Here is a 57,671-nt window from a genome sequence, read left to right as displayed (position 1 = left end):
GTCAAGATCCACATACATTAAAGCAAGTTTTTCTTTATTCTTTTTAGCTTGTTCTACCGAATCTTCTAATTCTTTTTTTAAAGAACTTCGATTAGCTAATCCTGTTAACTGGTCATGGTAAGCCATATAGGTAATCATTTCTTCATAATTGGTTTGCTCAGTAATATCTTTGATTATGACGTAAGCGCCAGAGGAACGGTCACGGTTAATTAAAATTGGGATAGTTTTCACATGGACCTTAAGTATCTTCCCACTTTTATGTCTTATGTGGCATCCAATAAACTCCATTGGCTTTCCACTAAGTGTTTCATTATAGATTTGTTGAAAAGTTTCTTTGTCTTCCTCTATAACAAAAGTAAAGATTGTTTTACCTTGCATTTCAGATTCAGTATAGCCAGTAACTAAAAGGGTAGAGTTATTTGCCCCTAATATATTCCCATTAGAGTCTACAGATATAACTCCATCCATATTATGGTCAATAAGGGATTTATACCGTTGTCTGCTCTCGTATAATAAATTTTTCTCTGCTACACTTTCTGAAATATCTCTAGTGACACTAACAATAAATCTGACTTCCCCATGATCATCAAATATAGGTGTTAAAATTGATTCACCATATACGATTCTATTATCAGCCAAGGTAACAACATCTTGGAAAGAGATTGCTTCCTTTTTCTCTAGAACAGATGCGTATTGCTTGTCCAAGTGATTTGCAGTGTCAATTGGTAGTACTTCATGAAGAGTTTTTCCAATACAATCACTTTGCAACTTGGCATGCCCTTTTGCTTCTTCATTAATAAACACATATGAAAAAGAGCAATTTTCTTCCACCTTCATCACATAAATTAAATCCTTTATATGTTTAAGGATTATCTCAAAGATAATTGCTTCTATTTGTTCATCATTATGACTATATTGTTTATCCTTCAATATTATGTTGTTAAATCTTTTCATGAGATCAATCCCTATTTAAGCTTTATACTATTCTTCTACATATATCGACAAAAACCTTCATTTTTTTAATAAAATTATTTACTACTTATAAGTGTCTGTAAGATGAATTAATAGAATTCACTGTAAATCAATTTGCAAAACATCTTATCAACAGTATAATAAAGTAGAGAAAGGAGAGAAAGTATGAATAAACAGGTAAATCATGTCCAACTTGAGCCAAATGTGGACAACCTTGCACGTGCCATCTACGTCGTAAATAGACATGCCAAGACCGCAACTAACCCTAAGTTTTTATACTTACTTAAGCGTAAAGCTTTAGAAAAACTTCTCGCTGAAGGAAAAGCAAAAAAAGAAGGCCTTCATTTTTCAAGAAACCCTAAGAATAGTCAACAACAATCAGATGTACTAATTTCAGCAGGAGAATATTATTTTCACATGCCACCTTCGAAAGAAGACTTCTCTCGCCTACCACATCTTGGGACGTTGAATCAATCATACCGAAATCCAAAAACCCATCTTTCACTAACAATAGCAAAGAACCTTTTACAAAATTATGTTGGTCTAAAAGAACAAACAACTCAAGATCAAAATCCTAAAAAGAGAACTTATCAAAAACCAGTGTTTAAAAAACTAGGTGAAAGCTACCGCTAATAAGAGGCATTCAAGGGTCGAAATTAACAACAACTAAAAACCATATCTCATCGGCACTAACACGGCCTGTGTGTCAGACCCTGTTCATATTGAGCCTTATAGAAACAATCTCCTATTATTTAGGCATATAAGATAAATAAGAAAAGCGCAAGCGCCTTGGAAAGAGAAACATCGACTAGAAGCCGCCACGCCTTTGGTGAACGCCGATGTCAGCACAAGAAACAGGTAACGCGATTGGTTACCTGTTCTTTGTTTAGTATAAATAATTTAAAGTGCGATGATCTGCAAGATTTGTTGCTATCGGCCATTCCTCAGAATCTCTACCATACTGCCATACCCATGCATTTGCTTTACAATTTGGTGTTACAGGTTTAAAGGTTGGCGCATTTCGCTCTTTTGCAACTCCTAGATTTGGTTCTGCACTCCATAAAATAGTTTGCACAGCAATTTGATTATTTTTACGTACTGCTTCACAATAGGCTGGTGCAAACCCACCCTCTACTGGAATATGGTAAATTCCAGGACGGTAACCAGATTGAATAATTGACTCTACCCAACCGCGTATCCAAGCCTCATCAACCGAGCGTTTCACATTAGCAAATAGTCCTACATTGTTTGGGATTCCAAGTCTTCTAGCATTAAAAACAGCATTTCTAGCTGCGATTTGTCCTCTATCATATCCTGTGGCTTCAATAATAACGTTAAAGATTGGTAATATCTTTATTCCTTTATTCCGTATAAGAGCGATTTCTCCTCTTGATAACCCTGTAGAGACATTTGGAACTTCACTAAGGTATCTTCCCCAAAACTTTGGTTTTCCGAATTTATTTTTTACACTTGAATATAATTCATCATCAACAGCCGATATCGAATCTACCCCCCAGACGTGCCTTGGCATATTTTCAACTCCTCTCTTATATGTACCCTGTTTATATTTATATGCAATGAATGTACGTCTAAGTTTGCACTAATTCATATTAAGTTTCTCTAAAAGAAATAAAGAAGGGACATTTCTGCCCCTAATCAACCTTTCCATATATGAATTAACTGATTTTTTTCTCCTCTTGCAAAGACATCAATCCTATTCTTCCCCCATGACGTTGAGGCTGGTTCGGATGTTAAAGTTCCGCCCAGTTCAAGCCAATCTCCCCATTTTCTGCCACTCCAATTTTTATAATAGAGGTGTTCATTTTGCCCCTTTACAAAAACATCGATTGTATTAGGTTCACGTGAAGAAGCTCCTGGACTAGATGTTAACTGTCCGCCAAGATCTTCCCAGTCACTCCATTCAGTCCCATTCCAGTATTTATGGAAAAGTGAACGGTTTTCACCTCTTCCAAATACATCAATTCTATTTGGCCCCCAGGAAACTGCTGCTGGAGCAGAGGTTAGCTTACCACCCAGATCCTCCCAGTCACTCCACTCAGAACCATTCCAGTATTTGTGATAAAGATGTTTATCATTTCCTCTTCCAAATACGTCTAAACGATTCTCAGACCAAGACGAAACTGCTGGAGATGATGTTAAAACTCCACCCAAATCCTCCCAGTCACTCCAAGTAGAATTTTCAAAGTATTTATGAATTAATTGTTGATTCTCTCCCCTGGCAAAGATATCTACTCTTTCTCCTCCCCATGAAATGGCTGCTGGTGAGGATGTCAATATCCCTCCAAGATTTTCCCACTCAGACCAACTTGAGCCGTCCCATTGTCGTTGGAATAAGTTTCTATTTCTACCTCTCACATAGACATCAAGTCGGTTTCTTCCCATTGCTACGGGTGCAGGTCCTGATGTTAAAACTCCTCCAAGGTCTTCCCAGTCACTCCAGTTCTTTTCAGGCACATAATTAATGTTCTCATAGGTTAGACGTATTACTGTTTTAAAAACTCTCTCAATCTCTGAAGTAGGAATTCGATATGGTGCTAGAATAGTAAATAACCAATTTGCTTGGTTTCGGAATGCATAATATGTTTGATTGACCTTTTGATCAAGTGAACCTGAAAACTGTTTGTTTGTTGTTAAAGTAAACATTACTACTTGCGAGAACACATATTGACTCGTTCTGCGGTCTACATTATACTCTGATAATTTTTCATATTGCGGTTTTATTTTATCGCGGATAGCTTGCCAGACAGTTCGAAACTCATTATTTTGTCTTACTTGCTGGGCTTGTATCTGTTGTTGACCGGTAATATATGCGTTTTGATAATGATTTACAGGATAAGCTTGATAAAAACGAGATGGCTGAAAATAAGGATGGACTTGATACCCTCCATATGGATAACTCATGATCATTACCTCCCTCGAAAAAAGTTCTTCATTTCATACTATGAATCAATTTAGGAAAGTAACCCATTTTATTTCCTTTACACGCTTCATAGACTAGTAAAATTTACCATATTCAGATATATCTAAATTTTCTAAATAATACTTTACAACTAAACAATTACACTTCATAATTAAGGTAACTAACATATTAAATCTATCACACCCGTTGGGTGCAAAATGAAAAAGGAGTGATCGTAAGTGGACCATTTTAACAAAGAACAAAAGAATGAAGTAATCGTTATTACTACAACACTTGAGGAAGAAATGTATGAAAAGGCAGCCGAAATGGTTCTAACGCAATCACAGGCATCCTTTCAAAAAGTAAAGCTTATGCAACAAATTGACGAATCACTGTTAAATAAAGATAAAGAGCGATTTATGGAATTATCAAAACAATATATAACCTTGCTTTCCCAACACAGCTTTCTTCAATGAAGGAATTTGGCTAGTGCGTAAATGCACTAGCCTTTAATTTTGTTTTTGTGTACATTACAAGGAAAATTAATGATATTATATGAGAAAAGCTTATTGAATGCTCGAGAAGTCAACGAAATTTTACACAATTAACATATATCCTTAGACTAGCATTTACTGGGCTGTCAAAGTGAATCTGAACTTCTTGAGTAAATTCTAAAGAGAGGAAGTAGTCAGTGGAACACCTATTAAATACCCATGTAAAGAATATTGAATTATCAGGAATCCGTAAATTTTTCAACATGGTTTCCGATTATAAAGATGTTATTTCATTAACAATTGGGCAACCTGATTTCTATACACCTGAACATGTTAAAGAAGCTGGAAAAAGCGCAATCGACCAAAACTATACTACATATACACATAATGCTGGCTATCCAGAGTTACGAAAAGCTGCCACACAATTTTTGCATACAAAATATGGCCTCTCCTATAACTATGAAAATGAAGTAATTACAACAGTAGGTGCTAGCCAAGCAATTGATATTGCATTTCGGACTATTCTTTCAGAGGGTAGTGAGGTTATCCTGCCTGGTCCAGTCTACCCTGGATATGAACCGTTAATTAGACTTAGTGGTGGAAAAGCAAATATTGTGGATACTACAACAAACGGTTTTCGGTTAACAGCAGCATTATTAAAAGAACATCTTACTGCGAATACCCGTTGCATTGTATTACCATATCCCTCCAATCCAACTGGAGTTACGCTTTCCGAAGAGGAATTAAAGGAAATTGCTTCTTTAGTCGAAGGAAAAGACATTTTTATACTTTCTGATGAGATTTATAGTGAACTTGTTTATGAAGGACAGCACCATTCAATAGCAAAGTTCCTACCAGAACAAACTCTTGTTATCAATGGATTATCAAAGTCTCATTCAATGACAGGTTGGAGAGTTGGGTTTATTTTTGCTCCAGAGTATATCACTAAGCATATGCTGAAAGTACACCAATATAACGTTTCCTGTGTATCCTCGATCTCACAAAGAGCCGCTCTTGAGGCACTGACAAATGGAATAGATGATGCGGATATTATGAAAAAAGAATACTTACAAAGAAGAGATTATGTTTACAACCGATTACAATTGATGAATATAGACGTGGTAAAACCGAATGGTGCTTTCTATTTATTTCCGTCTATTACTAGATTTGGCGAATCGTCATTTGACTTTGCAATGACCCTTGTAAAGGAAGCTGGAGTAGCGGTTGTACCTGGAAGTGCATTTTCAAGCTACGGTGAAGGCTTTGTCAGATTATCGTATGCCTATTCGCAAAACACATTAAAAGAAGCCCTAGACCGATTGGAAAACTATTTAGGTACGTTAGACTAAATCAGCGTTTGGTATTTAGAATACTTGCCTTATTTTAAACACATAAGAAATGCGCAAGCGCCTTGACCAGCCCCGACAAGCGCTGGCCGGCTAAAGTCGCCACGTCCTGTGGCAACGCCGGCACTAGCACGTCCTGTGCGTCGGAACCCTGACGAGGAGGCTCGAAAAAAAGCATAGCTTTTTTCCTGCGAGGATAAACCTCACGAAGCGTTCCTTAGTGTTGCCGCCGCAGGAGGGGTGAAGCGACCTCGAGGGCTAGGCGGTGTAGCTAGACACAGAAAACTAGGTAGAAACATTTATACTTTCTTATCTTATATGAAAAAACGGTGTAGTCTCGCAGACTACACCGTTTTAGTAATTACAGGCAAGATAATATTAAAGGTTGTCCCCTCATTTTCCTTGCTATGTACTGTTATTTTACCATCATGGTTATCGATAATATTGTAGCTAACCATCAAACCTAAGCCAGTACCCTTTTCTTTTGTAGTATAAAAAGGTTCGCCTATTCGATTTAAGATTGAAGCTGGGATTCCACATCCTTCATCAGCAAATGAAACATGTATTAAATCATCAATAACTTTTGTTTGAATATAGATATTTCCGCCATCAGCCATGGCATCTATAGAATTTTTTATTAAATTTATAAAGACCTGTTTTATTTGATTTTCATCACAACGAATCGTACATGGCACATTCGCAAGTTCTAGATTAATTTGGATGTTTTGCAAAATTGCTTGTGTATCTAATAATGTAACAACATCTCGAAGGATCGTCCGTACATCCATTTCTTTGTACTTGACTTCAGATGGCTTGGCTAGTAATAGTAACTCGCTTAGTATTAATTCAATTCGGTTTAATTCTGAAAAAATAATATCGAAGTAGTTTTGCTTTCCTTCAAAATCATTATGAAAAAGCTGTAAAAAGCCTTTAATGGCTGTTAATGGGTTTCTAATTTCATGTGCAATTCCAGCTGCTAATTGTCCAGCAATTGACAGCTTTTCCGACTTAATCATGAGCCTTTCTGCTTTAATACGGTCAGAAATATCTCGGATAATTACTTGCACAGCATCCTCACCAAAGTAGGTTGTTGGTATTCCAATTAACTCTGTATAAATCTGGCTGCCGTTTAAGGTATACCATGATTGTTTGCTAAAATTCACTTCTCTTTTTTCTGAATTAACAATATCTATAAACTCTCTTACCTGATCATGGTTTTCAGGGTGAAGAAATGAATAAATATTTTTCCCGAGCATTTCAGTATAGCTACTCGCTCCAAACATTTGAACACCGGAGTCATTAATAAACACCCAATTGTGGTTATATATAACTGCTATTGTATCAATTGAGTTTTGAACGATACGTTGATATCTTTCACGACTTCGATGAATGATATCGTGAAATGCCTTCCTAGAAGAAATATCATGTAACACAATATATTCATATGTATCATTATTTAAGTAAAGGGGTACCTCTTTCACCTCTACAAAGATTTCCTCATTATTACGTTTCTTCCACTTTTGTTCTATATTTCCAACACTATATCCATTTTGTAATTGTTGAATCCTTTTCGAAACAACATCGTGATATTCTTCATCTATAAATTGATAAACAGAATACCCAATTCCTTCACCTATACTAGGAATTTCTAATAGAGATGCTGCTGCATTGTTTAAATATACAATTCTGCCAAGCTTGGCAATGATAATTGGAAGTGGAGCGTCATCTATTAAAGCACCATTCTCACGAACCCCATTAAGGTTCAATTTTGATATTGTAGAATCAACATTTATAGTAGTATCTGCAACCACTGGTATTAGTTGAGTAGAAGGTTCAATTAAAACTTTCATCTTTAATAGAACCTCATCATAATCACTTGAAGTGGAGTTATATATCGGTTCTATGTGTGTCTCAAACCAAATAAAGTCATTATCAGTTTTTAATAACCTGACTGTACATGGCAAATTATTATGTATATTAAAGAAATAACTTTCAATCATAAAACGATCATCAGTATGGATAATATTTTTAATTGATGTACCAAGCAATGAATCAACGTTATAGCCTAGTAACTCCTCACAGTTTTTCGATACATATAGTATTTTCCCGTTAACTGTAACTGACATAACCAGATTGATAGGCAATGTATGTTGCTGCTTAGTCAATTCCTTTGAGACCTTATATTGGTTTTGCATACTATTATTGAACCTCCCATCATCAGTGGGTGAATGTCATAAATTAATTTTATGTAATCTTACAAGAAGATTCATCAACATTTTTTGACATAAAACAGCCAAATTTTTACCATATCTCTACCTTAATTTAGGCGTTCCTCCTTATCCATAGGCAGAAAGACCTGTTTTGAAAATATTATCTAGGTAATTTTTGTTATTTTTTAACTTTTTCGTATTATTCATTTCAAATTAGCATTTCACTAAAAAAACGACCAGAAGATACCCCCTGGTCTTACCTTTTTAGATAATTATTACGGAACAAGGATTAGTTTACCTACCGTTTTTCTTCCTTGAAGAAGTGTGTGAACCAGTGCGGCTTGATCGAGACGATATTCTCCACCAATTGTTAGTGTTAATTTACCACTTCCTACATATTGAAGTAATTCTACTAGACTAGTTTGAAGAAGATCCGGTTTCCTCATAATTTGTGGTAAAAAGAAGCCGATGACAGATTGATTTTTTGCCATTAAACTTGAAGGGTACATTATACTTTGTTCTCCACTTGCCACACCATAAATGACAAGACGACCAAAAGTGGCTAGACACCCTAACGTTTTCTTAAATACTTCTCCCCCAACCATTTCAAGGGCAACATCAACACCCTTACCATTTGTAAGCTCAAGTACCTGTTTCTCCCAATCTGGTAAAGTATAGTTTATTACCTCGTCAGCACCCATTTCTTTAGCAAGTGTTAGTTTTTCATCTGTACTAGCTGTTGCGATTACCTTACCTGCACCGAATAATTTTGCTAATTGAACTGCAATTGTACCTACTCCTCCAGCCGCAGCATGAACCAGGATGGTCTCTCCTCGTTCCATGCGACCCATTGTTTTAATAATGTGATACGCACTTAGGCCTTGTAGGGGTAATGCTACTGCTGTATTAAAATCGACCTCGTCTGGAATCGGTATTAAAGATTGTTCATAAGCGACAGCATACTCTGCATAGCCTTTTGATTCGATTAATGTTACAACCCTCATACCCACCGATACGGAACGTACATCTTCTCCCACTTCAACGACAATACCCGCTATCTCTGCCCCCGGAATAAAGGGAAGCCCCGTTTTTACAACATATTGCCCTTCCCGACGTGCTGTATCAGCATAGTTTACGCCTATTGCTTTTATTTCAATTAATACTTGATTTGGTTTTGGCTTTGGTTTTTCGATCTCAACTAATTTTAATACTTCTGGTCCGCCAAATTCAGTGAATTGTATTGCTTTCATAGTAATACCTCCTATTTTTATAGTTCTCTATTTAACTGTATAGCTTTTTGATCGATTTAAGGTGTTTGAGATTTCACGCTTTCGCTTAGTCGAACCCGGCTTTGTTAATGCAACTAAATTTCTTGAAATCAACTTTGTATACTGGAGAAGTTTTTCCCCATCAATTGCTCCAGTAAGTAATTTTTTCGATGTAGCTTCAAAATCGACTAATACATCGTCAACAAATGCTTCTGCTAATGTAATCTTTAATTGTTCCTTCTCTTGCCCATTTCGATTAACCGCTTTGGACGCACGCAGTACAACGGATTCTACTGCATATAGTTGAATCGCTAAGTCTGAAAGCTTCATTAACGCTTCTTGTTCATCCTGCAAGCTTGGACCGTATGTTTCAAATAAAACACCAATTGAAAAAAGAACGATATTTCGAAACATAGCAACAGCTTGGTTTTCTCTAGCAAGTATTCCATCAATTTCAATATTAGGCGATTGAAGTTCAAGAATTGCCTGTTGAATCATCTCTTCTATTTGTAATTCACCTTTTAGCGCTTTTCTAAATAACTGGGTCGGGATTAATAGCCTGTTAATTTCATTTGTTCCTTCAAATATGCGATTAATTCGTGAATCTCTATACATTTGTTCAATTTTATATTCTTTTATATACCCTGCTCCGCCATGAAGTTGCAGCGCCTCATCTGCAATTTGGTCAAGTGTTTCTGAACCATACACTTTACAAATTGCACATTCAGTTGCGTACTCCATCATTCTTTTTCTAACCAGTTCCAGGTCACTATTACTATATAAATCTCCAAGAGCATCCTCTAGTAGTTGTGCCGTGCGATACTGCACAGATTCTGCCGCATATATCCTCGTAGCCATCTTCGCTACTTTCTCTTGTGTAGCACCAAAGCTTGCAAGTGTCTTTCCAAATTGCTGCCGTTCATTGGTATATTCTAAAGCAAGCTCTAAGCCGCGCTTTGCACCGCCCATACATGCTGAACCCAGGTTAAAACGACCTAAATTCAACACGTTTAGAGCAATTACATGTCCCTTACCAATTTCCCCTAACACATTTTCAATAGGCACCTTACAATCTTCAAAGAATACTGCTCTAGTTGAAGATCCTTTTATACCCATCTTGTTTTCTTCAGGTCCTAGTGAAAGCCCCGGGAAATCTTTTTCTACGATAAACGCAGTAAATTTCTCTCCATCAATTTTTGCGTAGACAATAAATGTATCTGAGAACTGCGCATTGGTGATGAATATTTTTGTACCATTTAGTAAGTAGTGGCTGCCCGTCTCATTCAGAACCGCTGTTGTTTTGGAAGCTAACGCATCAGACCCAGCACCAGGTTCTGTTAAACAATAAGCTCCAATATATTCTCCTGTAGCTAATTTCGGTAAGTATTTTTCCTTTTGAGCTTTGGTACCAAAATAAGTGATTGGTAATGTAGCAATACAAGTATGGTTGGAGTGTGCAACTCCATATGCACCTGTTCGACCAACCATCTCACCCACAATTCCCTTACTAACTTTATCTAATCCAAGACCACCATACGTTTCAGGGATACTATGAGCTAATAATCCTAGTTGGCCAGCATGTTCCATAAGTGATACAACAACATCAAAATTTTGCTTATCAATTTCTTCTTGAAGCGGTTCAACTTCGTTCTCAACAAACTGTTTTGCCATTTTACTAATCATTTTATGTTCATCTGTAAAATCCTCTGGGGTAAACATATCTTCTGCTTCAATCTGTGAATATAAAAAACTAGCTCCTTTATATTTAATGCGAACTGAATCCATAATCGTCCCCCTTAACAATTGATTTCCTATTCTTTAGAACTGGTACAATGGGCAAACTATCTTTATCTGCAACGAATTGTAATTCTTTTTGGAACCCAAGTTCCGATATCAATCTGCCAACTCTCGAAGCCCCTAAAAGCTCAACTTCTTTGCCTCTAAAGCTTCTGTAAAAAGTTAGGGCTGCAAGTGCAGAATCAGTTAGATCATAGCTGACATTTTCTTTAGCTAGCAAACAATCTAGAAAATAGCCGGCTCCTAAAAAATCCTCGAGACAAAATTTGTCCGATGAACCAGAACAAACCACAACTACAGTTTTATTAGAGTGCAGCTTGTTAATATGTTCAGCAACTGCATTCGCATTTAACAGTGAACAAATATATACTGCTTCAGCATTTGCTGAATTTTTTATAGCTACAGTACCGTTTGTAGTAGAGAGTATCACTGTTTTGCCTTGCACCTTCTCTTTCAACTGTATGGGATTTGGATCAAGAAAGCCTTCGATTGTCTTCCCTTCATATTCACCAACAAGTAGAATATTAGAAGAATCTCTACCAAACGATTCCTTCCTTGCTTCTTCCCCATTTAGAACTGGTATGACTTCTTTCGCACCATAATAAAGACCAGCTGTAATTGTCGAAGTCGCCAGGAGTACGTCAAATACAACTGCTATTTTATTGCCGCTCATTTTATCTTGATTTATCTCTTCTTTTTTTAGTAGGAGATGAAGCTTTGCCATAGATGCACCCTTTCTATAAAGGAATTATGTTTTAGAGGTTTCTACTGCATATTGAACTAAACTTTTCACAAAATAGTTAAAATGAGCAAAGCGTGGATCATTCGTTTGCCCTTTTTTATAACGATAGTAGATTTGCTGACATATAACTGCCAGTTTGAAATAAGCAAAAGTCAAATAAAAATGGATAGAAGAAAGATCTCTGCCACTTTTCATTGCATATCGTTCAATAAATTCTTCACGAGTGTAAAAACCATCCATTACTGTAACTGGTGGTTTTCCTAGACCTTGTTTTAACAAATCTGGATCATCAGCCTGAATCCAGTAGCTCATGGCAGCTCCAACATCTGCTAGAGGATCTCCTACAGTTGTCATTTCCCAATCAAATAATCCAACCATCTCAGTAAGATCGTTTGAAAACATTGCATTGTTTAGCTTGTAATCATAATGAATGATTGTTGGTGTTGAGGAATTTGGAATGGTTTTCACTAACCAATTTTTCAACTCCTCGACACCTTTTATTTCATCTGTTTTAGCTCGCTCGTAACGTGTAATCCATCCATTCACTTGGCGTTCCATAAACCCCTGCGGTAGAGTCATATTTGTAAAAGTTGTTTGTGTGTAATCTATATCGTGGAGCCTGACTAGATTATCAACCATTTCCTCTGAGATTTTTCTGCCTAATTCTGGTGTTGGCTTAAATTCCTTCGGGAAAGACGTATCAAGGACTATGCCATGCTTTCTCTCCATAACAAAAAATGAACTACCTACTATCGAAACATCATCAGAATATAAGAATGGCCTCGGAGCCAACGGAAATACTTGATTCAATTCATTTAAGATGATAAATTCTCTGTTCATATCATGGGCTTTTGGTGCAACTGGACCATGTGGCGGCCTTCTCAAAACAGCTTGCCATTCATTAATTGTTAGTTGATAGGTTAAATTAGAATGTCCCGCTCCAAATTGCTTTATTTCCAATTGTCCTGCTGGGATATCCTCAATATTTGCCCGTAAGTAATTCTCCAGAGTTGGTATATCGAGTTCCTCCCCTTTTCGAACAGGAACTGTATCTGAATAACTCATATAATTATTACCTCCCATCCTAAACTACATATATCGTTCTAGTTCTACTCGTAAGAGTTCTGGAATTGGTTCACTTTTTTGTTTTTCAAAATCAAAGTAAACGATGACTGCGGTTCCCCTAGCTATTAAATGATTATTCTTTGAATCTATTATTTCATGTTCAAGCTGGAAGCTTTTATTTCCAATGTTACTAACTTTTGTAGTTACTCTTAATAGTTGATTAAAATACCCTTGGTCAATGAAATCACATTTAGTTGACGCTAATATGTAACGCCATTCTTTTGCATCCATCTCAAAACCAATTGTCTCAAAAAACTTTATACGTGCGTCCTCGAGATAAATGAAGTAGCTGGTATTGTTGATATGTCCTAGGGCATCAGTTTCACTAAACCTGACATTAACAAGTAATTCATGTGCCATTTCACGCATCCCTCCTAAGCAATCATTGTACTGACCGGTTGGTATGTAAAGGCGAAAAAAATTTGGTAGGAGAACCCCCAGGGAGGGTTCTCCACATTTTATTGTATATTTTTCATTTCAATTCCACTTAATATCATGTCGACAAAGATTTTCGCAACCTCTTTATCGGATAACTTACCAGTTGGTTTAAACCACTCATAGCTCCAATTTGTCATCCCGAGTATTCCGAAGGTTGCAATTTCAACAGAAAGATCCTGACGAAATTCTCCCTTAGCAACTCCTTCTTCAAGCAATGTTTGAATATTAAAGCGAAATTGATCGCGCTTTGGTATGATTTGTGCCAAGTGCTCTTCACTAAGGTTAATCATCTCCCTAAAAAACACCTTAGCATTTGCACCTTTTGTTTCAATCCTATGAAGCAGCAAGTAGACTATTTCATAGAGTTTTGTTTTACAGTCTTTATAACTACTACTTAAAATTGATTCCTGTTCATATAGTAATTCCTCTATATAACCATGATGAATATCCATTAATAACTCTTCTTTACTAGAGAAATAATAATAAAATGTACCTTTGGTTACTCCCAGAGAGTCAACTATATCCTGGATAGAGGTTTCAGAAAATCCCTTTTTTTGAAATAATACGACACTTTGTTCTGTAATTTTGTTCTTCATGAAGTTTTCCTCTCTCAGTTTTGAATCAATACGCAAATGCGTAAGTTACCACTGATTATATCATAAAGAAATATTTCAGATTATTGTACTTTTGTGACTTCTTCTCTAAGAACTCGTCTTAAAATCTTCCCTACGTTCGTTTTCGGAAGCTCTTCTCTAAATTCTAAAAGCTTAGGAACCTTATAGGCTGATAAATGCTCCTTACAGTAGGAAATAATCTCTTCTTCTGTTGCTACTTTCCCTTGTTTTAATACAATAAAGGCTTTAACGGTTTCACCACGATATTGGTCAGGAACCCCTACCACCACCGCTTCTTGAACGGCAGGATGCTCGTACAATACTTCCTCAATATCTCTCGGATAAATATTATAACCACTTGCAATTATTAAGTCCTTTTTACGGTCGACAATATACACATAACCGTCTTCATCCATTTTTGCGATATCACCTGTGAACAACCAACCATCACGCAATGTAATCGCTGTTTCCTCTGGCATATTCCAGTAACCCTTCATTACCTGTGGGCCCTTAACAATTAGTTCACCTAATTCACCATAAGGAACTTCATCTGTGCCCGTTGCCAGATCCACAACTTTGTATTCTGTTCCTGGAATACCAATGCCAATACTTCCAGGTTTTCTTTCTGCAAAAATAGGATTACAATGTGTAACCGGTGAAGCTTCAGATAATCCAAAACCTTCAAGTACCATAGCACCTGTTTTTCTCTCAAACTCTTTCATTAGTTCAACTGGCATTGGGGCGCTTCCGCTGTTACATACGCGGATGCTGCTTAAACTATATTCTTCTGCTTTTGGATGATTTGTGAGTGCGACATACATTGTTGGAACTCCCGGGAACATCGTTGTTTGTTCACGACTTATTGTTTGGAGAAGCTCTTCAACATCAAATCTCGGCAGCAATGTATTTGCTGATCCACAGTAGATTGATAGATTCATTCCTGAAGTCATTCCAAACACATGGAATAGCGGAATTACTGTTAAAGAACGCTCTTTTCCGAATGTAATGTCACTTTTAAAGAATTCGTAGCTCTGAATGATATTTGCAACAAGGTTACGATGTGTAAGCATAGCTCCCTTTGAGCGTCCTGTTGTACCACCTGTATATTGTAATACGGCGATATCATTTTCAGGATCAATTTGTACAGGTGAAACAGTTCCTGTAGCTGTTTGCATGAATTGTTCAAAGGTTTTATCAGGTGCAAAGTCAGCATCCGTCGGCTGAATACTAACCATGATAATATTTTTTACGTTCGTGTTTGGCTGGATTGCTTTAATTCTTGGATAAAGAGCATCTAATGCTATAATCGTTTCTGCTCCAGAATCGCTTAATATGTACTGAAGCTCCCTTTCAACTAATAATGGATTTATCTGAGTAATGATTGCGCCTGTATTCAAGGCTCCAAAATAAGAGATCACGTACTGTGGGCAGTTTGGCAACATAATTGCTACACGGTCTCCCTTTTGTACCCCAGCTGCTTGTAAAGCGGATGTAAACACATGTGCTAAACCAGAAAGCTCTTGATATGTCATTCGTTTATGGTAAAAAATAATTGCTTCATTTTGTGGTATTTTGGCTGTAGTGTCTTGGAGAATTTGCCCTAACGGAATATTAGGTATTTCTACCTCAGTTGCAGTCGTTGATGGATAATTCTTTAACCATACTTTTTCACTCATGAAAACGCCTCCATTTTTTTAGATTAATATATTGGTGTATCTTTACTCCCTATTAATCTGTTTTTCTCTGAGGTGCCCAAAAACAATGACCATTTTTAGCATAAGTTACAGCCGCTTTTAAGATGCGTGCATACCACCATCTACAATGATTGTATCTCCCGTAATAAAATTTGAAGCATTGGATGCTAAAAATACAGCTACACCTTTTAAATCTTGATTTGTACCAAGACGACGAAGTGGTGTCATCTCTTTAAGGAAATCTCCACCTTGTTCAATGGTAACCTTCGACATTTTAGTTGGGAAGAAACCTGGTGCAATTGCATTTACATTAATATTATGTGGTCCCCATTTTGCAGCTAGATCTTTCGTAAATGTAATAATAGCTCCCTTACTTGTGTTGTAACCAATCGTGTCCATAAATCGCGGATCAATCCCACCAAGTCCAGCTACAGAAGAAATATTAATGATTTTTCCGCTTTTTTGTTCAATCATTACCTTCCCTGCAGCTTGACTCATTAAAAATGTACCATTTACATTGACGGACATAACCTTTTGCCAAGCGTCAAATGGCATATCTACAACTGGTGCTCCCCAAGTTGCACCACTATTGTTTACTAAGATATCGATTGTTCCGAACTCTTTTACAGTTTCTTCAACAACTCGTTGTACATCTTCAGGTTTTGTCACATCACATTGTAAAGCTAGTGATTTTACACCCTTCTCTTGTATACGAATACTAACCTCTTGGCAAGCTTCAAGCTTACGTGAGCATACAACAACATTTGCTCCTGCTTCTGCAAAACCCAAAGCTATTTGCTCCCCTAAACCTCTGCCACCACCTGTAACGATTGCTGTTTTTCCTTTTAAACTGAACATATCTAATACTTGCATGAAAACACTCCTTATCTAGTAAACTTTGATTCTCATTTTTACATATATTTTTTCAACTCTAGTTTTGCAACCTGAGTCTTATGAACTTCATCTGGACCATCTGCAAGACGTAATGTACGTGCATTTGCCCATTGAGCCGCAAGTGGAAAATCATCACTTACCCCTGCTGCACCGAAAGCTTGAATTGCACGATCAATTACATTCAGTGCCATTTTTGGCGCAATAACTTTTATCATAGCAATTTCCGCTTTAGCTTCTTTATTTCCAACGGTGTCCATCATATATGCTGCCTTCAATGTCAGAAGACGTGCTTGTTCAATTTCGATACGGGAAGTCGCAATCCAATCTTGGATGACTCCTTGTGTAGCAAGAGGTCTGCCAAATGCAACCCTCTTTTGAACTCGTTTACACAATTCTTCCAATGCCCGCTCTGCTGCACCAATAAGTCTCATACAATGATGAATCCTGCCTGGACCCAATCTCCCCTGCGCTATTGCAAAGCCTTTCCCTTCACCCCAAATCATATTAGAAGCAGGTACTCGAACATTGTTATATGTAATTTCTGCGTGCCCATGTGGCGCATGGTCATATCCAAATACGTGTAACATTCTTTCGATCTTAACGCCCGGGGTATCTAATGGCACTAGGATCATTGATTGTTGTTCATGCCTCGGAGCTGTTGGATCATTCTTTCCCATTACAATAGCAATTTGGCAACGCGGGTCTCCAGCACCGGAAGACCACCATTTACGCCCATTAATAATATACTCATCACCATCACGAGTAATGCTTGCTTGTATATTCGTAGCATCTGATGAAGCAACATCAGGCTCAGTCATTGAGAAGCAGGAACGAATTTCACCTTGTAACAATGGTTTTAACCATTTTTCCTTCTGTTCATCAGTCCCATAGCGAACAAGAACTTCCATATTCCCAGTATCAGGCGCATTGCAATTAAACACCTCAGGGGCAATTAATGACCTTCCCATAATCTCACAAAGTGGAGCGTACTCCACATTTGTTAGGCCAGCACCATGTTTACTTTCAGGTAAAAATAAGTTCCACAAACCTTGAGCTTTTGCTTTTTCCTTTAACTCTTCTATTATTGGCGGTACATTAGTCCAGCGATTTTCCTGTGCATTTAATTGTTCCTCGTACAGCTTTTCATTTGGGTAAACAAATTCATCCATGAAAGCGTTTACTTTTCTTTGTAGTTCAATTACCTTTTCCGAATAAGAAAAATTCATTGCCACAACTCCCATCAAACTTACTAACCGGTTGGTATGTAACCATACTTATATATTACTACTACCCCCACAACTTATTCAAGAACTTTTCAAAAAATTCCAAACAGTTGCCCAGTAACTCACAAGTGTCTTTCTAGGGAGGACATTTGTATTTCTGTGGTGTCAGGCACCACAGAAATACAGTTGTCCACCTTTCACAATACAAAAAAAATGCCACGGCTCTATAGCTGTGGCATTTACAGCTTGATATTTTTAGAGTCCGCCTTCGTACTTTCCATCGTTCTTAGGCGCTTTTTCTTTTTTTGCTTTTTTCTTGTGTTTTTGATTCGCGTCATGACTACCAAGTTCATGACTAAATTCAGAATCAATTACTGCCGAATCAAAACCTTGTTTATTCTTTTGTTGTGGGTCATTTTTCTTATTGCGCTTTGCCATTATAGAGCACCCCCTTGCGAAATAATCATAGTTATTGTCTACCTACGGAGATTTTCTATACTTTACACTTTTACACTTCAAAGATACATTATAAAAAAACAAAAAAACACGCCGAAAATTACGACGTGTCCCCTACTCACTAGTTCCAGAGCTTATATAAAGCTTGTGTTCCGCTATTTTCTTCTCCGTTTTCAGCTAGTTCATCATATAGTTTCTTAGCTAATTCAAGTCCTGGAGTATCCATTTTCATTGCCTTAGCTTCCTCAAGAGCGATCCCCATATCCTTAATAAAATGCTTGATAAAGAAACCAGGTTCAAAATCACCAGCGATCATTCTTGGAGCTAGATTAGATAATGACCAGCTACCTGCAGCACCACTAGAAATGCTTTGTAAAACCTTTTCCGGATTCAGCCCTGATTTTCTGGCATATGCGATTGCCTCACTAACTCCAATCATATTTGATGCGATGGCTATCTGATTACACATTTTTGTATGTTGCCCAGAACCAGCCGGACCTTGATATACAATATTTTGCCCCATGATTTCCAGTAATGGTTTACATGCGGCAAATACTTCCTCATCGCCACCAACCATAATTGCAAGTCTAGCTTCCCTCGCACCTACATCTCCACCTGATACGGGTGCGTCTAAAGAGAACATTTCTTTTTCCTTTGCGATTTCATAAATCTTAGACGCAAGTGAAGGTGTTGAGGTTGTCATATCAATAAAATATGTACCTTTTCTCGCATTTTTAAGAAGTGCATTTTCACCAAGATACACTTCTTCTACGTCGTATGGATAACCTACCATCGTAATTATTACATTTGATTCTTTTGCCAGTTCAGCAACTGACTCTTTCCAAACCGCACCACTTTCAATAAGTTCTGTGGCCTTTTCTTTTGTACGAGTATATACAAGTACCTTATATCCCTTTGCTAAAAAGTGACCTGCCATGCTTTTTCCCATAACACCTGTTCCAATAAACCCTACTACTGTGTTTTCACTTGTCAGACTGTTAGTATGATCCATTAATTCATTCTCCTTATTTTTTATCTACATCATATCATACAAAAAAATTAAATTATTGGTTTAATTTACAGTAATAGCAGTATATAAATTAAAAGCCAACCCTAACATTATTCTAAAGTTAAGGTTAGCTTTATTAATATCATTTTATTTCATCTGCCACCGCACGGCCGGCAACACGTCCAGAAAATAGGCAGCCTCCAAGGAAAGTACCTTCTAATGCACGATAACCATGTACTCCTCCACCACCAAACCCACTAACCTCTCCAGCTGCAAATAGTCCAGGGATAGCCAAACCATCTTCATTCAGCACTCTTCCAGATAAATCTGTTTGTAATCCGCCAAGTGTCTTCCGACTAACGATATTCAAACGTACAGCAATTAGCGGTCCATTCTTAGGATCAAGAATTTTATGTGGTTTTGCAGCACGTATCAGTTTGTCACCTAGATAATTTCGCGCTCCATGGATTGCTGTTATTTGTAAATCCTTTGTAAATGTATTGTCTATTTCACGGTCACGCGCCTTTATTTGCCGCTCAATCTCATCATATTTTAAGAGCTTTTCCTCAGTTAATTTATTCATTCCTTCTACTAACTCATTTAAATGAGTGGCAACTACAAAGTCTTCTCCTTTTTCCATAAAAGCTTTAACAGGTCCAGGTGCTCCTGGTAGAACTCTCGATAATACCTTTTTAATACTTTTACCGGTCAAATCCGGATTTTGTTCAGAACCTGATAAGGCAAATTCTCGTTCTATTATTTTCTGTGTTAAAATGAACCATGAATAATCATAACCAGTCTTTTTTATCGCCTCTAATGTTCCCAACGTATCAAAGCCAGGAAAATTCGGGGCTTCAAAACGCTTTCCTTTGGCATCCAGCCATACCGAAGATGGACCAGGTAAGATTCGAATTCCATGCTTAGCCCAGACTGGATTCCAGTTTTTAATACCTTCTGTATAATGCCACATTCGATCACGATTAACGATTCTGCCTCCTGCTTCTTCTGTTATACCAAGCATTCTACCATCAACATGTTCCGGGACACCCGAGAGCATCTGTGCTGGCGGCTCACCGAGTCTACTCGGCCAATTTTGTCGGATAAGATCATGGTTACCACCAATACCACCACTAGTCACAACTACAGCTTGTGAGTGATATTCAAAGTTGCCAATCACTTCTCTTGAGCTTGCTTCTCCGCGTTTTGCAGAACTTGGTACGAGTACAGAACCGTAAGCACCAACTACTTTTCCATTAGCCGTTAATAACTGGTCCACACGATGGCGTGGCTTATAGGTGACCATACCACTTTTAATATGTGCTCGAACACGTCGTTCAAACGGTTCTACGATACCAGGACCCGTTCCCCAAACAATGTGAAATCTAGGTACCGAATTTCCATGTCCTTCGGCAAGGTATCCCCCTCGTTCTGCCCAACCAACAATAGGAAAAAATTTAACACCCATACTATGTAACCATGCACGCTTTTCCCCTGAAGCAAAATCAACATAGCTTTCTGCCCATTTACGCCCCCAATAATCTTCATCTTCAAGACGGTCAAATCCAGCTGTACCTAGCCAATCCTGCCAGGCCAACTCTTTTGAGTCCTTAATACCTAGGCGTCGTTGTTCAGGAGAATCAACTAGAAATAAACCACCAAATGACCACCAAGCCTGTCCTCCAAGAGATGCTTCTGGCTCTTGGTCTAGTAAAAGTACTTTTTTACCTTTATCTGCTATTTCTGCTACCGCTACGAGCCCAGCAAGACCTGCACCAACAACTATCACATCGAAAGCCATAGAGCCCTACCCCCTTTAAGCAACCTTATTTATTTTTTCAATATTCACCTTTTTATTTCCTTTAAAGTATATATAGAGGAAAATTTTGCGTCAATATAATGACTAATAATTCTGTAAATAACTTCGTGATAATAGCCTAAGTTTTCATTTTTCTTTAGAAAATACCTAAAAATTGGGGATTTGTACCTTACGAAACCGGTACATATTCCATAGGATAGTAACAAACAGATATGGAGGTGTTCTAGATGAGTGGAGTAAAAGGCGGATATGGAGCAGGTTTTGCTTTGATTGTCGTGCTGTTCATTCTATTGATCATTGTTGGAGCTGCTTATGTAGGATATTAATCCAGTAAAGTTTAATAATCAATAATTAATTATAAAAAAGGAGAGGTTATTATGTATTGTGGATACGGTGGATACGGATACGGTGGTTTCGGAGGTTATGGATACGGTTACGGTCGCGGAGGCTTTGCGCTAATCGTTGTATTATTTATCCTATTAATCATCGTTGGCGCTGCTTGGTTCTAAAATAAAAAAGGTAGAAAGCCAGCAATCAATGTTGCTGGCTTTTTTACTTGGCAAATAGGACAGTATAAATACTTTCCTATCTGCATAAGGGCAACTACGGCCCTGCTGTCGCCTAAAGGCTCGGCAATCCCCGAGTTTTCTAATTATCGCCTTTAAATATATCTTGGAATTTCTTCATCTTCTTATCAACCTTAGGCTTAATATGAAATGGATTTTTAGGCTGAACCATATTTTCCGGATTGACGTCAGCTCTAATCCCCATCTGTTCCCCTTGCATAGAAGTAGTATCACTAATTATACTTTCAAATCGTCCATCAAAATGCGGGTCTCGTTCTTGAGTTTCATTTTCATTTTCTAGCATTATAATCATCCTCCTGTTCTTAAATTTCTCGCCTTTTTATGAATTTATGTATTTGGTTTACTTCCGTAACCATAGAGTAATCAATTAGCTTATTTGGAACACTATTTATAAAGCATATGTAAGGAGGTATTTTTAATGGGTGCAATAGATCGAGATGGATATCGTTTTGAAACAGAATATAGTGTAATTAATCAAAAAGGTGCAATCCATGTTTATCGCGAAGGTGAATTTGTAAAAGAATTACCATTCACTTTTAAAGGAGAACAGCCAGAACCCGCTTTAATTGAGGAAGTTGTTAATTCCTATTTTGAACTGAAGGAATAAAAACATAATCTCGACAGGATTGTAAGTTTACGATAAATCAATAGATTTTTTCCCTTTTCAACCCACAAAAAGTAACGTAAACTGTCAATAGTGGGGTGATAGTAGATGTTTAGAAAAGAACTTTACGTATTTAATAGGCATGTACCAACAAAAGCAATTATTAGAAACTATACAACCAATGACTTTGATGAGTTAATTCGAGTGCAGCAGGAAAGCTTCCCTCCTCCCTTTCCATCTGAACTATGGTGGAACAAGGATCAATTACATAATCATGTAAGTTTGTTTCCTGAAGGTGCTCTTTGTGTTGAAATAGACGGAAAAATTTGCGGCTCTATGACGGCTTTAATTGTAGACTTCGATCCAGATCACCCAACTCATACTTGGGAAGAGATTACAGATAATGGTTACATATGCAATCATACTAAGGATGGAAATACTCTTTATATTGTGGATATTTGTGTGAGCCCAGCTTATAGAAAATATGGACTGGGTAAATGGTTAATGCAGTCAATGTACGAAGTTGTTGTGCATTTACAATTAGAAAGACTACTTGGTGGCGGCAGATTATCAGGTTACTCAAAGCATTCATCAGAACTACAAGCTGAGGAGTATATCAAAAAAGTAATTGATGGTGAACTAAAAGATCCAGTAATCACGTTCTTGTTACGTTGTGGTAGAACCCCAGTTCAACTAATTGAAAACTACCTTGAAGATGAAGAATCATGTAATTACGGTTTATTAATGGAATGGAAAAACCCATTTCAACGTATTTAAAAAATGAGTCAAACCACTATGTGGTTGACTCACTTTTTTATTTATACCATAAAATTAGCTTTTACAAACTGCACAACTTCTTCCGTTGTACTCATTGAAAGAATTTTTTCCTTAAATCCAGCGATTTCAGCTTTTGAAAGCTTTTTAATCTGTGAACGAGCCGGCAAAATAGAAGTAGCACTCATACTAAATTCATCAAGTCCGAGCCCTAGCAGAATTGGAATCGCAATCGAATCTCCAGCCATTTCTCCACACATTCCTGCCCACTTTCCTTCTTTATGAGCTGCTTCAATAACCATTGAAACTAAACGTAAAATGGAAGGAGAATATGGTTGATACAGATATGATACTCTTTCGTTCATTCGGTCAGCTGCCATTGTATATTGAATTAAATCATTTGTTCCAATACTAAAGAAGTCGACTTCTTTTGCAAATAAGTCAGCTAACACAGCAGTTGAAGGAATTTCAACCATGATACCAAGTTCAATCGAATCTGAAACTTCAGTTCCACTTGCAACAAGCTTTTCTTTTTCCTCTAATAGAATTGCCTTTGCTTCTCTGAACTCATCCAGTGTAGCGATCATTGGGAACATAATTTTTAAGTTTCCGTAAGAGCTTGCACGTAATAATGCTCGCAGTTGAGTACGGAAAATATCTTGTTCCTCTAAACATAAACGAATTGCTCTAAAGCCTAAGAAAGGATTCATTTCTTTTGGAAGATTTAAATAAGGAAGTTCTTTATCGCCACCGATGTCAAGGGTACGAACGACAACCGGCTTACCTTCCATACTCTCAAGTACTGTCTTGTATGCTTCAAATTGCTCTTCCTCAGTTGGCAGTTGGTCACGTCCCATGTATAAAAACTCAGTACGATATAACCCTACTCCCTCTCCACCATTAGCAAGAACACCTTTCACATCTTCAGGCGTTCCAATATTTGCAGCAAGCTCGACATGTTGATTGTCACTAGTAACTGTTTTTTCATTTTTCAGCTTAGCCCATTCAGTTTTTTGAGCTTCATATTTTTCTTTCTTTTCTCTATATTGAGCTAAAACCTCTTCAGTTGGGTTAACAATTACATCGCCATCAAGACCGTCTACAATCACCATTACTCCATTTTCAATCTCAGAAGTAACATTCTTTGTTCCCACAACAGCAGGAATCTCCATTGACCTTGCCATGATAGCAGAGTGTGAAGTACGACCACCAATATCTGTAGTAAACCCTTTTACATAATTACGGTTTAGTTGAGCAGTATCAGAAGGAGTTAAATCTTCTGCAATTATAATAACCTCTTCAGAAATCATACTTGGATTAGAAATAGTAACGCCTAACAAATGAGACAATACACGCTTTGTTACATCTCGAATATCAGCAGCTCTTTCCTTCATGTATTCGTTATCCATTGCCTCAAACATGCCAATAAACATTGTTGCAACTTCTTGTAATGCAAACTCGGCATTAACCTGGTCGTTATTTATTTTTTCCTTAATCGGGCCTAACAGTTCAGGGTCACTTAACACAAGAAGATGCGCTGCAAAAATAGCTGCTTTGTCTTCTCCAAGCTCTTCATTTGCACGATTTTTAATAACTTCTAATTCTTTTTTTGATTGTTCTACAGCTGCATCAAAACGTTGAGTTTCAGCCTCTTTATCCGAAATTATTCTTTTCTCAACTGTAAGATCTGGGTGCTCTAAACGGAAGCTTTTTGCAATCGCAATCCCAGCTGATGCTGCTATACCTTTAATAACAGTAGACATTATTCACCAAGTCCTTCTTTTACAATCGTATCAGATAATACAGAAATAGCTTCATCAGCATCAGAGCCTTCTGCAACAATTTTAACTTCAGCGCCTTGTCCAATACCTAAAGACATTACGCCCATAATTGATTTAAGGTTTACTGATTTACCATTATATTGTAATTGAACGTCAGAGTTGAATTTTCCAGCTGCTTGTACTAATACGGTAGCTGGACGTGCATGAATTCCAGATTCACTTGTAATTTTAAATGTTTTTTCAGCCATTTGAATTTCCCCTTTTTAATAAGATTTTATGAAAAAGATTTACTAACTAGTACGAGATGATGTTAGACAACACCAATATGTAGGATCTTTTCAATTCGAAAAGACTACAGTATTAAAACATGTTAATATTGCACAAGCCTAGTAAAGTCAGCCGCTTTCTGTATTATTCCACTTATATCATTTATGTATTACGCCTACTTGAATGCTGTACAAAAAGACAACAAAATAAAAAGACATGAGAAAGTAAGGACTTTAATTATGTTTAGAGATAGATTACCCCTTTGTACATAATTTCAACCAAATCTTTACTCATGCCTGATCGTATCAGTAACACGTAATGTATTATTCATTTTTACTTGCAATTCGTTGTAAATGAACAGTGAGATAAACAGCCTCAGCATCAGATACATTCATAATAAGTGCCTGTTGCATTGTTTTAATGACTTTCCACGAGAGATTATAGCATACAGGATATTCTTTTTTCAACACTTTTGCTAGACTCTCGGTTTCTTCTACTTTTTCTCCGTTCACAACTCTGTCAATTACATAACGCAAATGTCGTATTAATCGTAAATAATTAACTCCTTCTCTATTAAGTGTAAGATCAAGTTCTCTCTCAATTAAGGTAAGTAATTCGGAAATTAAATGAGAATGTTTATTTACCTCTGATAGAGAACGGTTGGATAAAGCACTATGTATATGTAGAGCAATGAAACCCACTTCTCCAATGGGTAATTTAATATTTGTTTTTTCTCGTAATATCTCGACAACTTCTGCAGCCACTTCGTATTCGAGTGGATATAGTGTTTTTGTCTCTAATAGAAATGGATTTGAAAGGTCTAAACCCTGTTCCAAACGTTTAATCGCAAAGGCAAGATGGTCGGTCAACGCAATATGGATATGCTCATTTAACTGATCATGTACCCGCTTTCTAATATGGTCAATAATGTCATTCATTACCTCAATAAAACTTTCATCCAGGGAAGTTAACAATACCTTGTATTGTTCCTGCTCCTTCTCATTGCGGAGTACAAATATCTTTTCTGCCTTATTTTGTGTAATGTTATCACCATGATTTTTCCCAAATCCAATACCCTTACCAATTAATACTACTTCATGATAAGTGGAGTGTGTGGCAATTACTACATTATTATTTAATATTTTTTTTATGATAAAGGACTCCATATTGAATCCCGCTCCTTTAAAAGCATGTACTAACCACTCTATCTTACTAATCGTAATAGGATTACGTCAACGTTTCTACATATTTATTTAAATACATTCAAATATAATGAGGCCATTTCTTTATATCATTTATCCTATTTCATGTATAATGACAGAATACACGTACATAAAAAACGGAGGAATAAAAATTGATCAAATTAATAGTAAGTGACTTGGATGGAACTCTCTTACAAAATGACAACACTGTAAAGGATGAAGATGCCAGAGCACTCAGATCTGCTGTCGAAGAAGGTATTCAAATTAGCATTGCTACTGGAAGAATGGACAATGAAATAATAGAAGTTTTATCGTCCATTAATGAAAAATTCCATAGAATTAGCCAAAACGGAGCATTCGTATCGACAACTGAAGATAAATCTATTTTCTCCCGTACATTTGAGACTTCTACCGCAGAATTAATTTATAATAAAGTACTCCCCTCAAACTTTGTAACTCTCATTTGTAGCTATGATACGAACTACACATGTGAAGAAAATGAGTACGTAAGTGGGATACAGGAAAGAATGTTCCATCCAATAATTATCGACCCAGCCATCGGTACAAAATTTGATGAAGTGAAACCATCGAAAATTACTTTAATCGGCTTTGAAAATGAGATCATGAATATGGAAAAGCAATTAAAAGAAGAACTAGGTGCTCAAATTGATTTGTTCATTTCTGAAAAGCATGTATTAGACATAATGCCAAAAGGAATTAGCAAGGGCAATGCACTCCAAACATTATTAAACGTACTTTCTATTAAACCAGAGGAAATTGCATGTATTGGTGATTCCTTTAATGACATTCCGATGTTTCAATTAACACCACATAGCTATGTTATGTCTCATGCACATGACCTAGTCAAACAAGAAGCAGCACATATAGTTGATTCTGTTGCTGAAGCAGTGGCACAAATACGGTTGGAGAATCAAAAACAATCTGTATAATAACAAAAAACTCGAAGGATTAAAAACATCCTTCGAGTTTTCTATTATGATACCGATTCTAAATAGTTTTGTTTAAACAATTCCGCTTCCAATGGCTTGCCATAAAAATAACCTTGGATTTCATGACATCCCAACTTATGTAAAACCTGGATTTGATCATTAGTTTCTACACCTTCAGCAATTACCTTAAGGTGAAGGGTATTTGCCATCGATATTATTGTTGCAACAATTGCTTCGTTTTTTTGCATTTCATGTATAAAGGACTTATCAATTTTTAGTCGATCGATGGACAGTTTATGAAGATACCCTAACGAACTGTATCCCGTTCCAAAATCATCCATACTAATCTCTATACCAATACTTCTAAGTTTTTGAAGAATCTTATTTGTTTCAAATTCATTATTCATCATCGTTGTTTCTGTTATCTCAATTTCTAAACAGGTTGGGTCAAGGTTAAATTCCTTCAATGTATTTAAAATCGTGCCAGTAATATCCCCTTGATAGAAATGAATGTGTGAAATATTAATTGATACCCTGCCTTTAAAGCAGCCTGAGTTAACCCACTCATTAATTTGTTGGCATACCCGACGAAGAACCCATTTTTCAATTTGAATAATAAATCCTGTTTCTTCAGCCAGCTTAATAAAAGTAACAGGAGAGATCGCTCCTATTTCACTATGATTCCAGCGAAGAAGAGCTTCAGAGCCAATTAGTTCATTAGTGAAGCTATTATACTTCGGCTGATAATAGACCTCTAAAAGATCATTTTCAAGTGCATAACGCAAATCATTTTCCATGTTAATCTTTTCAATCGTTTTGTCATTCATGTCAGTATCATACACTTGAAAATCATCTGAACCATTTTGTTTTACATTATACATCGCAATATCCGCAAATTTCACCAATGAATCTATATCTTCACTGTGCTCTGGAAAGAATGCAATACCAATACTCGCTGTAATCAGGCAGTCATGTCCACGAACTTTAAGTGGTTTACGAAACTGTTGGATAATATCATTAGCAATTCTTGTTACTTTTTCCTGTTCCGTAACATTTGGTAAAATTACATTAAATTCGTCTCCACCCATTCTAGCAATAAAAAAAGATTCATCAAGACTTGCTTTAAGTCGATTTGCAATCTCTATTAAAACCTTGTCTCCAAATGCATGTCCAAAAAGATCATTTAATCGTTTAAAACGATCAAAGTCGATGTTCATGATGGTAAATGGAACTTGCTTCTGCTTTAACTTATGTAGCCTCATTGTATATAGACGCCGGTTAGGAAGTGTCGTTAATTCATCATGGTATGCAAGATAATTAATTGTTTCCTGAGCTTTCTTACCTTCAGTCATATCCTTCACAATTCCATATACACCAATAATTTTGTCCTTTACGATAATTCGAACGGATGTAATTCCTACATCTGCTAATGATCCATCTTTCTTTACTATTCGTATTTCAAAGATTTCTTTTTCTCCCTTTAGTGCATTGTTAAAGGATTTATGTATAATTTGCACATCGCCTTTGTGTACGAAAGCTGAAAAATGCTTACCTACCAATTCGTCCTTCTTAAACCCTGTTAAATCGATTGCAGCACTATTCACACTAAGTAAGTTTCCTTTAAGGTCGGTTCGAAAAACAGCTTCTAGATTGTGTTCAAACAAAGATCGATATCTCGAAATTTTGATATTCAACTTTTTAATAAAAGCAAACATTATTCCCAAGACTATAAAAACAAATATAGCCAGCAACGAAATAATTGATAATTTAACAGTGATTGTATAGATAATGGTGGCCCTCCTTAGAAGTCAAGACCTAGGATAAATTCGTTTTCATTATACTGGAAATTACATGATTTTTCCACAATTTCCGACAAAAAGATTTATATTTTACAGAAAATTTTAAAATATGATTTCAATACAACAAGATTTGGAGGTTGAGGGAATGCCAACTTTTACGACAACGAATCAGACTTACCTTTTTTATGAAGTACACGAATCCGGGACAGTAATCCTTTTCATAGATCCTCTTGACAATTGCAATAAACATAATTCACGAAAAACGCGATTTTTTATTTCTACATAAGACATAATAAGAATGCATATGACATCTATGAAAAGGGGGGATAGAAATGGCAAAGAAAGGTAGACAAAACAAGGTAAGCCAAGAAGTAGCTAATCCTAACGTATCAAGTAATGAGGAGTTTGGAGAGGAAATCTCAGGGACCCCTAAGAAGCAGAAAAAGAAGAACAAAAAATAGATATAAGCAACTAGTTTTCACAAATAAAAGGGCCAAAAATGGCCCTTTTATTTACCTTTATTTTTCTTTAAACTTCGAATATTATTTTTAACTTGTTTTACGATTTCTTCACAGGCCTGGTTTTCTTCCTCTGTTAGTTCTTCATCTCCATAACGAACTCGTTCATATAATTCAACAAGACGAAAATCCAAGAAATTGTTTCTTCCTAACCATTCAGTCACATTTTCATGATGATATCTTCCAAGGCCTTTGCTCGCTGAAAGAATCTCAAGTTCAAGTATTAACTTTCTTACTTTAGCCTGTGGTGTTTGTCTTTTTACACGTTGCCACTTACGCCTTGGTGCATCCACTGACTGAGTCGTTGTTGAATAATGAAAGGAGTCTGCTACAATGACTGGTTCCTTAACAAGACGTTTTCTTGCAATCAGTAAGATAAGAACAGCTAAGATAAGTAGCCCGATAATTGATAGAATCATCCAAATATCAAAAGTAGCTAATCGTTCAATCCACGTCATCTTCTCTTCTTCATTTTCCGGCCAATTAATTGAGCCAACACTTTCTCCTTTAGAGCGGGCACTATAATCGATATTATCTACAGCATTAAAAAGAGGTGTAGAAACGAAATAAAGCCCTTTTCCAATAAGAGAAGCAATGAAAGATAACCCTTTTACAAAAATGATTGGAAATAAAACAGAAAGAAGTACAGCACCACCTAATAAACCACCAAATATCCCTATCATTGACCAAGACTGTTTCTTTACTTCTTTTTCTTTAGACATAAGTGTACTATTTAAAACACCTGACATTATCTTGCCTAGCATAAAGAAAAGTAATTGCGTTACAACCAAGTATAGAATGATGTCACTAAAAATATAGCCTTGAACTTTTGCTGCAAAAAACACCAAACCAGCTGATAGCAGACTAATATTCAATAATATCGATTCTGTAAGTTTTGGTGTTTTTTGAGTATGGATGACAATTCGATAGCAAACAACTGCAGCAAGTACTAGGCTCACACCAAACCCTAATCCAATTTCACTACTTACTAGAGCAAGTAACGGTATAGTCAAAATTATAAAGAAAAAGGGAGTGTTAGATTTCATGAGTGACAATAAAAACGCAATCAATAACGCCCCACCTAGAGTAATAAAAACAAAAGGTAAAATCGGCGGTAAAACTTCTGTATGAATATAGAATAGAGTTAATAGAATATAAAGTAATATGACTTCCATAACATACTGATAGGTTTTTACAAACACTTTGCTAGATTGCATGAGAGTTCACTCTCCTCTCAGTTGAAGAAGCTTTGACTAGATAGATAGCTTCTTCATTTTCAACAACCTTAAAACAATCTACACCCTTTTTTGAAAACCCGTGCAGTAGCATCTGCTCATTTTCTTCGATTTCTCCTAACATAATAATATAAGGAGATAGAATCTGCTGTCTCTCAACTGCGTGAATCATATAATGAAATGGAATCGTAACACTATGCTTACTTAACCGTGCAATTAATTCCAATGCTTTAGCAAGATGCTCCCTTCCCGATCCCATAGGAACATGAATATAAGGGGATTTACCAGCTTTTCGTACATTTACGAAAATCTCAAAAGGGATGCTTTTTATCGTGGCTGATTCCAATAAAAATGTTAGTCCACTTAAATATTGCTCTAATTTCCTCTCACGTACATTTATCATGATTGTCCAAGAGAACTGAGCAGTTCGATTAAACAATTTTGTCTGTAACTCATTAGTACGAGCACTTGCTTTCCAATGAACTCGATTAAATGGATCAGTAGGTACATAGCTTCTTGCTCCGACTAAAGCCGTCATATCTTCAAAGTAAGATTTTCTTAGTGGATAATCGCCTTGATGTTTCGGAACGATTTTTTCAATACCTCCAACAGAAACAGGTGAAGAATAAACAACTGTCTCGAATGGAATCGGCTTAATAAGCTGAAGATAAACTTCTCCAAAACCAAACATATGTGGAATAATAACCTCAAGAGTTCGAATCCTTGCAACTCCTCTTTTTCTTCCTTCAAACGGCAATTCAATAGAGAATGATTTTCTACCTAAAATAGAAACCGGAAGTGTAAGTTCCACCTGTTCTGTTTCTAAGATTTGTCTTTCCTCTTGAAATCCAACAATATAATCAACAGTTAAACGAATTTGGCCATTCAAGATTGGTAGTTTACCTTTTTGGTTTAGCGTTAATGCAAAATTACTATCTTCACCTTTAAACAGCTTAACTTGTTCCTTATTAACAGACACCGATAATTGTGTGCCAATATTTTTTAAATAGTAGCGATTCGCAAATACAAATAATAGAAAAAGTAAACCGACAAATACTAGTAAAAATGCCTGTGCTAGAATTCCTGTTAGTAAAAAAATGGAGGATAGAATCGACAGATAGGACAATTCATTTCCAAGCGAAATTTGCCGTTTCCAATCCATTAATTAACAGCTCCCGCTTCCACAGGGACAGAAATTGTAGAGAGTAATTCCTGAATTACCTGACGACCCGTCTTCTTAAGCGAACCTTCCATTGTTAATACTAGTCGGTGAGAAATAACGTACGGAGCCATATATTTAATATCTTCAGGCGTAACAAACATTCTTCCTTCCAAATAAGCACGCCCTTGTGCAGCCTTCATTAGAGCTAGTGTACCACGTGGACTCACACCCACCTCCACATCTGTATGCTGTCTTGTTGCATGGACCACACGAAGAAGATAATCCTCAACATCATCTGCGAGTTTTACTTGCTGTACTTCATTCTGCATTTGTTCAATCTCTTCTTTAGAAAGAACCTCAAGGATTTCTTCAATTGGGTTGTTTTGACGATATGTTCTCATAATCTGCTTTTCTTCTTCAAAGCTTGGGTACCCTAAGTCAATTTGAACAAAGAAGCGATCCATCTGTGCTTCAGGTAGAGGGAAAGTTCCTTGTTGTGACTCGATTGGGTTTTGTGTAGCAACTACTATGAATGGACTTGGAAGTTTAATAGTTTCTCCGTCAATTGTAACTTGTCTCTCTTCCATAACTTCAAGTAAGCTTGATTGAGTTCTAGGAGTCGCACGGTTAATTTCATCTGCTAATAGAATATTCGTCATAACCGGACCCGGACGCAGCTGAAATTCTTGCTCTTTTGGATTAAAGAATTGAATTCCTGTTACATCACTTGGAAGAACGTCAGGGGTAAATTGGATACGTTTAAAAGTTCCACTTATAGATTTTGCAAAACTCTTCGCTAGCATTGTCTTTCCAGTACCCGGCACACTCTCTAGTAAAATATGCCCTTTATTAATAAGAGAATTAAGTACTAGTTCGACAACCTCTTCTTTACCAATAATAACTTTCCCTATATTTTGCTTAATCTTGTTTACATTTTCTTTTACCATAATGGCCTCCTAGTTTACATTCATAAAAAACACATACTAAAATCTATGATAATTTAAATTTATCAAAAAGTTTACTATTTTCCAACATCTATTTAATTTGAACAACACCTAAGCCAAACAAAAACAGCAACAAAAAAAGGACTTTTGAAGTCCTTCTTTAGAAGTGTATCACTTAATAATCTCTAGGCGCAGCAGGCAATGTAATGACTACTTTCGTGCCCCATCCCACTTTACTAAGTATTTTCATGGTTCCCTTATGATCTTGTATAATTTTATTACTCATTGTGAGTCCTAATCCCATTCCTTTCTCTTTTAACGTAAAGAATGGTTCGCCTAATTTCTCAAGACGTTCTTCAGGGATTCCAACTCCTATATCTGTAACTCTGATTTGTATTTTGTCTTCAATTTCTCTCGTTCGAATTCTTACCTTTCCTCCATCAGGCATAGCATCAATTGAATTTTTCACGACGTTCACCAGAACTTGTATTAATTCATTAAAATCGCCATAAAGTAGGGATTTCTGCACATTATTTTCAACATCTACTTCAACATTATGTAGAATCGCCTCATGTGATGTAAGTTTAATAACATAATCGACTAATTCTTTTACTTTAAACTTCTTTAATATCTTACTCTGTGGTTTTGAAAAGACCAATAATTCACTCACAATTTGGTTTATACGATCCAATTCCGAAAGAATGATATCGGTGAAATCTGTCGCCTGTTTCGTTTCCTTTTGTAGTTGAATGAATCCTTTTATGGAAGTAAGTGGATTTCTAATTTCATGTGCAATTCCTGCTGCTAATTCTCCAACAACAGAAAGTTTTTCTTTACGTAAAGCAATTTCTTCCGCCTCTTTAACCTTTGAAATATCCCTTCCTATCGTGACGAGTCCCTTTCTTTTTCCACTTTCGAAAAATAATGGAACCTTAATCACATCGAAGGTTTTCACCTCTCCTGTTGGAAGAGGGAAAGATTCTTCTACTCTTGTTGTTTTACCCTTCTTCCATGATTCCTCATCTGAAACTGCACACCCTAAAAAAGGTTCTCGAAAAAAAGGTAACATTCTAGCTAATTCTGCATCAGTTTTATTTTTGTAAGGTTTTCCATGTAGTTGATATAAGTCCTTACCAAACTCATTTACTCTAATCCATCTTCCTTCTCCATCTTTAAAACAAACAAAGTCAGGCATAGCATTAATGAGGGTAGATAATTCATTATGTTCCTCTGAAGCACGTTTAAAAGCTTCATGCTTCTTTAAAATAATATGTATAAGTGCAGTCGTAAAAAAGACAAAAAGCAAACCTTTACCAAACTGTATATACTGATGAACCTCTTCCGTAAATTGAAATTCATCAATTAAAAATTCGGTAGCTATGATCCAAATAAGGCTTGCAATAAAATACAGAAGAGATAAGTTGATTCTATTCATTTTTGTAAACATTGTTAGCACCTCATAAATTTGACAATGCAACTATTATACATTATAATTATAATTCTGTGTTCCTCTTAAAAACTTTAAAAACATAATTTTTATATAGATAAGTTATATTGACGGAAATTTTTTTTCGCATTTGTTCAAACTACGGCACACTGCACTGCGTTGCTTAAATGATTGTGCAAATCGCCGAGTTATCTTTATTTTATCTTTTACATTTGAGAAAGACTTATTCACACTGGACCGGCTTCGGAGCCGAAAGGACGAAAGAGAGGTAGGGCTTTCGTTGTTTAAGATTTTCAAATCTACCGCGGCAATAATAATTATGTAAAAAAAGTTAATTTTTCGCCCAATAATAAAAGAACCAACAAATGTTGGTTCTTTTTTTTAATGGTTTTTTAACAGGTTGTTTCCATTTGCTAATATTCTTTGAATGAGTAAAAGGTACAAAGTTTGGTGATTTCCACTCCTGGCACTCGCTTTCCGCGGGCGGACCGTGAGCCTCCTCACTGAAATGCTGAAGCGGCTTGGTCAGAAACGTGGAAATTGGCCGCCAATAACGCCACGTCCTGTGGCTTTGGCGGCACTAGCACATCCTGTGCGTCGGAGACTCTGACAAAAGAGGCGTTTTTTTGCCTCTGACGGAGGAGTTGAAATTTCTCGAGTTTCTAGCCGCTGAAGCTAGACACGTCGCAGGCTCCTCCGGGGGCTCACCTGACTCTGCACAGGATGTGCTGACGTCTACGTTCGCCACAGGACGTGGCGGCTTTTAGTAGACGATCCTTTGACTTTCCCGCAGGACTTTGATAGGCTCCTTTGAAATCTCCCACGCACGAAGAAAATGCAAAGCATTTCGAGGAGTCTCCTGCCATGCGCTCCAATCACCTTGTAAAACATATTTATTTTCTTAATTCTAAATATTATAAATCGCCCCATATTTAATTACTTCCTTACCAGCACTAGGATGAATACCAACTTTATAAGGTCGTTGCCCTCTAGAGTTAATTTGGTCAGAGTCTTCGCAAAAGTAAACGTCTATGAAAGGCAGCTCTACCTTCTTTAATAGACCCATATTGTCGTCATCATCACTTACTCTCCCCTTAAACATTTCACCCCATAAAGAAGCTGTTTTTTCACAATCTGTAACAGCATACCAAATTTCAGATAGTTTTTTATCCTGAGGCTTTACTATATTGTTTGATATGAGTTCTTGCTTTCTTTCAGCATCCGTTTGACCCCACTGAATAAAAAATGGCATTGGAAGTTGGTGCTTTATGAATAACATTGACCACTTTAACAAAGTACCATCTGGTCTTATTCTTGAACCAGGAAGTGGTCCTATTGTTGTTAATCCTTTTCGATTTAACTCTTGCTTTATTTTCTCAATATCTGAAGTGCGGAATGCTATTTGTGATAATCCCTCTCCCACTTCATAGTCCTCCAAGAGATGTTCACTAAAAGGATGTTTTGCGTTTTTGGCAACCTGTAAAGACTCTAATCCTATCCACTCTATATAAGATAGATTGTCAAAATAGCATAATGTATTATAAGTTCCCCAAAAGTCATGTTGACCACCAGGCGTAGTGTGAAAACCTAATTCAGAAAAATCCGCCATAGCTTTATATGGGTCTTTAACATAATGAACAACATGATCAAACAAAAAATCCATACCATACTCCCCTATCTATGCTTTATATTTTTTCTTGCTATTTTACATCGCTATAATAAAATAGCAAGAAAAAAAGATAAGATCCAGGGTTGAACCTTATCTTATCCAGTTATTCCTATACACAAGTGGATATTTTCCAACAATATAATAAAATAATTCACCAACTTAAAAACGCCTAGAAAGGAACCCCTTCTAGGCGCAAATAACATTAGGCAACTTTTATCGCTTTACCAAAAGGTACCTTTGGAACATAGTCATCAGGTACTAACCAGAAAACCTCAAAGTCTGCCTTTAATTCTTCATAAAAATATCCTGTTACGTCGGTGATATAAAACAAAGTATCAATCTTTTCTTTTTCCGCCCATTCAATTACTTCCGTATATGAAGATTTACCATGCGTATAATATTTAATGCTTGGATTTTGAATAGGGGTAATGCTCCTGATTTTAAAATCTGCTTGGACAAGCTTAGTATCTGGCTTCATTTCGCCAAAAAACTTTATGATATTATTTATTAATATTGTGCGAACTTGATTTGTCGATGTATCAATTGCTAATGCTATAGTCTGATCTTGTCGTTCTTTTATCATATTCATTAAGGATCTTTGCCATCTCACCGCCATCAACTCCCTGCAAATTATCACCATAGGCCAATAACCCTGGCTAAACTATTTTGTCACATTTTTTAGCCAAATATCATGTTATTGAATAGTAATACTTGGATAGGCTTTTACTTTTAAAACTTGGAGAAACTATTTTAACAGTAGGAGGGAGAACACATGGAAATAACTAGAGAGCGATTACTTCAACAACTCAAAAATAACAACGATATAGGTTTTGTAGAAATAAACCAAAGTCTTCACGAAATTCGCCTGATTAACGGAAACCAAATTGTATTTACAGGTGCTAGTTGGAGCTGGGAACAAACACAAACACCTTCTGCTCACGGAGATTACATGTTATTGACTGATGTATTAATGGAAGATGACCCTTACCTGACAGAGTTCCCCGAGCAACAAACATATGAGTACTATAATCAGGTCAGCGAGTATCTCTCATAAGCAAGTTAGTGGAGTAAACACTCCTTTTCAATTATAGTGAAAATTATAAAAGAATGAGGAGGATACATAATGACTAATCTAAAATCTTGGTTTGATAAAGGTATGAATAAGTACGAGTATATTGCGAATATGAAGGTTCATAAAGAAAACCTTCTAAAGGTGTATAATAACTTCCAGTTAACAGAGGAAGATAAGCAAATTCTACAAGCTCTGCAGGAAAAAGAAATAAAAGCTGTCGTTATAACAGCAGATTGGTGCGGTGATGCAATGGTCAACCTTCCAATCTTAATGAGAATGTCAGAGGAAGCTTTATTAGAAACACGTTATTTAATACGAGATGAAAACCTTGAATTAATGGATCAATATTTAACCAATGGAACTGCTAGGTCGATCCCAATCATTGTCTTTGTAAATAAAGAGTTCGAGGAAGTTGGTAAATGGGGACCAAGATCTCCTGAGGCACAACGCTTTGCTGATGATTTACGAGCTTCATTACCTCCTAAGGATTCAGAAGAATATGAAGTTGCTTTTAAAGAAAATTTCATTAAACAATTCCTAGAAAGAATTACTACAGATGAAACACTTTGGACAGAAATTAAAACTGATTTACTTTCAGTCCTAAAAGAAGTCTAATGAATAGTTGCAAATGAAAAACATATACTATTGCTAAGGCCGTCCACCTCTACCAACTTCGCTTCGTTGCGGGACTAACCAGACCGGAAATGTGGGCGGTCTTTTTTAGCAGATAGGAAAGTATAAAATTCTTTCCCATCTGCATAAGTGCAACTACGGCTCTGCTGTCGCCTAAAGGCTCGGCAATCGCCTAGTTTTCTAATATTGGTAAAAACATATGTAATAGGAAGAGAAAAGTGAATAGGAAGGCCGTTACATAATGAAATTTTCTTCGTAAGCCAGATGACTTTTTATGTCGCAAATAACCTGCATATATAGTAACCATTAATAAAAGTATGGATACTATCCCGCTTAACACCTTTGTATGTGTGTACCCGATGATCTCTCCTACTTTAACTAACATTATTCCACCGTGAAAGACGATAAGAATTGTGCCCATAATCCCTAACCAAATATGCGATTTCATCATTTTTCGTGAAAGCTTTGCAAGGGAAATCTTGATACTCCTAACTTTTGTTTTACGAATAACCAAAAATATAAAGTACATGTTCACATTAATAAAAAACAATAAAATAGCTAGTTGAGAAAAGACTTGCCCCACTATCACAACATTTGAATCCTGACTTCGGTAAAACCAAATGTAAATACAAATCCCGACTATTAACACCGAATTTATTAGAAGCCACATGTAATAGGCCATACTATCACCTCCTCAACTTTTGTTCCCAATTAATCAATTTAAGTGTTCAATCATTTATTTCCTTCTATTTTACATGCTAGAATAAACTATAGGAAATTACTAGGGAGGTCCAGTTTATGTCAACATGTAATATTGATCATTCAAAAGAAGATGTACATAAAAAACTTGAAAGTCAGAAGGCATTTTTGCCAGAGGAACTATATCTATTGGGGATTACTTTTTTTAAAGAAGACAAGAGTCAGCAGGAGTTAAATGAATTATTTCATTTACTGAAGAAGTACGACTTAGCAACAAATGAAGAACAGGTAAAAAGAAACACTGCTCTACAAGATTTGCTAAGAAAGTAGATTTTTTTAAGACACCAGAATATGGTGTCTTTTATTGTATTATCCAAATAAAAGACACCGATTGGTTTACCTTAATTTACAACGACCCGGTTTTCTTCAACATAGTTACGTATTGCAGAAAGGAACTCTGTACCGTATCGCTCTAGTTTTGTTTGAGCAACTCCTTTAATTTCTAGGAAAGCTTCTTCACTAGTAGGTGCGAGTTCACTCATTTCACGAAGTGTACTATCTGAAAAGACGATATACGGAGGCACATTGTCTCTAGCAGAAATTTCTTTACGTACTTCTCGTAAGACTTCAAATAACTGATTATCAGCAACAACTTGTTTTTTCTTCACATATTCTTTCTTGAATACTTTTTCTTCACCTTTTAATACTGGTAAAGATCTTGAATCAAGAATCAATACCGGGAATTGTGAGTTTGTTAATTTCACATAACCCTCTGCAGCTAAAAAGTCGATTAGACCTACAATTTGCTTTTCAGAGTACTGTTTAAGCAAACCATATGTTGATAAGGTAGAAAAACCAAGCTCTTGAATTTTTTTATTTTTTGATCCCTTAAGCACTTGTGCAACAAGTGTCTTTCCAAACCGCTCCTTCATGCGCTTAATACATGAGAAAACCATTAATGCCTCGGTTGTAACATCAATTTTTTCTCGGTCATCTGTACAGTTTATACAGCGGGAGCATTCAACTGGATCTTCTTCCCCAAAATACTCAAGTATATAGCCTTGAAGACATTTTTCAGTATGACAATAATCTACCATTTGCTGAAGTTTTCGGTACTCATTTTCCTTTTTCACTTCATCTAATGTAGACTGTTCAATTAAAAACTTCTGTAACTGAACATCTTGAGGTGCAAATAAAAGGTAACAATCACTCTTTTCACCATCACGTCCCGCTCTTCCTGCCTCCTGATAATAAGCTTCCATATTCTTTGGAAGATTGTAATGGATGACATATCGTACATTGGATTTATCAATACCCATTCCAAACGCATTCGTTGCAATCATCACTGAAACATTGTCGTACAAAAAGTCTTCTTGTGCTTGGATACGTTCTACATCAGATAAACCCGCATGGTACTTTCCAACAGAGAAACCTTCACGCTTTAAATATGTATGCAGCTCGTTAACTTCCTTACGGGTTGCAGCATATACAATTCCAGAGTTGTTTTGATTTTCCTTTAGAAATCCCTTAACAAAATCACGTTTATTCTCACCTTTTAAAATCGTAAAGGTTAGATTCTCACGAGCGAATCCTGTAACAAATACGTCCGATTTGTCAATTTGTAACTGGCTTGAAATATCATCTGTTACTTCCACCGTAGCCGTTGCAGTCAAGGCAGCAACAACTGGTTTAACAGGAAGCTCGGTTATCATATGATGGATATTTCGGTAACTTGGTCGAAAATCATGACCCCATTGTGAAATACAGTGAGCTTCATCAACTGCTATCATTGAGATTGGTAATGTTGTTAAAAGTGAGCGAAAGCTAGGCGCATCCAATCGTTCAGGTGCAATATAGATCATTTTAAATTTACCAGACCGTGCATCTTGTAGCCGTTCATGTATTTCCTGTAGTGATAAACTACTGTTTATTGAGGTAGCAGAAACCCCTACTCCATGGAGGGTATCCACCTGATCCTTCATTAATGAGATTAATGGTGAGATTACAATGGTAATACCATCAAATAATAAAGCCGGAATCTGATAACAAAGGGATTTCCCGCCTCCAGTAGGCATTATTGCTAAGGTATCCTTCTTATCTAAAATGTTTTTGATTATATCCTCTTGTCCTTGTCGAAAGGAACTATATCCAAAATAAGATTGTAAAATTGTTTTAGCTAGTTCAATCATAAAAAACACCTTTATTATATATTTGCATTTCTACATTAAAAAAGATAAAAATGTATTAAAATGTGCGTTTGACGTAGTGTACATACCCCACATGTCCGCAACATATGCTGCATACTATGTAGTGTGGTGTTAGCTCCTTATTCTTTATCTGAACGTGTTTGGAAGTGAATTCGTTCACTTCCCTTTTTTTATAAGAAAAAGAAGGAACCAGTCTGAAATTAACTACGAAAAAAATGATAAAAATCTTTTGGGATTATTTTATATTTGTACGTGGACATTTTTGTGGAATACCTTATATTATAAATCAAGCTTTGAGTAGTGTGAAGAATTGACATAGAAGATAAATTATGAGTCGTACGTAACAGAAGTACTCATAAGAAAAGTGGAAAAATGTAGGTAGGATGAAACGAATCCTTCAACCATGAGGAAAACCCGCATTTGCGGGTTTTTGTTACGCTCCCAGATATGCTTTGATAATTTTGTCATCCGCCCTCAGTACACTTGCCTCTTCATGCATAATAATTTGGGACGTTTCAATTACATAACCTCGATTTGCTAATTTTAATGCTGCTTTAGCGTTTTGTTCTATGAGTAAAATGGTCGTACCTTGGCTATTGATTTCTTTTATTATTTTCATAATTTCTTGCACAATGATTGGTGCAAGACCCATTGAAGGTTCATCTAACATAAGTAACTTCGGTTGACTCATAAGCCCCCTACTGATAGCCAACATCTGTTGCTCACCGCCGCTTAATGTTCCGGCAGTTTGCTTGGCCCGCTCTTTCAGGCGTGGAAAAAGGGTAAAGGCTCTTTCAATTCCATCTTTAATTTGTTTTTTATTTTTCCGGACCGTAAATGCTCCTAATTCAAGGTTTTCAGTTACGGTTAGTCCTCCAAAAATACGACGACCTTCCGGTATATGAATAATTCCTTTTTCAACAATCTTGTGCGCTGGTGTTCCAACAAGACTTTCTCCTTGCCATTCAATTGTTCCTATTTTAGGTTTAATAATACCCGATATCGTCTTTAGTGTCGTACTCTTCCCAGCTCCATTGCTTCCTAACAACGCAACTATTTCACCTTCATAAATTTCAAGAGTAATATCATTTAATGCATGAATTTTACCGTAATAGGAGTGGACGCCTTCAAGTTTTAACAATGGTTTCACTCTTCGTCCTCCTCCTTTCCTAAGTACGCCTCAATTACCTTTTCATTCGACAGCACCTCTTCAGGGGTTCCCTCTGCAATTTTACAACCATAATCAATTACTGTAATTTGTTCCGAGATTTGCTTTATAAGCCCCATATCATGCTCAATCATCAATACAGTGATATTATATTTGTCACGAATTCTGCGAATAAGTTCAATTAGGTACTGTTTTTCTTGAAAATTCAACCCGGCTGCCGGTTCATCTAGTAAGAGTAGCTTAGGTTGAGTCGCAAGAGCCCGGGCTATTTCTAAATAACGTTGAGCTCCATAAGGAAGATTTTTCGCAGCACGATTTGCATACTTGCGAATCCCAACAAAATCAATGCATTCATATGCAACATCTTCAATATATTTTTCCTCTGCTCGCTGTGCCTTTGTTCGGAGCAGAGCACCTAACACTGTTTGTTTCGTACGACAGTGCATTCCTGACTTCACATTATCCAGCACCGAGAGATTAGGAAATAAACGAAGGTTCTGAAATGTTCTCGCTAGCCCAATTTGCGTAATTTGACTGGGTTTCTTATTCACTAGACTTTTTCCCATTAAATCAATTTTTCCACTAGTAGGGCTATAAAATCCAGTAATCATATTAAATACAGATGTTTTCCCTGCACCATTAGGGCCAATGATGCTAGCAATTGAGTTTTCCTCCACCTGAAACGACAAATCATTAACAGCGGTTAAACCACCAAACTTTAGTGTAAGATTTTTTACTGATAACACAGTCATAGTCTATACTCCTTTCACTCCCGATTGTCTTTAGCCTTTTACTGAGAGAGGTTTATCTCCGTCAGAATCAATGAACGATTCATCAATTGGTTGGTCATCAGGAACATCCTCGGTTTCATATTTTGCTGGCCAAATCCCCTGAGGTCTGAATATCATCATCACAACGAGCGCTAGCCCAAACAATAAAAAGCGCATATCTTCCATCGAACGTAAAGCTTCTGGAAGGACGATGACTAAAACTGCCCCTATAACCACTCCTGAAATACTACCTAACCCTCCAAGTACTACAGCTAGTAAGATCATCACGGATTGGTGAAAGCTAAAGCTTAATGGTGCAATTGCACTCATTTTTATTGCAAATATACAACCTGCTAAACTACCGATAACCGCACCAGTAGCATAGGACAAGAGCTTTAGTCTAACCCTATTTATCCCCATAGCTTCTGCAGCATCTTCATCCTCGCGAATATAAACCCATGCTCTACCGATACGAGATTTACCTAATCTTCTTACAGCAATAATTGTTAAGATTGCCAAAATCAAAATTAAAAAATAAAAATCCAATTGACTGGAAAGAGTATATGAACCAATTGAAGGTCTTGGTATTCCATAAATACCTGATGCTGAACCTGTAATTTCTAAATTTATTGCTAAAATCCGGATAATTTCCCCAAACCCCAGTGTTACAATAGCAAGATAATCACTACGCAGCCTCAGAGTTGGTCCTCCAATAATGACGCCAGTGATTGCAGCAAAAACGATTGCAACAGGAATCGTCAGCCAAAACGACCATCCAAATGTGGTCATCAATATCGCAGTCGTATAAGCTCCAACTGCAAAAAACGCAGCATAGCCTAAGTCAAGCAAGCCCGTATATCCAACTACCACATTTAGTCCTTGTGTTAAAACAACATAAAACAAAACAAGTGTTGCAACGTCTAACCAGTAACTATTAGAAACAAACGGAAAAACAACCGTTGCGAGTAATAGAGCCCCAAGTAAAATCGTCTTCTTGTTTTTCATACCTACATCCTCTCCGTAACCTTCTCGCCCATAATACCAGTTGGTTTAAAGACAAGAATTAAAATGAGGATACTAAATGCTAATACATCTTTCCAAGACCCGCCTAAATAAAACGTCCCAAGCGCCTCCAGTATTCCTAATACTAACCCACCTATCATAGCCCCAGTAATATTTCCGATTCCACCGAGAACAGCAGCAGTAAACGCTTTTAATCCAATAATGAAGCCCATCATAAAGTTAATTGTGCCATAATATACTCCTGCCATAATTCCTGCACCTGCTGCTAAAAATGCACCGATAAAAAAGGTTAAACCTATAATTCGGTGAACATTAACCCCCATAAGGCTACTAGCGGTTTGGTCGAGAGCAATAGCACGCATCGCCTTTCCGTAAATTGACTTATCGATGAATAACCTAAGACCAAACATTAGAAGAGCTGAAATGACAATCATTGAAATTTGCGCATAATTTATATGTGCTCCTAAGATATCTATACCATTGACAGGTGGACTTATCGGATACACTTTATAGGATGCCCCCCACCCCATCATAGAGCTATACTCTAATGAAAGAGACACACCAATAGCGGTAATTAATATGGATAATCTAGGCGCCAGTAATAGAGGGCGATAAGCAATTCGTTCAATCCCCATACCAATAGCACCAACAACCACCATTGTTAATAAAAAGACCACTGCAAGCCCCATTACTCCCATATTAAAGCCACCATCACCAGTAAAGAAGGATAAAAAGGTAAATCCGATAAAAGCACCTAGCATGTATAAATCACCATGTGCAAAGTTTAATAGTTTGATAATCCCGTATACCATCGTGTATCCTAATGCAATTAAACTATAGAAAGCACCAATAACTAGTCCATCTATTAAAATTTGCAAGAAAATCTCCAAGATTAAACCCCTCCTTTAACATAGATGCCATATGATAATCCGTTCAGGCGAGAAGTAACCTGAACGGAAATACAATAAAAAATATTAGTCTGCCAATTCAAACTTACCGGCTTTTACTGTTAATACTTTAAAGTTTGATTCATTTAACGAGTTCTCGTCATTGAATTCGATAACCTGACCAACTGCTTCGAAAGCTTTTGTATTTTTAATTGCTTCCTTAATATCTTCTGAATCTGTTGAATTAGCTCTTGTAATAGCATCAAATAGTAATTGCATACCATTGTAAGAAAGTGCTGAATATGGACCAGGTGAAAGATCAAATTTCTCTTCATACTTTTTAACGAAATCTTCAGCACCAGGTATAAAGGTTGCCTGCGGAGTAGCAGTTACTAAGATATCTTCAGCATCTGCTCCTGCAATATCAATTAAATCTTGAGAATAACTTCCATCCCCAACCATGAATAACCCAGAAACACCCTTTTGTTCGAACTGCTTTTTCATTAGTCCTGCTGCAGCATAATATCCAGTAAAGAATGTACCATCTGGATTTAATGATTTAAGTTTTGTCATTAATGAGCCAAAATCTTTTTCTTCAGGATTGATTGCTTCAAATGCAACAACCTCTCCACCATTTCCTTCAACGGATTTAACCGCGAAATCAGCTAAGTTTTTAGAGTAAGCAGAATTATCATGTATGATTACAATCTTTTTAGCACCTTTATCATTAAAGTAATCCGCTGCCGTCTGAGCTTGGTTTGGAACAAGTCCGTTGATTAGGAATAACGTGTCATATTTCTGAGCAGGAAGCTCTGACGAGTTAGCTGCTGGGACAATTAACGGGACGCCTGCATTCTGGAATACACCTGAAGCTGGCAAAGTAGCACCTGAACAGTAGCCTCCAACAACAGCAACCACTTTAGAAGATACTAGTTTATTAGCAGCGGTTGTAGCTGTTTGTGGATCGCAAGCATCATCGGCTACTTCCAGCTTAATTTTCTTGCCTAAAACCCCACCCGCTTCATTAACTTCTTCAATCGCCATTTCCATCGCATTTTGCATATCCTTACCATCAGTGGCGTTATTACCTGAAACTGGCAAAATAGTACCAATTAAGATTTCATCATCACTTCCAGTACTTGAACTAGATGAGCATGCTGTAAGAATCATCGCAAAGCCTACAACCAAAACAAATAAAAGCATTTTTACATTCTTCAATGATTTGACCTCCCTAGTTTTCTTTTTCGTTTTTTTGATTAATGACTAACATCATGAATAAGTGAAAGAATTTCCCCCCTACCATTTGTTAGGCTATCAACCTAGTATTTATGCAAGAAGCATGCCAAACTAAAGTACTAGCCCATATAAGAATTTTTGAAAAATCATGTAAAAAATAATAGACACTATACTGAACTAGGTGTCTATTTTTTTAGAATGTATAGATATTTTTACATAATTAATGACCTTCCATTTCAGGAATTAGCAGGAAACCTGACCCGACCTCATCATCAGGCTGGTAGATGAATGTATGCATCCCTGTTACCCAAGCTGTTCCAGCTATTTGTGTTATGACAGCTGGTAGATTTCCAACCTCTGTCTCAGCAACAAGCTTTCCACGAAATAATGTTCCCACAATGCTTTCATGTACAAAACTCTCATTTATGTTTATTTGTTTGTATGCATATAAAGTTGCTAGCTTAGCTGAAGTTCCAGTTCCACAAGGAGAACGATCAATTCCACCAGGAGGTACAATTACCGTATTTTTAACTGTGGCTTCAGGATGTGTAGGCTTAGTGAAAAATTCAATATGTGTTAATCCATTTATAAATGGATATTCTGGATGAATAATCTCTGTTTTTCTATTAATCTCATCTCTAATTTTTACAGCCATCTCGATAATTTTTGCTGAATTTGAAGGTTTGAGCTCTAACCCTACCGATGATGCTTCAATAATTGCATAAAAATTACCACCGTATGCTATATCACATGAAATAGACCCAATGCCTTCAACTTCTACTTTCTCACTTTTTAATAGAAATGCTGGAATATTACAAAATGAAACTTCTTTTGCTTTTCCATCCTCAACTTTAATCTCAACTTCAACGAGCCCTGCTGGAGTATCTAGATTAAGCTTGGTAACAGGCTCGATAACGGAGATTAGACCCGCTTCCACTAGAGCCGTACAAAATCCGATTGTGTCATGGCCACACATTGGTAAATAGCCGCCTGTCTCAATATAAATCACACCTATATCAGCATCGGGATGACAAGGGTCTACCATTAAAGCTCCACTCATTACATCATGGCCACGTGGTTCGTACATGAGAAACTTTCGGATCCAATCATGCTCATTTTTCATTTCAAGCATTTTTTCAGACATCGTTTTCCCTTTTAAATTAGGAAGACCACTTACAACGGTTCGTGTAGGGTTTCCTCCAGTGTGAGTATCAATGGTTTTGAATAGTTTACTAGTTTTCATGAGTTAACCACCCTTTCAAAACGGTCAAATCGGAGAGGCTCTGTTGGAATTGTCGTTTTAACTCCCCTTATCATTTCATCAATAACTTTTCCTGTGATAGCGGCAAGGCTGATTCCATCACCTTCATGCCCGGCTGCTATATAAAAATTAGGAATTGATTTCACTTCAGATATGATTGGTAAATGGTCTTCTGTATACGGTCGTAATCCTGCATAAGTTCGAATTAATAGCATATCTGCCATTTTTGGGTAAAAGCGGATCGCACGTCTTGCAATACACTTTACAACGTTTATATCTACCTTGGTGTCAAAACCAACAAACTGACGACTGCTTCCAATTAAAAAGTTTTGACTTTCCGTAGGTTCGAAAACAAGTGCCACACCATATTTTTCTGTTTCAGCATCAACTATCCTCTCGCCGCCAAATTTTGAAATTAAGTAGCCGAATTCCATTACCTTTCTTAAGCCAACTGGTGCCTGCCTGGAGGCAACAATAATATGGCCTTTTCTCGGATAAATTGGAATATGTAAATCTACCATTTCACCGATTCTTGGCGCCCATACACCTGCTGCATTGACAACCTTTTCTGCAAAAATTATTCCTTTTGTGGTTTCGACCTTAAAATAGCCATTTTCTTTTGAAACTGCTTTCACTTCTGTATGCGTTAAAATATCTGTACCTTGTTTCTTTGCTCCTTCAAACAAAGAGAAAGTTAACAAATATGGATTGACTGTAGAGTCTGTCGCACATTCTAACCCTCCGAGAAGATCATCAGCAAAATATGGAGACTCTTGTTTAATATCTTCACGGTCTAACATACGAAACGGAAGTCCTGCACTTTTCTGTTGATTTACCCATTTATTTGCAGCCGCCATTTCCTCCTCTGTCTCACAAACTAAAATACTTCCAGGTGCTCTATATTCAAAAGGATGATCTAACTCTTTGCTAAGCTCATCTACTAATCTTTGACTTGCTAGTGACATTTGACTATCAAATCCGGGCTCTTTATCAATTGCTAAAATATTTCCATCGCATCTAGAAGATGTTCCACTTACAAGCTCTCCTTTTTCCACAACAGTTACCTGTAGCCCAGACTTTGAGACATAGTAAGCAATGGCGCTTCCAATAATGCCTCCACCAATAATTAAAACGTCTGTATGCTGTCTCATCTATTTGTACCTCCATAAGTCCACTAAGTACTTTCTTACCTTGTAGAGTATGCAAGAACTATGCCAAAGCATTGGAAAGTTTTCCTACAAAAATATTGTCAAAATAGTTTTTATATTTTAACATTTAAGTGTATAAAAAATTTAGATTGTAAAGATATTTAGACACAAAAGGGGGAACTCATTTGGGAGCTTTTCGTCTACCTACTATTGCAGAAGTCATGGGAAACGACTTTGTACTTTTTTTACAGGAAGACGACATCGAAGATAAGCGAAATGAAATAATAACAACTGATAAAGTAGTATTTTTAGAAAAAGAAAATCAACTCTATTACCTCTCAGAAAGCGATTATACGAATTTGAAATCCAGGAAGCCTGCTTCCTCAATTTTCATTACAGACTCCCTATTAACTCTTCTTAAAGTAATGCAACAAACTGAATTTGTACTCGTTAGAGACGAAGAAGGCCAAGCAATCGGTTATGTGAATGGACTATTACTTTCAAAACACCTCATCAATTCTTATCAATATTTACATGCGTATTTCGATGCAGTTATTCAAACCTTAGATGCATCAGTTACCGTCATTAATCAAGCTGGAGAAGTTCTTGTTTGGACTGAAGGCGCTGAAAACATCTTTTCTATTAAGAAGGAAGAAATACTCGGTAAGCCTATTACCAAGTTCTTTGACATTGATATGCTCGAAATTATGAAAACTCTAAAAGAAGGAAGAAAAATATATCGTCATCAACACCAACCACGTTCAGACCTTTTTGTTCTGATCAATTCTCATCCTGTATATCTACATAATCAAATTGTGGGTGCAGTTGTATCTGAAACAGATATCACAAGTCAGGTACGTTTAAATCAGGAACTGTTTCATGTTTCAACAAAGATGCACCATTTAGAAAAGGAAGTTGCCAAACTTAGTCCAGCAAAAGATCCATTTCATTCAATAAAAGGTAATTCGCCTGCAATTAAACGGACAATGGAAATGGTTAAAAAAGTTAGTTCCACTGACACAACTGTTTTAATTTCTGGAGATAGTGGTGTTGGCAAGGAGCTTTTTGCCAAAGCCATTCATGAATTAAGAGAATCACACAATGCACCATTTATACCAATAAATTGTGGAGCAATTCCCCCGACCCTATTTGAAAGCGAGCTTTTCGGTTACGAGCGTGGGGCATTTTCTGGAGCAGATAATAAAGGAAAACGCGGTAAAATAGAACTGGCTCGAGGTGGAACTTTATTTTTAGATGAAATTGGAGAAATGCAACTTGAAATGCAGGTCAAACTATTACGAGTTTTACAAGAGAAAAAGTATTTTCCTGTTGGAGGAACAAAAGAAATCAGTGCGGATTTCAGGGTGATTGCCGCTACAAACCGAGATCTGCGAAAATTAATTGATGAAGGTAAATTCCGAGAAGATTTGTTTTATCGGTTAAATGTCGTAAACCTATCTATCCCTCCATTACGCGAGAGGAAAGAGGATATTATTGAACTAACACATTATTTTTTATATGAGTTTTCAGTTCGTTACAGTCGTCCGATTCACGGTGTATCTCAAGAGGTTATGTATCAACTTTTACAGTATGAGTGGCCAGGAAACATACGTGAACTCCGAAATGTAATTGAACGGCTTGTTGTTTTTGCAACTGATGGAACTATTAAAGTTGAGGACCTTCCTTTTGCGCAGCAAGCCCCAAAGGCATTCGTACATCAGGAAATCAGTGATCATGAAGCTCATGAAATAGGACTACTAACCGACGAATTGGAAAAATACGAGAGAAGGATTATTCTTGATGCCTTAAAGCTTGAAAAAGGAAACAAACTTGCTTGTGCAAAACGACTTGGTATTACAAGAGCAACCTTGTACAACAGGATAAAAAGGCTTCACATCGGTGTCTAAATAACTTGGCATAAAATTTGCATTTAATTTTAACGAACAGCATTTATTTAGGAGGCTATGCGATGATTATTTGCAGATGTGAAGAAGTAACCTATCAAGAAATAGTTGATACGGTTCAAACATATAATTGTTCCTCAAGAGAAACTAAGCTTCGGACAAGAGCAGGTATGGGGTATTGTGGTGGGCGTACATGTCGGATGATGGTCGATACGATTATTTCCAATCACACAGGTCAAGAAACAGCTCAGCAGATTCAACTAAAATATCAACCTCCAGTACGCCCTATTTCCTTTGGTAACTTTGGAGGTGAAAGATGAGTACAAATCGCATACTCGATCATCCAGTGTTAGGCCCTCTTCAAGACCGAAAGAAAGTTTCATTTACTTTTAATAATATGGTGATCGAATCCTTTGAAGGTGAAACAATTGCAGCGGCACTTTTGGCAAATGGGATTCGGACCTTGCGCTATCATGAGGAAACAGGCTCTCCTAGAGGTATATACTGCAATATTGGCCACTGTTATGAATGTCGAGTGTCCATCGATGGTGAAAATGGCTTGCGCTCTTGCTTAACACTAGTTAAAGAAGGTTGTTGTGTAACAGGTGGAGAATCGTTACCAACTCCATTGAAAAAGAAGGTGACAGAGCATGACTGATGTTGTCATAATCGGCGCTGGGCCAGCAGGCTTATCTGCTGCTATTACATGTGCTGAACACGGACTTAAAGCAAGAGTTATTGATGAATTTATTAAGCCTGGTGGAAGACTACTAGGTCAACTACATCAAGAACCAAATGGAGATTGGTGGAACGGAATTGATGAAGCCAATAAGCTTCTCCAACGAGCATGTGAGCTTGGTATACAGATTAATACCGGTACACCTGTTCATCATTTACAAAAAATAGATTCAGGTTGGATGATTCACACTAGTAACGAGATTATCGAGACACCTAGAGTCTTATTAGCAACGGGAGCTGCGGAACACCCTAGCCCCATCCCCGGTTGGACACTACCAGGTGTCATGTCAATCGGTGCAGCACAAGTGATGACAAACGTGCACCGAGTAAAAGTGGGGCAGAATGGCATTATCATAGGGGTTAATATCCTTGGTACAGCAATTGCTCGTGAACTGAAGTTGGCCGGAATATCAATCTCATCTATGGTACTTCCTCCATTACATAATTTATCAAAGGATAGTGGGGATCCAGAAAAAGTTTTTGAGTCTTTATTACGTGTTTCACACCTTGCCCCTTCTCCTTTCATTAGGATAGGAAGTCGTTTGATGAAAACTGAATGGTTAAAAAGACTCGGTATATCGTTTTATCCGAAAACTGGAGTTAAAATGTGGAACATTCCCGTTCAGATCCGAAAAGCTGCAACTCGGATTATCGGTAAAGATCAGGTAGAAGGTGTTGAAGTTGTAAATGTTTCAACAAAAGGTGAGCCAATTAAAGGAACTGAAAGAATCATTCCAGTTGATTTTGTATGTATTGCAGGTGGATTATACCCACTCGCCGAACTCGCTGCAGTTTCCGGATGTCCTTTCCACTATATAAAAGAACTTGGTGGACATATCCCTTTGCACAATGAACGTATGGAAACTCCCGTCGACGGACTTTATGTTGCTGGTAATATTACTGGAATTGAAAGCGCAAAAGTAGCTATGAAACAAGGCATAGTTGCTGGATATTCAATTATTCATAGTACTGGAACTGTTGAGGTTAATCACTTACTTCAGAATGCGATTGAAGATGTGAATAACACACGAAAAAATGCAACCATTCAATTTCACCCAAACATATTGGAAGGCCGCAAAAAGATACAGAAGTATTGGGTGGAGTTTCATAAAGTTGAGAAAAGTTCATAGAGGAATGAGACGTGTTTTGAAACACGTCTTTTTTATGAAAAAACCGATTGAATTATGTTGTTTTTAGTGTAATTTTACACCTAATCAACATATAATAAAGGTAATAAGGTAATAAAGAGGTGAATTGAATGGCCATAAAAAATGTGAAAAGAATCTTAGCAGGAATTATTGGGGGTATAATTGGTGTAATAATAGGATTTTTAGTAGGAACCAATATTGGCGGAAACTTTTATGAAGACTTTTTGTTTATGGGTGCCAGAGGCTATGAAGCTACTGGCCAAATTGGTGCAATTATAGGTGGGGTTACAGGACTAATTAGTGGCTTTTTACTTGCTAATCTCTTTTTGAAAAATCGATAATCCAATAGATTACATTATAAAACTCACCTTTCAAAAAAAGGCGAGTTTTATAATACTTAACTACCTTAGTAAAAATCCTTTTTTCAACGGGTCTGAAGGGTCAACAACGAACTGCTGAAAACCTGTTATGAATGCATTTCCAGTAATTTGTGGAATTATAGCTTCATAGTTTCCTACTTTTGTAGTTGAAAGTACTTCAGCTGTAAACTGACTTCCAATAATACTCTCGTGAATAAATTTTTCCCCTATATTTACTTTTCCGTGATGATACAATGCTGCTATACGTCCTGCTGTACCAGTGCCACAAGGAGAACGATCAATCTGTTCCTCTGCGAACACAGTAACATTTCGTAAATGAGAATTTGCTTTTTGTGGTTGGTCCGAGATAATTACTCCATAAATACCATATAAATCTTTTTCGACGGGATGCTCTACATTCATTTTTGCTTCAATTTGCTCCTTAATTGTTCTTCCAATTTTCTTTAAAGCAGCAAGCTGAGGTATCTCCACCTTAACTCCGAGGACACTAGCATCAACAATTGCATAAAAAGCACCACCAAATACAATATCTACGAAACATTCTATGTCTCCCACTTTAACAGGTACATTTGCCTCATAGACAAAGGAAGGAACATTTTCAAATGAAACAGATTTAACTCTTGTACCTTCGCATTTTGCGGAAGCAATGATTTTTCCAGCAGGGCTATCAATGATAACTTTTTCATTTTCCTTGAATGTAAAAAGACCCGTCTCAATTACAGTGGTAACTGCCGCAATTATTCCATGGCCACACATCGTACTTAAGCCTTCGTTATGCATAAATAACACGCCAAAATGAGCATCCTGACTTACAGGTTCTGTGATGATACATCCGTACATTCCTTCATGACCGCGCGGTTCGTACATTAGGATTTCTCGAATGTGGTCAAGATTTTTTAAGAAGTAAGAGCGTTTCTCAAGTATTGTATTTCCTGGTATTGATGGTATACCTCCAGTAATAATTCGAAGTGGTTCCCCTGCAGTATGGACATCTATTGTAGTAAAATGCTGATTAAATTCCATATTTTCTCCTCACCTTATAATCTCTTTTTAAAAAGGCATTGGATTTAGTAATCCAATACCTCAAAATGTTAAAACGTATGTTTAATCGCACATGTTTTGACAGTTGTATAAAAGGCAAGTGCAGCCTGGCCTTGCTCTCTCGTATGGGAGCTTGATTGCTTCATGCCACCAAATGGAGCCTGATACTCCACACCTGCTGTCTCTTGATTAACCCTTACCATACCCGCTTTTGCTTCCTCTAGAAAACGGTGTGCCTTTGATAGGTCGTTTGTAAAAATTGCTGCACTTAACCCATAAATGGTTTCATTACTTAACTGAATGGCTTCATCGAAATCACTTGCCCTTAGTAATACAGAAACTGGTCCGAAGATTTCTTCCTGAACCAATGGATGGTTTGATTGAACACCTGAAACAACTAAAGGCTTTATAAAATACCCTTCAGTGTTTGTCTCAATCAAGCCTTCAGCTACTAAATCAGCTTCGTTACAAGCTAATTTTGCATATTTTGTTACTGTTTCAAATTGAGATTTTGATGCAACCGGTCCGAGATAAGCAGTAGGGTCTAATGACTGTACGGCTTTCAAATTTGAAACAGATTCTCTCAATTTTGATGCAAAGGATTCATAAATACCATCTTCTACTATTATTCGGCTAGTAGCAGTACACTTTTGTCCGGCTGACCGAAAGGCGCCACTTAAAATGATTGGAACGGTCTTTTCTAAATCTGCATCTTTCAAAACAATTGCAGCATTCTTCCCACCCATTTCAGTTTGGTATTTTATGTTTCGTTTCGCACAAATAGCTGCAACATGAGCCCCTGTTGTTGAAGAGCCTGTAAAGCTTACGGCTTGAAAATCTACCTCTTCAAGAAGGATGTCACCAATGACACTTCCCTTACCAATAACTAGGTTCAGAACACCTTCTGGCAGATTTACTTCGCTGAATAACTCCATCATCTTCGAGGCGGTTAGTGCCGCATTATCTGCCGGCTTCCAAATAACCGTATTTCCACAGATTAGTGCAGGAGCGATTTTCCATATCGGAATAGCTACCGGAAAGTTCCAAGGAGTAATAACACCTACAACTCCAAGTGGGACCCTAATTGAATACTGAATTACATGTACATCACTTGCTGGAATAAGTTCCCCATTCGAGCGAACTCCTTCAGCCGCATAATATCGCAACAAGTGAACAGCCCTCGTTACTTCACCCATCATTTCGGTAATGGGTTTCCCCATTTCACGACTAGCTAAAGTTGCTAAATCAGACTGGTTTTTTTCCAGTACATTTGCCATTTGATATAAATAGCTTGCTCTTGTAGCCCCTGTTAGCTTTGACCAAGTTTTGAAGCCTTGTTTGGCAGCCTCCTCTGCTTGCAAAACATGAGAGCGGTCTGAGTAATGAATGACACCCACTTCTTCTTCAAGATTAGAAGGGTTATAGACAATCTGTCCTTTATCCTTTACCGCAACACTTTCACTTGATATCCAGTTAGTTGTTTCGATTTTCATACACCTTCTTTCGTATAGCACTTATTTATTGATGTACAGGGTTAACTGCAAGGTCATAAGCCTTTTTAATATCTACGTAAACTTCATTTTCTAATGGTAATCTCGGCGGACGAGTTGGTCCCACATTCATACCCGCTAATTCCATCATATATTTGATTGATTGAACCAATTGTGGATTCGAGTCATAATGGAAGAGCGGAAGTAAACGGTTATACAATTCTTTTGCTTCTTCTAATTTTCCTTCCCTTGCTAACTGGAAGAGTTCACCACATTCTTTTGGTAATGCATTCGGCACGCCTGCAATCCAACCGGTTGCTCCCATTAAAGGACCTTCCAAAGCTAAATCATCTACCCCAATCATAACTTCTAAGTCTGTTTGATTTAGAATGCTAGAAACACGTCGAATATCACCAGAGAACTCCTTTACGGCTACTACATTTTCTAATTTTGAAAGAGTTTCAAGTACATCTGGAGTTAGATCTACTGGATAGTCTAATGGGTTGTTATATGCAATAATTGGTATTCCGACTTCATTCAGAGCCTCATAATGAGCAATAACCTCATTCAATAACGGTCGATAGTTAATTGGAGGAAGTGCCATGATTCCAGCTGCCCCTTTTTCTTTTGCATAGCTGGCCCATTTAACTGCTTGTTGTGTGGATGGTGCACCTGTTCCAACCACAACAGGAACACGTCCAGCAGCAGCTTCAATTACTGTATCAATCAATTTTGCTCGTTCCTCAACTGTTAATGTAGCGTACTCACCAAGTGAACCAGACGGCACCAGTCCGTCTACTCCGTTATTAATTAACCAATTACATAGCTCTGTTAGTTTGTTGTAGTCAACCTCGTGTGAATCCGTGAATGGAGTGACAATTGCAACATACACACCTGAAAATCTAGCCATTTAAAAAATCCCCTTTCAGCTTATAAATAGTAAGAAGATATGACTGAATACCTTCATCTACCTATTAATCTTGCAAGTACTGTGCCAGACTACCTTTTGATTTACTCAGACTTTAATTATGTGTAGAAAAATAGACACCACTGTGTTTGGGTGTCTAATTCTATTAACAGTGTAAAGAATAATATACACTTTTATAAAAGGGAAAAGGGTGACAACTCATAATGAGATATCACCCTTTTATATTATCTTTTTATTATTCGTCTGCGTTTTTGTAATGCAAAAAGTAATACTCCAATTAGTAATAATGCTATACCTGCTACTAACCCATTATAGAAATCATTAGACGTTGAAGGTAGCTTTGAACCATTTGGATTTTTCACATCAAAATTGCCTGGTTTTTTACCTGGGTCTTTACTTGGATCTTTTCCCGGATCCTTACCTGGGTCTTTACTTGGATCTTTTCCTGGATCCTTACCTGGGTCTTTACCCGGGTCGTTACCTGGATCGTCTCCTGGATTTTCACCCGGGTCTTCTCCTGGGTTTTCTCCTGGGTTATCCTGTACTAATGCCAGGATAACTGTTCCACCATCATCCTTAGATGGTATTTCAACATTTACTTGTTTGTTCTCATCTACAATAATCTCTTTATTATTATACAAGTCAGTTAAAATCGTGTTTGGCTCGAAGTCTACTGTAAATGTTGCCTGTTTAACCTCTGATGTGGTATTTAGACCGACAAGAAGTTTCTCATTCTGATATTCTCTTGCGAATACTAAATATTGATCAGCATCTCCACCCGCTATCTTCTCGCGGGTACCTTTTGAAAATACCAATGAGTAGTCTTTACGAATATTTAACAATGTAGAGTAGTGTTTGTGTAAAGCAGTTGCAGCTGGGTCATTGTTTTCTAGCATTTCCCATGGCATATCACCACGGTTTTGACCGAATGCAACCACCGTTTCTCCATCTTTTTCCCAATCAGACTTTCCTGATTTCCCAAGCTCCTCGCCGTAGTAAATAACAGGCTGGCCTTTAGATGTAATTTGAAGTGCTGATGCAATTTTTAATTTGCCGACATCTCCGTTTACATACTCTGATAAGAAACCATTTTGGTCATGACTACTTAAAAATTGACCTAAAGATGCTGTGCTAGAAAGCTGGTCATTACGGTTTTGGAGGTAGACTTCTACACTATCAATGTTTCCATCTACAAACGATTTTGCCTTTTCTTTAAAGTCGAAATCTAAAAGTGAGTCCATTTGACCCGTACCTAAATAACCACCGTCTTCTATAATACTAGCACCCCAGAGTTCCCCAATCATTTTAAAATTAGGATCAATCTTGGTTAGTTCATTTTTTAAAGCTTGCCATGTTGCTGGTTCAACATGCTTTACTGTATCGATGCGGAAGAAGTCAATTGTATCTCCACGGTCAGTTCTTGCTCTCTCTAGCCATGCTGTTTGCCATTCAATGATTTGCTGGCGGACTTCAGGATCTTCCGTTTTAAAGTCAGGAAGGTGATCAAGCTCGCCTCTTACAGTTGGATCTTCATCAACTGTTCTAAACATTCCATCAAATTTAGCGATTTCTTCTTCAGTTGGAAGGTTTGCTGAATCAGCTTTCCACGCCACATTAAACTGACCATTCATTCCATATCCCGCATGGTTAACAACTACATCAAGCATAATTTTTATTCCGCGATCATGTGCTTTTTCAATCAGTTTTTGGAATGTTTTTATATCACCTAGATGTTCGTCAAGCTTAGTAAAATCCTTTGCCCAATAGCCATGGTACCCATATTGCTTAGCTTCAAGTCCATCAGTAGTTGCAAAATCTAAGCCCTTGTTAAAATCAATATTATCCACAATTGGCGAAATCCAAATTGTGTTAATCCCAAGATCTTCGATATAGTCTAACTTATCAATGATCCCTTGGAAGTCCCCGCCATGATAAGCTTCTGCATGATTTGGATCATATTCTTCTCCACCATTATTAGATG

Annotated in this window: 57 protein-coding genes (2 of these 57 only partly in view); 17 read left to right on the top strand and 40 right to left on the bottom strand. The window is 37.0% G+C overall.

The window, feature by feature from the left end:
* On the bottom strand, positions 1 to 954 hold the 5' portion of the coding sequence (locus AB3M96_RS01190; RefSeq protein WP_412965725.1) for an EAL domain-containing protein. 1,155 nt of this gene lie to the left of the window's left edge; the window shows 954 of its 2,109 coding nt (coding positions 1–954); the start codon lies at positions 952 to 954; its stop codon lies beyond the left edge, outside the window.
* Between the two features lie 183 nt (positions 955 to 1,137).
* Between AB3M96_RS01190 and AB3M96_RS01185 the strand changes: the two genes are divergently transcribed.
* Positions 1,138 to 1,605, top strand: a complete 468-nt coding sequence (locus AB3M96_RS01185; protein ID WP_412965724.1) for a YkyB family protein — start codon at positions 1,138 to 1,140, stop codon at positions 1,603 to 1,605.
* A gap of 253 nt (positions 1,606 to 1,858) precedes the next feature.
* Here the strand turns inward: AB3M96_RS01185 and AB3M96_RS01180 are convergent, their stop codons facing one another.
* Both AB3M96_RS01180 and AB3M96_RS01175 read right to left on the bottom strand, forming a co-directional pair.
* The gene (locus AB3M96_RS01180) at positions 1,859 to 2,503 is read right to left on the bottom strand and encodes a glycoside hydrolase domain-containing protein (RefSeq protein ID WP_412965723.1); all 645 of its coding nucleotides are present in this window, start codon (positions 2,501 to 2,503) and stop codon (positions 1,859 to 1,861) included.
* A gap of 125 nt (positions 2,504 to 2,628) precedes the next feature.
* Positions 2,629 to 3,894, bottom strand: coding sequence for a PLL family lectin (locus AB3M96_RS01175; RefSeq protein WP_412965722.1), 1,266 nt, complete (start codon positions 3,892 to 3,894; stop codon positions 2,629 to 2,631).
* 237 nt (positions 3,895 to 4,131) lie between these two features.
* Between AB3M96_RS01175 and AB3M96_RS01170 the strand changes: the two genes are divergently transcribed.
* The gene (locus tag AB3M96_RS01170; protein WP_412965721.1) at positions 4,132 to 4,368 is read left to right on the top strand and encodes an IDEAL domain-containing protein; all 237 of its coding nucleotides are present in this window, start codon (positions 4,132 to 4,134) and stop codon (positions 4,366 to 4,368) included.
* Between the two features lie 215 nt (positions 4,369 to 4,583).
* Entirely contained in the window at positions 4,584 to 5,735 is a 1,152-nt protein-coding gene (locus tag AB3M96_RS01165) for an aminotransferase A (RefSeq protein WP_412965720.1), read from the top strand.
* A 341-nt stretch (positions 5,736 to 6,076) separates the two neighbouring features.
* On the opposite strand, the gene AB3M96_RS01160 is transcribed toward AB3M96_RS01165, so the two are convergent.
* From AB3M96_RS01160 to AB3M96_RS01100, 13 genes are all read right to left on the bottom strand, one after another.
* On the bottom strand, positions 6,077 to 7,927 hold the full coding sequence (locus AB3M96_RS01160; RefSeq protein WP_412965719.1) for a PAS domain S-box protein: 1,851 nt from the start codon (positions 7,925 to 7,927) through the stop codon (positions 6,077 to 6,079).
* 290 nt (positions 7,928 to 8,217) lie between these two features.
* On the bottom strand, positions 8,218 to 9,192 hold the full coding sequence (locus tag AB3M96_RS01155; RefSeq protein ID WP_412965718.1) for a quinone oxidoreductase family protein: 975 nt from the start codon (positions 9,190 to 9,192) through the stop codon (positions 8,218 to 8,220).
* 27 nt (positions 9,193 to 9,219) lie between these two features.
* Positions 9,220 to 10,995, bottom strand: coding sequence for an acyl-CoA dehydrogenase FadE (locus tag AB3M96_RS01150; protein ID WP_412965717.1), 1,776 nt, complete (start codon positions 10,993 to 10,995; stop codon positions 9,220 to 9,222).
* Entirely contained in the window at positions 10,976 to 11,731 is a 756-nt protein-coding gene (locus AB3M96_RS01145) for a 2-phosphosulfolactate phosphatase (RefSeq protein ID WP_412965716.1), read from the bottom strand. The genes AB3M96_RS01150 and AB3M96_RS01145 overlap by 20 nt, the downstream gene beginning before the upstream one ends.
* A 24-nt stretch (positions 11,732 to 11,755) precedes the next feature.
* On the bottom strand, positions 11,756 to 12,814 hold the full coding sequence (locus AB3M96_RS01140) for a phosphotransferase family protein (protein WP_412965715.1): 1,059 nt from the start codon (positions 12,812 to 12,814) through the stop codon (positions 11,756 to 11,758).
* A 24-nt stretch (positions 12,815 to 12,838) separates the two neighbouring features.
* The gene (locus AB3M96_RS01135) at positions 12,839 to 13,234 is read right to left on the bottom strand and encodes an acyl-CoA thioesterase (protein ID WP_412965714.1); all 396 of its coding nucleotides are present in this window, start codon (positions 13,232 to 13,234) and stop codon (positions 12,839 to 12,841) included.
* Positions 13,235 to 13,332: 98 nt separating this feature from the next.
* On the bottom strand, positions 13,333 to 13,908 hold the full coding sequence (locus AB3M96_RS01130; protein ID WP_412965713.1) for a TetR/AcrR family transcriptional regulator: 576 nt from the start codon (positions 13,906 to 13,908) through the stop codon (positions 13,333 to 13,335).
* Positions 13,909 to 13,988: 80 nt separating this feature from the next.
* Entirely contained in the window at positions 13,989 to 15,602 is a 1,614-nt protein-coding gene (locus AB3M96_RS01125) for a long-chain-fatty-acid--CoA ligase (protein ID WP_412965712.1), read from the bottom strand.
* 117 nt (positions 15,603 to 15,719) lie between these two features.
* The gene (locus tag AB3M96_RS01120; RefSeq protein ID WP_412965711.1) at positions 15,720 to 16,493 is read right to left on the bottom strand and encodes an SDR family oxidoreductase; all 774 of its coding nucleotides are present in this window, start codon (positions 16,491 to 16,493) and stop codon (positions 15,720 to 15,722) included.
* A 38-nt stretch (positions 16,494 to 16,531) separates the two neighbouring features.
* A complete protein-coding gene (locus tag AB3M96_RS01115; protein ID WP_412965710.1) occupies positions 16,532 to 17,740 on the bottom strand; it encodes an acyl-CoA dehydrogenase in 1,209 nt (402 codons plus the stop codon).
* Positions 17,741 to 17,992: 252 nt separating this feature from the next.
* Positions 17,993 to 18,175 carry a hypothetical protein gene (locus tag AB3M96_RS01110; RefSeq protein ID WP_412965709.1) on the bottom strand — a complete coding sequence of 61 codons (183 nt, stop codon included), beginning with the start codon at positions 18,173 to 18,175 and terminating at the stop codon, positions 17,993 to 17,995.
* A gap of 139 nt (positions 18,176 to 18,314) precedes the next feature.
* Entirely contained in the window at positions 18,315 to 19,205 is an 891-nt protein-coding gene (locus tag AB3M96_RS01105) for an NAD(P)-dependent oxidoreductase (protein ID WP_412965708.1), read from the bottom strand.
* A 139-nt stretch (positions 19,206 to 19,344) separates the two neighbouring features.
* The gene (locus tag AB3M96_RS01100) at positions 19,345 to 21,000 is read right to left on the bottom strand and encodes an FAD-binding dehydrogenase (protein WP_412965707.1); all 1,656 of its coding nucleotides are present in this window, start codon (positions 20,998 to 21,000) and stop codon (positions 19,345 to 19,347) included.
* 245 nt (positions 21,001 to 21,245) lie between these two features.
* On the opposite strand from AB3M96_RS01100, the gene AB3M96_RS01095 reads away from it, so the two are divergent.
* Positions 21,246 to 21,344 carry a YjcZ family sporulation protein gene (locus AB3M96_RS01095; RefSeq protein ID WP_412965706.1) on the top strand — a complete coding sequence of 33 codons (99 nt, stop codon included), beginning with the start codon at positions 21,246 to 21,248 and terminating at the stop codon, positions 21,342 to 21,344.
* A 51-nt stretch (positions 21,345 to 21,395) separates the two neighbouring features.
* Positions 21,396 to 21,527, top strand: coding sequence for a YjcZ family sporulation protein (locus AB3M96_RS01090; protein WP_412965705.1), 132 nt, complete (start codon positions 21,396 to 21,398; stop codon positions 21,525 to 21,527).
* Between the two features lie 139 nt (positions 21,528 to 21,666).
* Here the strand turns inward: AB3M96_RS01090 and AB3M96_RS01085 are convergent, their stop codons facing one another.
* Positions 21,667 to 21,897: a hypothetical protein gene (locus AB3M96_RS01085; protein ID WP_412965704.1), complete on the bottom strand. Its 231-nt coding sequence runs from the start codon at positions 21,895 to 21,897 to the stop codon at positions 21,667 to 21,669.
* A gap of 126 nt (positions 21,898 to 22,023) precedes the next feature.
* Between AB3M96_RS01085 and AB3M96_RS01080 the strand changes: the two genes are divergently transcribed.
* Entirely contained in the window at positions 22,024 to 22,212 is a 189-nt protein-coding gene (locus AB3M96_RS01080; RefSeq protein ID WP_412965703.1) for a DUF5370 family protein, read from the top strand.
* 105 nt (positions 22,213 to 22,317) lie between these two features.
* Positions 22,318 to 22,986, top strand: coding sequence for a GNAT family N-acetyltransferase (locus AB3M96_RS01075; protein WP_412965702.1), 669 nt, complete (start codon positions 22,318 to 22,320; stop codon positions 22,984 to 22,986).
* 41 nt (positions 22,987 to 23,027) lie between these two features.
* Here AB3M96_RS01075 and ptsP read toward each other — a convergent pair whose 3' ends face one another.
* From ptsP to glcT, 3 genes are all read right to left on the bottom strand, one after another.
* Positions 23,028 to 24,746 carry a phosphoenolpyruvate--protein phosphotransferase gene (ptsP, locus tag AB3M96_RS01070; protein ID WP_412965701.1) on the bottom strand — a complete coding sequence of 573 codons (1,719 nt, stop codon included), beginning with the start codon at positions 24,744 to 24,746 and terminating at the stop codon, positions 23,028 to 23,030.
* On the bottom strand, positions 24,746 to 25,012 hold the full coding sequence (locus AB3M96_RS01065) for a phosphocarrier protein HPr (RefSeq protein WP_412965700.1): 267 nt from the start codon (positions 25,010 to 25,012) through the stop codon (positions 24,746 to 24,748). The genes ptsP and AB3M96_RS01065 overlap by 1 nt, the downstream gene beginning before the upstream one ends.
* Positions 25,013 to 25,354: 342 nt before the next feature.
* A complete protein-coding gene (gene glcT / locus AB3M96_RS01060; protein ID WP_412965699.1) occupies positions 25,355 to 26,197 on the bottom strand; it encodes a glucose PTS transporter transcription antiterminator GlcT in 843 nt (280 codons plus the stop codon).
* 188 nt (positions 26,198 to 26,385) lie between these two features.
* Here glcT and AB3M96_RS01055 point away from each other — a divergent pair, with 188 nt between their 5' ends.
* Complete coding sequence (locus tag AB3M96_RS01055) at positions 26,386 to 27,183, top strand: HAD family hydrolase (RefSeq protein WP_412965698.1); 798 nt, start codon at positions 26,386 to 26,388, stop codon at positions 27,181 to 27,183.
* Between the two features lie 44 nt (positions 27,184 to 27,227).
* On the opposite strand, the gene AB3M96_RS01050 is transcribed toward AB3M96_RS01055, so the two are convergent.
* Entirely contained in the window at positions 27,228 to 28,877 is a 1,650-nt protein-coding gene (locus tag AB3M96_RS01050; protein ID WP_412965697.1) for an EAL domain-containing protein, read from the bottom strand.
* 437 nt (positions 28,878 to 29,314) lie between these two features.
* Here AB3M96_RS01050 and AB3M96_RS01045 point away from each other — a divergent pair, with 437 nt between their 5' ends.
* Positions 29,315 to 29,443 (top strand): hypothetical protein, encoded by a 129-nt coding sequence (locus tag AB3M96_RS01045; protein ID WP_412965696.1) that lies wholly within the window; start codon positions 29,315 to 29,317, stop codon positions 29,441 to 29,443.
* A gap of 47 nt (positions 29,444 to 29,490) precedes the next feature.
* On the opposite strand, the gene AB3M96_RS01040 is transcribed toward AB3M96_RS01045, so the two are convergent.
* From AB3M96_RS01040 to AB3M96_RS01015, 6 genes are all read right to left on the bottom strand, one after another.
* A complete protein-coding gene (locus AB3M96_RS01040; RefSeq protein WP_412965695.1) occupies positions 29,491 to 30,717 on the bottom strand; it encodes a DUF4129 domain-containing protein in 1,227 nt (408 codons plus the stop codon).
* Positions 30,707 to 31,897: a DUF58 domain-containing protein gene (locus tag AB3M96_RS01035; RefSeq protein WP_412965694.1), complete on the bottom strand. Its 1,191-nt coding sequence runs from the start codon at positions 31,895 to 31,897 to the stop codon at positions 30,707 to 30,709. The genes AB3M96_RS01040 and AB3M96_RS01035 overlap by 11 nt, the downstream gene beginning before the upstream one ends.
* On the bottom strand, positions 31,897 to 32,844 hold the full coding sequence (locus AB3M96_RS01030) for an AAA family ATPase (RefSeq protein ID WP_412965693.1): 948 nt from the start codon (positions 32,842 to 32,844) through the stop codon (positions 31,897 to 31,899). Before AB3M96_RS01030 ends, AB3M96_RS01035 begins: the two co-directional genes overlap by 1 nt.
* 172 nt (positions 32,845 to 33,016) lie before the next feature.
* Complete coding sequence (locus AB3M96_RS01025; RefSeq protein WP_412965692.1) at positions 33,017 to 34,276, bottom strand: ATP-binding protein; 1,260 nt, start codon at positions 34,274 to 34,276, stop codon at positions 33,017 to 33,019.
* A gap of 919 nt (positions 34,277 to 35,195) precedes the next feature.
* A complete protein-coding gene (locus tag AB3M96_RS01020) occupies positions 35,196 to 35,951 on the bottom strand; it encodes a VOC family protein (protein ID WP_412965691.1) in 756 nt (251 codons plus the stop codon).
* 208 nt (positions 35,952 to 36,159) lie between these two features.
* Entirely contained in the window at positions 36,160 to 36,567 is a 408-nt protein-coding gene (locus AB3M96_RS01015) for a VWA-like domain-containing protein (RefSeq protein ID WP_412965690.1), read from the bottom strand.
* 162 nt (positions 36,568 to 36,729) lie between these two features.
* Between AB3M96_RS01015 and AB3M96_RS01010 the strand changes: the two genes are divergently transcribed.
* Positions 36,730 to 37,011, top strand: a complete 282-nt coding sequence (locus AB3M96_RS01010; RefSeq protein ID WP_412965689.1) for a hypothetical protein — start codon at positions 36,730 to 36,732, stop codon at positions 37,009 to 37,011.
* 69 nt (positions 37,012 to 37,080) lie between these two features.
* Positions 37,081 to 37,644: a thioredoxin family protein gene (locus AB3M96_RS01005; RefSeq protein WP_412965688.1), complete on the top strand. Its 564-nt coding sequence runs from the start codon at positions 37,081 to 37,083 to the stop codon at positions 37,642 to 37,644.
* A 190-nt stretch (positions 37,645 to 37,834) separates the two neighbouring features.
* On the opposite strand, the gene AB3M96_RS01000 is transcribed toward AB3M96_RS01005, so the two are convergent.
* Positions 37,835 to 38,344 carry a hypothetical protein gene (locus tag AB3M96_RS01000; protein ID WP_412965687.1) on the bottom strand — a complete coding sequence of 170 codons (510 nt, stop codon included), beginning with the start codon at positions 38,342 to 38,344 and terminating at the stop codon, positions 37,835 to 37,837.
* 116 nt (positions 38,345 to 38,460) lie between these two features.
* On the opposite strand from AB3M96_RS01000, the gene AB3M96_RS00995 reads away from it, so the two are divergent.
* The gene (locus AB3M96_RS00995) at positions 38,461 to 38,691 is read left to right on the top strand and encodes a hypothetical protein (protein WP_412965686.1); all 231 of its coding nucleotides are present in this window, start codon (positions 38,461 to 38,463) and stop codon (positions 38,689 to 38,691) included.
* 71 nt (positions 38,692 to 38,762) lie between these two features.
* On the opposite strand, the gene recQ is transcribed toward AB3M96_RS00995, so the two are convergent.
* The 8 genes from recQ to AB3M96_RS00955 all read right to left on the bottom strand — a co-directional run bounded on the left by recQ (position 38,763) and on the right by AB3M96_RS00955 (position 48,064).
* Positions 38,763 to 40,550, bottom strand: a complete 1,788-nt coding sequence (recQ, locus tag AB3M96_RS00990) for a DNA helicase RecQ (RefSeq protein ID WP_412965685.1) — start codon at positions 40,548 to 40,550, stop codon at positions 38,763 to 38,765.
* A gap of 451 nt (positions 40,551 to 41,001) precedes the next feature.
* On the bottom strand, positions 41,002 to 41,718 hold the full coding sequence (locus AB3M96_RS00985; protein ID WP_412965684.1) for an ABC transporter ATP-binding protein: 717 nt from the start codon (positions 41,716 to 41,718) through the stop codon (positions 41,002 to 41,004).
* Complete coding sequence (locus AB3M96_RS00980; protein ID WP_412965683.1) at positions 41,715 to 42,488, bottom strand: ABC transporter ATP-binding protein; 774 nt, start codon at positions 42,486 to 42,488, stop codon at positions 41,715 to 41,717. Before AB3M96_RS00980 ends, AB3M96_RS00985 begins: the two co-directional genes overlap by 4 nt.
* 30 nt (positions 42,489 to 42,518) lie before the next feature.
* Positions 42,519 to 43,511 carry a branched-chain amino acid ABC transporter permease gene (locus tag AB3M96_RS00975; RefSeq protein ID WP_412965682.1) on the bottom strand — a complete coding sequence of 331 codons (993 nt, stop codon included), beginning with the start codon at positions 43,509 to 43,511 and terminating at the stop codon, positions 42,519 to 42,521.
* A 2-nt stretch (positions 43,512 to 43,513) separates the two neighbouring features.
* The gene (locus AB3M96_RS00970) at positions 43,514 to 44,419 is read right to left on the bottom strand and encodes a branched-chain amino acid ABC transporter permease (protein ID WP_412965681.1); all 906 of its coding nucleotides are present in this window, start codon (positions 44,417 to 44,419) and stop codon (positions 43,514 to 43,516) included.
* 84 nt (positions 44,420 to 44,503) lie between these two features.
* Positions 44,504 to 45,634: a branched-chain amino acid ABC transporter substrate-binding protein gene (locus tag AB3M96_RS00965; protein WP_412965680.1), complete on the bottom strand. Its 1,131-nt coding sequence runs from the start codon at positions 45,632 to 45,634 to the stop codon at positions 44,504 to 44,506.
* Positions 45,635 to 45,872: 238 nt separating this feature from the next.
* Positions 45,873 to 46,895, bottom strand: a complete 1,023-nt coding sequence (locus AB3M96_RS00960) for a proline racemase family protein (RefSeq protein ID WP_412965679.1) — start codon at positions 46,893 to 46,895, stop codon at positions 45,873 to 45,875.
* Positions 46,892 to 48,064 (bottom strand): NAD(P)/FAD-dependent oxidoreductase, encoded by a 1,173-nt coding sequence (locus AB3M96_RS00955; protein WP_412965678.1) that lies wholly within the window; start codon positions 48,062 to 48,064, stop codon positions 46,892 to 46,894. Before AB3M96_RS00955 ends, AB3M96_RS00960 begins: the two co-directional genes overlap by 4 nt.
* Before the next feature lie 218 nt (positions 48,065 to 48,282).
* On the opposite strand from AB3M96_RS00955, the gene AB3M96_RS00950 reads away from it, so the two are divergent.
* The 5 genes from AB3M96_RS00950 to AB3M96_RS00930 all read left to right on the top strand — a co-directional run bounded on the left by AB3M96_RS00950 (position 48,283) and on the right by AB3M96_RS00930 (position 52,192).
* Positions 48,283 to 49,968: a sigma-54 interaction domain-containing protein gene (locus AB3M96_RS00950; protein ID WP_412965883.1), complete on the top strand. Its 1,686-nt coding sequence runs from the start codon at positions 48,283 to 48,285 to the stop codon at positions 49,966 to 49,968.
* A 62-nt stretch (positions 49,969 to 50,030) separates the two neighbouring features.
* Positions 50,031 to 50,285: a (2Fe-2S)-binding protein gene (locus AB3M96_RS00945; RefSeq protein ID WP_412965677.1), complete on the top strand. Its 255-nt coding sequence runs from the start codon at positions 50,031 to 50,033 to the stop codon at positions 50,283 to 50,285.
* Complete coding sequence (locus AB3M96_RS00940) at positions 50,282 to 50,623, top strand: (2Fe-2S)-binding protein (RefSeq protein WP_412965676.1); 342 nt, start codon at positions 50,282 to 50,284, stop codon at positions 50,621 to 50,623. The genes AB3M96_RS00945 and AB3M96_RS00940 overlap by 4 nt, the downstream gene beginning before the upstream one ends.
* Entirely contained in the window at positions 50,616 to 51,833 is a 1,218-nt protein-coding gene (locus tag AB3M96_RS00935) for an NAD(P)/FAD-dependent oxidoreductase (RefSeq protein ID WP_412965675.1), read from the top strand. The genes AB3M96_RS00940 and AB3M96_RS00935 overlap by 8 nt, the downstream gene beginning before the upstream one ends.
* Positions 51,834 to 51,961: 128 nt before the next feature.
* Positions 51,962 to 52,192 carry a hypothetical protein gene (locus AB3M96_RS00930; RefSeq protein ID WP_412965674.1) on the top strand — a complete coding sequence of 77 codons (231 nt, stop codon included), beginning with the start codon at positions 51,962 to 51,964 and terminating at the stop codon, positions 52,190 to 52,192.
* 60 nt (positions 52,193 to 52,252) lie between these two features.
* Here AB3M96_RS00930 and AB3M96_RS00925 read toward each other — a convergent pair whose 3' ends face one another.
* The 4 genes from AB3M96_RS00925 to pulA all read right to left on the bottom strand — a co-directional run.
* Positions 52,253 to 53,254: a proline racemase family protein gene (locus AB3M96_RS00925; protein ID WP_412965673.1), complete on the bottom strand. Its 1,002-nt coding sequence runs from the start codon at positions 53,252 to 53,254 to the stop codon at positions 52,253 to 52,255.
* A 68-nt stretch (positions 53,255 to 53,322) separates the two neighbouring features.
* Positions 53,323 to 54,759, bottom strand: coding sequence for an aldehyde dehydrogenase family protein (locus AB3M96_RS00920; protein ID WP_412965882.1), 1,437 nt, complete (start codon positions 54,757 to 54,759; stop codon positions 53,323 to 53,325).
* Between the two features lie 31 nt (positions 54,760 to 54,790).
* Positions 54,791 to 55,672, bottom strand: a complete 882-nt coding sequence (dapA, locus tag AB3M96_RS00915; RefSeq protein WP_412965672.1) for a 4-hydroxy-tetrahydrodipicolinate synthase — start codon at positions 55,670 to 55,672, stop codon at positions 54,791 to 54,793.
* 242 nt (positions 55,673 to 55,914) lie between these two features.
* Positions 55,915 to 57,671, bottom strand: the end of a protein-coding gene (pulA, locus tag AB3M96_RS00910) for a type I pullulanase (protein ID WP_412965671.1). It continues 4,699 nt past the right edge of the window; 1,757 of the gene's 6,456 nt are visible here — the last part of the coding sequence; the start codon falls outside the window, past its right edge; its stop codon occupies positions 55,915 to 55,917.

It is taken from the genome of Ferdinandcohnia jepli (assembly GCF_047246645.1).
Classification (GTDB): domain Bacteria; phylum Bacillota; class Bacilli; order Bacillales; family Bacillaceae_L; genus Ferdinandcohnia.
The sequence above is the reverse complement of the archived record's forward strand: the minus strand, read 5'-3'. Positions and strand labels throughout refer to the sequence as shown.

Coding starts and splice junctions, on each gene's coding strand:
- AB3M96_RS01065 (WP_412965700.1), bottom strand. CDS start 25,012: ATGGCTGAAAAAACATTTAAAATTACAAGTGAATCTGGAATTCATGCA.
- AB3M96_RS01150 (WP_412965717.1), bottom strand. CDS start 10,995: ATGGATTCAGTTCGCATTAAATATAAAGGAGCTAGTTTTTTATATTCA.
- AB3M96_RS01160 (WP_412965719.1), bottom strand. CDS start 7,927: ATGCAAAACCAATATAAGGTCTCAAAGGAATTGACTAAGCAGCAACAT.
- AB3M96_RS01090 (WP_412965705.1), top strand. CDS start 21,396: ATGTATTGTGGATACGGTGGATACGGATACGGTGGTTTCGGAGGTTAT.
- AB3M96_RS01135 (WP_412965714.1), bottom strand. CDS start 13,234: ATGGCACATGAATTACTTGTTAATGTCAGGTTTAGTGAAACTGATGCC.
- AB3M96_RS01175 (WP_412965722.1), bottom strand. CDS start 3,894: ATGAGTTATCCATATGGAGGGTATCAAGTCCATCCTTATTTTCAGCCA.
- glcT (WP_412965699.1), bottom strand. CDS start 26,197: ATGGAGTCCTTTATCATAAAAAAAATATTAAATAATAATGTAGTAATT.
- AB3M96_RS01085 (WP_412965704.1), bottom strand. CDS start 21,897: ATGATTATAATGCTAGAAAATGAAAATGAAACTCAAGAACGAGACCCG.
- AB3M96_RS01120 (WP_412965711.1), bottom strand. CDS start 16,493: ATGCAAGTATTAGATATGTTCAGTTTAAAAGGAAAAACAGCAATCGTT.
- AB3M96_RS00950 (WP_412965883.1), top strand. CDS start 48,283: ATGGGAAACGACTTTGTACTTTTTTTACAGGAAGACGACATCGAAGAT.
- AB3M96_RS01000 (WP_412965687.1), bottom strand. CDS start 38,344: ATGGCCTATTACATGTGGCTTCTAATAAATTCGGTGTTAATAGTCGGG.
- AB3M96_RS00960 (WP_412965679.1), bottom strand. CDS start 46,895: ATGAAAACTAGTAAACTATTCAAAACCATTGATACTCACACTGGAGGA.
- AB3M96_RS00995 (WP_412965686.1), top strand. CDS start 38,461: ATGTCAACATGTAATATTGATCATTCAAAAGAAGATGTACATAAAAAA.
- AB3M96_RS01035 (WP_412965694.1), bottom strand. CDS start 31,897: ATGGATTGGAAACGGCAAATTTCGCTTGGAAATGAATTGTCCTATCTG.
- AB3M96_RS01125 (WP_412965712.1), bottom strand. CDS start 15,602: ATGAGTGAAAAAGTATGGTTAAAGAATTATCCATCAACGACTGCAACT.
- AB3M96_RS01100 (WP_412965707.1), bottom strand. CDS start 21,000: ATGGCTTTCGATGTGATAGTTGTTGGTGCAGGTCTTGCTGGGCTCGTA.
- AB3M96_RS00955 (WP_412965678.1), bottom strand. CDS start 48,064: ATGAGACAGCATACAGACGTTTTAATTATTGGTGGAGGCATTATTGGA.
- AB3M96_RS00945 (WP_412965677.1), top strand. CDS start 50,031: ATGATTATTTGCAGATGTGAAGAAGTAACCTATCAAGAAATAGTTGAT.
- AB3M96_RS00930 (WP_412965674.1), top strand. CDS start 51,962: ATGGCCATAAAAAATGTGAAAAGAATCTTAGCAGGAATTATTGGGGGT.
- AB3M96_RS01040 (WP_412965695.1), bottom strand. CDS start 30,717: ATGCAATCTAGCAAAGTGTTTGTAAAAACCTATCAGTATGTTATGGAA.
- AB3M96_RS01180 (WP_412965723.1), bottom strand. CDS start 2,503: ATGCCAAGGCACGTCTGGGGGGTAGATTCGATATCGGCTGTTGATGAT.
- AB3M96_RS01005 (WP_412965688.1), top strand. CDS start 37,081: ATGACTAATCTAAAATCTTGGTTTGATAAAGGTATGAATAAGTACGAG.
- AB3M96_RS00940 (WP_412965676.1), top strand. CDS start 50,282: ATGAGTACAAATCGCATACTCGATCATCCAGTGTTAGGCCCTCTTCAA.
- AB3M96_RS01145 (WP_412965716.1), bottom strand. CDS start 11,731: ATGGCAAAGCTTCATCTCCTACTAAAAAAAGAAGAGATAAATCAAGAT.
- AB3M96_RS00935 (WP_412965675.1), top strand. CDS start 50,616: ATGACTGATGTTGTCATAATCGGCGCTGGGCCAGCAGGCTTATCTGCT.
- ptsP (WP_412965701.1), bottom strand. CDS start 24,746: ATGTCTACTGTTATTAAAGGTATAGCAGCATCAGCTGGGATTGCGATT.
- AB3M96_RS01185 (WP_412965724.1), top strand. CDS start 1,138: ATGAATAAACAGGTAAATCATGTCCAACTTGAGCCAAATGTGGACAAC.
- AB3M96_RS01105 (WP_412965708.1), bottom strand. CDS start 19,205: ATGGATCATACTAACAGTCTGACAAGTGAAAACACAGTAGTAGGGTTT.
- AB3M96_RS01140 (WP_412965715.1), bottom strand. CDS start 12,814: ATGAGTTATTCAGATACAGTTCCTGTTCGAAAAGGGGAGGAACTCGAT.
- AB3M96_RS01080 (WP_412965703.1), top strand. CDS start 22,024: ATGGGTGCAATAGATCGAGATGGATATCGTTTTGAAACAGAATATAGT.
- AB3M96_RS01025 (WP_412965692.1), bottom strand. CDS start 34,276: ATGAATAGAATCAACTTATCTCTTCTGTATTTTATTGCAAGCCTTATT.
- AB3M96_RS00925 (WP_412965673.1), bottom strand. CDS start 53,254: ATGGAATTTAATCAGCATTTTACTACAATAGATGTCCATACTGCAGGG.
- AB3M96_RS01115 (WP_412965710.1), bottom strand. CDS start 17,740: ATGAATTTTTCTTATTCGGAAAAGGTAATTGAACTACAAAGAAAAGTA.
- dapA (WP_412965672.1), bottom strand. CDS start 55,672: ATGGCTAGATTTTCAGGTGTGTATGTTGCAATTGTCACTCCATTCACG.
- AB3M96_RS01045 (WP_412965696.1), top strand. CDS start 29,315: ATGGCAAAGAAAGGTAGACAAAACAAGGTAAGCCAAGAAGTAGCTAAT.
- AB3M96_RS01155 (WP_412965718.1), bottom strand. CDS start 9,192: ATGAAAGCAATACAATTCACTGAATTTGGCGGACCAGAAGTATTAAAA.
- AB3M96_RS01130 (WP_412965713.1), bottom strand. CDS start 13,908: ATGAAGAACAAAATTACAGAACAAAGTGTCGTATTATTTCAAAAAAAG.
- AB3M96_RS00975 (WP_412965682.1), bottom strand. CDS start 43,511: ATGAAAAACAAGAAGACGATTTTACTTGGGGCTCTATTACTCGCAACG.
- AB3M96_RS01010 (WP_412965689.1), top strand. CDS start 36,730: ATGGAAATAACTAGAGAGCGATTACTTCAACAACTCAAAAATAACAAC.
- AB3M96_RS01095 (WP_412965706.1), top strand. CDS start 21,246: ATGAGTGGAGTAAAAGGCGGATATGGAGCAGGTTTTGCTTTGATTGTC.
- recQ (WP_412965685.1), bottom strand. CDS start 40,550: ATGATTGAACTAGCTAAAACAATTTTACAATCTTATTTTGGATATAGT.
- AB3M96_RS01075 (WP_412965702.1), top strand. CDS start 22,318: ATGTTTAGAAAAGAACTTTACGTATTTAATAGGCATGTACCAACAAAA.
- AB3M96_RS01110 (WP_412965709.1), bottom strand. CDS start 18,175: ATGGCAAAGCGCAATAAGAAAAATGACCCACAACAAAAGAATAAACAA.
- AB3M96_RS01030 (WP_412965693.1), bottom strand. CDS start 32,844: ATGGTAAAAGAAAATGTAAACAAGATTAAGCAAAATATAGGGAAAGTT.
- AB3M96_RS01020 (WP_412965691.1), bottom strand. CDS start 35,951: ATGGATTTTTTGTTTGATCATGTTGTTCATTATGTTAAAGACCCATAT.
- AB3M96_RS00980 (WP_412965683.1), bottom strand. CDS start 42,488: ATGACTGTGTTATCAGTAAAAAATCTTACACTAAAGTTTGGTGGTTTA.